Here is a 57,671-nt window from a genome sequence, read left to right on the forward strand (position 1 = left end):
ACTTCTTTTTATTACTCCCCTTCATTCATCTTAAATATGAAGCATTCCCCATATTGAAAGTATTTTTATAAAGTAATAACCAAAAAGCTTAATCAATATGTATTTCTTTGCCGCATGGAGAAAAACTTTGCTCTAAAAGTAATAAACTTTTGGAAAAAGAGAAAACATACTGCATAGCTCTTTAATAATAATCGATAAAATTGTAAGGCTTTTGTAATTGTTCTCTTGCAATTTAATAAAAAGAAATTAAAAACCGTGTCGCATTCCCACCATGATGATTCAGAGGTTCTACTATGAAACTTTTCTGCGGAAATTCTAATCCACGCCTAGCTGAAGATGTTGCAAATTATTTGAACATCCCCTTAGGCAAAGCAACTGTAAAGCGCTTTGCTGATCAAGAAATTTTCGTAGAACTGCATGAAAATGTACGTGGACAAGATGTTTTTGTTTTGCAATCTACATCCTATCCCGCAAATGATCATTTGATGGAATTACTCATCATGATTGATGCCCTTCGTCGTTCTTCTGCGCGTCGTATTACAGCTGTTATCCCCTATTTTGGCTATGCCCGCCAAGATAGAAAACCAGGACCACGAACTCCTATTTCTGCAAAACTTGTTGCCAACCTCATTACTGAAGCAGGGGCCCATCGTGTTTTAACATTGGACCTTCATGCAGGACAAATTCAAGGTTTTTTTGATATCCCTACGGATAATCTCTATGCTGTTCCTGTCATTTCTCGCGATGTCAAAGTGCATTATTCTCTTGAAAATGTTATCGTTGTTTCACCTGATGTGGGTGGTGTGGTGCGCGCGCGCGCGCTCGCCAAGCGCTTGAACAGTTTGCTCGCTATTGTGGATAAACGTCGCGAAAGCCCCGGTGAATCAGAAGTTATGAATATCATTGGAGATGTATCGGGAAAAGATTGCCTTTTGCTTGATGATATTGTTGATTCAGGTGGAACTTTATGCAATGCAGCAAGTGCTCTGCTTAAACATGGTGCCAATAGTGTCACAGCTTATATCACGCACGGTGTTCTTTCTGGTAATGCAATCGAGCGAATTGCTAATTCAGAGATGAAAGAATTGGTTATTACAGATTCAATTATGCCAACACAAGCTATTGAGAAAACCCATAATATTCGTGTTTTGCCCATTGCCGACCTTATGGGAGAAGCAATAGCAAGGACAGCAGCAGAACAATCGGTTTCCAGCTTATTTGGTTAAAGTGGTTCCTTGGGGTCTCCCGGTGCTGTTTCAACACCAAGATCAGGAAAGGCAACAATACGTTGACCACTAAAATGCGTGTGAATAACAATAAGTCCACGCTCTTCAAAGTAGGTTAAAAGTCGGCGTGCACGGCTTAAAGAATGAGTCCCATAAAGACGTGCTAAAAATGCATCAGATGGACATGGCTTTCCCCCTAATGCGGCCTGTGCCACGTTCAAGAAGACCCCTTGAACATCTTCTTCCAAACTTTCTGATATCTGCAAAATATGTTTCCAATGTTCACTGACAGCCGTTTGTTCATCAACAAAAGCCTGAGCAATAGCCAATTTACGCCGAAATTGTGAAAGATTAAAAGGAACCTTTGACATCCCATGGATACGGCAACGAACTGAAAAATCTTGATAAAGCACCGCTGTTGAACGATAAAAAGCTTCAGAATCCTCAAGAATTTCCCGAATAATATGTTCTGCTTGCCCGTCACGCTCAACATCAGAAAGTTCAGGAAATAAACTTGGGTTTTCTTCTAACAACTCTTGTTTTTTATGCACGACCTCCTCTAACATCTCGTGCATTGACTTTTCCCTCATCGGCTCTCGTGTTTGTTTAAATGGCGTTAAAATTTCCTCTGGTGAAGCAGTAAAAACGAGCTCTTGCACATCATCCCGCTCTGTTGGAAGTGGCATTAATTTAGGGCTAGAAGAGCGTGCCAAAGTTTCAACAGAACCGATAATGATTGGTAAGGGACGTCGTGATAAAGCAGGGCCTAAAGCTATAAAATTTCCCCGTTCAAGATCTCTAAACATTTCCGCTTGGCGACGCTCCATCCCCAAAAGATCAGCGGCGCGCACCATATCAATATCTAAAAAAGTCCGCCCTATTAAAAAGTTTGAAGCTTCAGCCGCAACATTTTTGGCAAGCTTAGCCAAACGTTGTGTCGCAATAACACCAGCAAGACCACGTTTACGTCCTCGACACATCAGATTGGTCATAGCGCTCAAAGAAATTTTACGCGCTTCATCAGAAACTTCTCCTGCTGCAGTTGGAGCAAACAATTGTGCTTCATCGACAACGACAAGCATAGGATACCAATAATCACGTTCCACATCAAACAGTGCCCCAAGGAAAGCCCCTACAGCACGCATCTGTTGTTCAGTATCCAAGCCTTCAAGATTAAATACCACCGAAACCCGATGTTGTCGAATGCGATGGGCAATACGAGTCAACTCTAATTCACTCCGTTGAGCCTCTACAATAACATGACCAAATTTATCTGCCAAAGTTACAAAATCGCCTTCTGGATCAATTACACAATGCTGCACCCACTTAGCACTTTGCTCCAGAAGACGGCGTAAAAGATGTGATTTCCCTGAACCAGAATTACCTTGTACAAGAAGACGTGTCGCCAATAATTCTTCCAAATCAAGAAGTGCTGGCATCGATTTATGCAAAGCACGACTTTCTGACATCTCACCCAAGGCAATCTCAACCTTCATAACATCTCCAGTGTTTGATTTTGAACATATCAGTGCCAGCACATATTGGTTGATTCTCCATCCACACCGTAATTTGTAACATTTCCTCCTTTTTAACGGTAGAAATCATCGATTTTTCCCACAACTCTTGCATCTATGAATAGTTTGAACTATAGAACAAACTTCTGCGTAGACACCCTTGGAGGCAACGTAGAATGGAGTGATCGCTGTTGGTTAGCGCATATCTTCATATCCATGCAAAAACTATTACTGTTTTTGAAGGATCTCCAATCATGTAAAAAGGACTTAAATTATGAGCAAAAGCTACACTCTTAAGGCCGAAAAACGCGAGCGGGTTGGTAAGGGGTCCTCCCGTGAACTTCGCCGCAACGGTCTTATTCCTGCTGTCATTTATGGTGAAAAACAACCACCTTTGGCAATAACAGTTCCCTATAAAGAAATTTTCTACAAAATTCATGCTGGTGGCTTTCGCACCACCATTGCAACGATTATTCTTGACAAGCAAAAAATTATGGTTTTGCCAAAAGATTATCAATTAGATCCCGTGCGTGACTTTCCCCTCCATGTAGACTTTTTGCGCATTTCAGCAAAATCCGTTGTAGAAGTGAATATTCCTGTCCACTTCCTCAATGAAGATACGGCACCTGGACTTAAAAAGGGTGGTGTCCTCAATATTGTTCGGCACGAAATTGAATGTACAGCTCCAGCAAGTGCTATTCCTGAAGCTATTGAAATTGATCTCTCCAGCTACTCTATTGGTGATTCTATTCACATTTCAGCAGTGCAACTGCCAAAAGATGTGACTCCCATCATCCAAGATCGAGACTTTACCATTGCAACCATTGCAGCTCCTGCTGGCATGGATGTCAGCGATGAAACTTCTGAACAAGAAAATGATGAAGAAGACACACAAACTTCATAAAACTCAAAAGGCGGGAATTTTTCCGCCTTAATTTATGAGACATTACCCTTACTCATACTTTGACTGAAGATACACATGTGGCTTATTGCTGGTCTTGGCAATCCTGGTTTACAATATCAAAATAACCGCCATAATATCGGTTTTATGGCTGTTGATGCCATTTATCAGTCCTTCTCTTTTTCTCCATGGTCAAAGAAGTTTCAAGCAGAAATCTCCAATGGTTTCATAAATAATGAGAAAATTTTTCTTATAAAACCACAAACTTTCATGAATCTTTCTGGTCAAGCTATCGGTGAAGCTTTGCGATTTTATAAATTAGATTTAAAGAATTTGATCATCATTTATGATGAACTAGACCTGTCACCGGGGAAAGTTCGTATAAAAATTGGTGGAGGACATAATGGGCATAATGGCATTAAGTCTATTGATGCCCATTGTGGTACTGACTATTGTCGTATACGCATAGGAATTGGTCATCCTGGAAGCAAAGAACTTGTTCATCAGCATGTCCTGGGAAATTTTACCAAATCTGATCAAGAATGGTTATCCCCTCTCTTAGAGACAATTGCAAAAAATATCGCTCTCCTTATAAAAGATGATAAATCCCTCTTTATGAATGAAGTTTCACAAACGATAAAACACAATCAGAACCATTGGCTTGCGTGTCCCAGTCGCGTGAAGAATATGAATAAAAACTCTTAAAAAAATCCTCTTATAAACTTTCTCAAAGGCAAAATCTGTTGGCAACGTGAGAAGCTAGAAAATAGAACAGAATACAAGCTTGTATACACCTTTGAAGAAGAAAGGCTTATATTCTCTTTTGAGAGAAAGAGAAGATTGAACAGCAAACACAGCTCTCTCCAATCTTCTCCCCTAAATTAAAAAAAATCATTTGGCTGAATGGTCGACTGTAGCGGATCGTAACCATTTGATTGTTGACTATAAACTGTAGGAATACTCCTATTGTTTTGCAATACCACAACACGCGAACCAATGGGAACACGATCATAAAGATCGATAATATCTTGATTAAGCAAACGGATACACCCACTTGAAATAGCACGCCCAATTGACCACGATTCGTGTGAGCCATGAATACGGAAAAGTGTATCTTTCCCATTTTTGAACAAATAAAGTGCCCGCGCACCTAATGGATTATCGGGCCCTGGTGGCATTCCTTTCCCAAGATGACCATAACGTTCTGGTTCTCGAGCCATCATAGCTGCAGTAGGAGCCCAATTTGGCCACCGACGCTTGCGCTGTATAACCCCCTCACCTTCAAATGCTAGGCCTTCTTTACCGACACCAATCCCATAACGCAAAGCTTTTCCATTTTCACCAATAAGGTAAAGAAAACACTCTTGCGTATCTATAACCAATGTTCCAGGCGCATAAGATGTATAATAAATCACCTCTTGTCGCCAATATTTTGGATCAATTGTCGCAAGATCAACAGCAGGTAACGAATAGGTCTCATTCGTTACAGGACCATACAAAGCCTGTATTTCTGGTGGAATGTATCGAACTTGTTGAAAAGGTACCGATGACATATCTGACTGACGTGTAGCACATCCAGCCAAAGCCAAAAGTGCTGCAATTAAAAAGGCACAACGAGATAACACTCTTCTATTTTCTCCGATTAATTATTTATGCAGATTTGCATACCATGAAAAACTTAGCACAATATTAACATTAATTCGAAGTTTTCTTATCCTTGTAACTAAGGAGAACAATAAGGTAAGAAGAACTAAGGTAAAAAGTAGATACCTATTACTTTAGACTTTTTTCTCACTTATCGCAAGACCAGGACTATAACTCTTCTGAAAATATGCTATAAAAAGGAAGCTTTATCTTGACCATAAAATTAATAGAAAAGAAAGACTCTCATGGGCTTTAAATGCGGTATTGTCGGATTACCTAATGTCGGGAAATCAACTCTTTTTAATGCATTAACAAAAACAGCCACTGCACAGGCTGCCAATTATCCTTTTTGTACCATTGAACCCAATACCGGAGAAGTTGCTGTTCCAGATTTACGAATGGAAAAAATTGCATCAATCGCTGGTTCAAAAGAAATGATTCCTACACGCATTAACTTCGTCGATATTGCGGGGCTTGTGCGAGGAGCTTCAAAAGGCGAAGGTTTAGGAAACAAGTTTTTAGCCAATATTCGCGAAGTCGATGCCATTGTCCACGTTTTACGCTGTTTTCAAAATGAAGATATTACCCATGTAGAGGGACGTATTGATCCTGTTTGTGATGCGACAACGGTTGAAACCGAACTCATGCTTGCGGATCTTGAAAGTCTTGAGAGACGAATCATACAAATCCGTAAACGAGCAACCGGAAAAGACAAAGAAGCTCTCACAATTTTACCTATTATGGAAAAAGCATTAAACATACTGCAACAGGGAAACCCTGTCCGGTTATTACTCAAAGATATTTCTTCCGATGAACACCACATTCTTAAGAGTTTGAATCTTTTAACCTCCAAGCCTGTACTTTATGTTTGTAATGTAAGCGAAAATGACGCCGCTCGTGGAAATAGCTTTACCCAAACAGTTGAAAAAATGGCAACAGAGCAAAATGCGCAAAGCATTATCATTTCTGCTTCTATCGAAGCGGAAATCACACAACTGAGTGATGCTGAAGCATCAGAATATCTCAATGCGCTAGGACTCTTTGAACCGAGTCTCAATCGCCTCATTCGCGCTGGTTACCATTTACTTGATCTCATTACTTACTTCACCTGTGGGCCTAAGGAAACACGAGCATGGACAATTACGCGTGGTACAAAAGCTCCCCAAGCAGCTGGTATTATTCATTCAGATTTTGAGCGCGGTTTCATTCGTGCCCAAACCATCAGCTATAATGACTATATTGCTCTGGGTGGAGAAAGCGGTGCAAAGGAAGCAGGAAAAGCCCGCGATGAAGGAAAGGAATACATTGTGCAAGATGGCGATATCATGTTATTTAAACATAATACTTAAATCTTCACTCTGTCTTAATAGTTTATCTTGAAAACTTTGGTAATAGCTCCTTGGAATCTTGTCGCAAAAATTCTCAAGAGTTTTTAGAACAAAAAAACTGTTGCTAGCATATGATTGTGATAGCAACAGCTTGGTCCATTAAAGAATAGAAATATAAAATTAGCGTGTCCAACGCCCTTCGTATTTAAATGTTGGAGCGTTCTTTAAAGAATCTTTTGTCGCATTTGTAATAAGTTTCCATTTACCATAATCATTTGTCATCTGGATTGTTTCTGGAGAAACGACCACATAACTCTCGCCTATGCCAAGAAAACCACCAACAGCAATAACAAATCCTGCAATATTATTTTCACGTAAAATAATATCTTTTACTTCACCAATATTTTCATCTTCTATATTATATACATTGGCGCCTATAAGACTGGAAGCAACAAAATCCGTTGCTAAAGGTGTCACATAACGCACAGACTTATCTATCCCCACCTGTACAATACCCGTCGAAGAGATCATTTCAGGTTTTGAAGGCACTTCAAAAGACTGAGCATAAGTACTAGAAACCATCAAAATTGACATAAGAGTAGTACATGCAATTTTTTTCATTTTAACATCTCCATTTTTACTTTGCTTTTACTTTATAAAACCTCAATGCATCATAAAAAGATTTGTTCCTTATGCTCTTTATACTCTATACTCTTTTGAGCCTTATCGCTTTACCCTTTTCTCTTTATTTCGTCTTTTATTTCTTTCTCTAATTCTTCTTCTAAACCACACCAAATACGATTTTTTAAAATATAAACAAACCCTGCAAAAATGATTAAAAATAAAATAACACGAAAACCGGTTTTTTTACGAATTTCCATATGAGGATCGGCAGCCCACATCAAAAAAGCAGAAACATCGCGCGCATAATGTTCAATGATTTCTGGGGTTCCATCTTCATAAGTAACCATACCATCACTCAAAGGAGGAGCCATAGTTAAAGAATTACCGGCAATAAAATAAGGATTATACCAATAACCATTCGCAATTTTTATCTCCTTCGGTGCCTTCTGATATCCTGTTAAAAGAGCTGTAATATAATCTGGACCAGCTGTATCATAATGAGTCAATGCATCAGTAATTAAAGCAGGAAACGGCAAAGATACCCCACGTGCACGTGCTATCAATGTCAAATCTGGAGGATAAGCACTATTCAAAATAAATCTTGCTTCTTCTTCATGTGAAAAGGGAGAAGGAAAATAATCCGTTGCAACCCCAGCACGTTTAAAAAATTTTCCTTCTCGATTAGGACCATCGCGCACTTCATATTGCCCCGCCAAAGCTTTGATCTGTTCTTGATCATACCCAAGATCTTTTAAATTGCGAAAAGCCACATATTTTAGCCCATGGCAGCTGGAACAAACTTGTCTATAAACCTTTAATCCGCGCCTCAATTGCGCCTTATCATAAAGCCCAAATGGACCTGAAAAACTCCATTCTTGTTTTTTAGGAACCTGTAAAGGAAAAGAAATAAATCCTTCTTCCTGATCAGAGGCATCACTCGCTAAACTCTGAGCAGAAAAACTCATAGCAACAATAACAACCAGCCCGACAAAAACATTTACCATAGTCTCTTTTTTTTCTGTTTTAAATCTTGCATAATTGAAGAAGGAAGAGAACAATTTTTTTCAAACGCTGGCAAAATCGGCAAAATAACCAAAAAAAATATAAAATAATAAACCGTAGCCAATTGTGTCCATAAAAGAATTTTGTCACTTATTTCTCTTGACCCCAACCAACCAAGAAAAACGACATCAATAACCAACGCCCAAAAGAAAATTTTATAAACAGGTCGATATCTTGCTGAACATATTTTAGAGCGGTCTAACCATGGCACAAAAATTAAAATGCAAATCGAACTGACGAATAAAACAAAGCCAACAAAGTTTGAAGAGAAAATACCGATATCAAAAGTTATAGCACGAAGCATCGCATAAAAAGGCAAAAAATACCATTCTGGAACCACACGAAGAGGTGCCTTTAAAGGATCTGCCACACTATAATTTTCAGCCTGCCCCATATAATCGGGCATATAAAACAAAAACCAGGCAAAGAAGATGAGAAAAACAGTAATAGCAAAAATATCTTTGATAAGCGCATAAGGCGAAAATGGAACTGTTTCCTTATCTGATTGTATAGCAAGACCCGTTGGATTGCCTTGCCCAACACAATGAATTGCCCAAATATGCAGCCCCACAAAAAGAAGCAAAATAAATGATAAAACATAATGGAAAACATAAAAACGATTCAACGTTGGTTGTCCTACGACATAACCACCCAGAAGTGTCTCATGCAACCATGTCCCCACCAAAGGTATCGTTTTTAAAAGCCCTGCAATCACTGAAGCCGCTGAAATAGACATCATCCCCCAAACAAGCACATAACCAAAAAATGCTATTGCCATCATGATGATATAAATAAAAATACCTGTAACCCATACCATTTCTCGCATATTTTTATAAGAACCATAATAAAGTCCACGTGCCAAATGGATATAAACAGCAATAAAAAAAAACGAAGAGCCTACACAATGCCATGGACGAAAAAGCCAACCAAACTGCCCTTCACGCCGAAATCGTTCACTGGTTTCAAAAGCCAAATGAATATCCGGAACATAATGCATAGCCAAGACAATACCAGTCAAAAGCTGTGACACAAGCATAATGGTCAAAATACCGCCAAATGTATAAAAGTAATTAAGATTACGCGGAACAGGAAAAATCACAAATGCATTATAAAAAAAACGAGGAAGAGGAAAACGCTTATCAAACCAACGGGCAAGTGCATTTTTAGGACAATAAGGAGAAAACCTTGTCATAACCTTATCCTATTTTGAGCAAAGTATCAGAAAGAAATTGGTAAGGAGGAATAGCCAAATTATAGTTAGCTGGACCCGACCGCACTCTTCCAGCTGTATCATAAACAGACCCATGACATGGACACAACCACCCTCCAAATTTCCCAGATTGCCCAAGTGTTATACAGCCTAAATGCGTACAAAGATTAATGACGATAAGCCAATTTTCACGTCCTTTACCTGCTGAACGTGCAAAATCCGTCGCTTCTTTTTCACCTTCAAGATTAGGATTGCGCGCTTGACGATCTTTTAGAAGTCTCAATTCAGTAGCGCGCGCATCAGCAATTTCTTTTGCCGTACGATTTCGAATAACAACAGGCTGTCCTCGCCACTTTACCGTTACTGACATCCCCTCTTCAATACCAGAAAGATCAACCTCAACAGAGGAAGATGCCAAAACAGCTTCATCTGGACGCAACTGACGGATAAAAGGCCACACAACCGCTCCCATTCCAACTGCTCCTGCAACAGCTGTTACCAAAAACAGAAAATCCCGCCTCGTTTGCTCACCCATGGCCTTAACTTAAAGAGACACTTTGCTAAAACATTCTTTTACCATACCCTCTCCCATTGTACAATGCTTGATCACTCCGTTACCTCAACCATAAAAACATCCCCGTAAAAAACTCCTGCCATTTGTATGGTTTATACAAAAAACTGTTTTATAATGATAATTCATCGTTTTACAGAGTGAATGAAATCCCTAAACACCGTAAGGTTTTTTCATTTCAAACCTATTCATATTAATCAATCAAAATTACTCCCCCGCCCGTGAAAATCAGAGATAGCATGTAAATAAACACTTCTAAAGAAAGAAACATAGTCTTGTTATGACCATATCTCAGTAAACAAGTTGAGCTTATCGGTTATTTCTTTAACACATTTACAGCATCTCTCCCTCCCTCAATTCCAACTGGTTGCATGAGTATTTTTTTCGCTTCTGTTTTTGCATAAAAAGCATATTTTGTTGATTTTAATTAAAATTGATGATCTAACCTCATTAAATATCCCACTTTTCAACATAATGAGCCAATTCATTTCATGGATTGCTCAATAAAATGAAGTCCCTAATAGGGAGCTTCTCTCTGATCCCAAACAGACCTGTATACATAACTTTTTCCCTGAAATTTAAAGGGAATAAAAATGAACCGTAAAAAACATGTATTTCTCAAAGCATATTTTTCGAATAAATTGTGGTGCTTCTTTACAAAGTCGAAAGAAAAATCATATTATAGAGAACATGACACTTCATATAGCTCTTTTCCAACCTGATATTGCTGGTAATACTGGAACGATTTTACGTCTTAGCGCTTGCTTTGGTTTACATGTGCACATTATTGAACCTGCAGGCTTTAATCTGTCGGATCGTAATCTCAAACGCGCAGGATTGGATTATCTCGAATATGCTTCCTTAGAACGACACATTGATTGGCAACATTTTATAAGCTCCATGAAACACTTTAACCGCCGCCTGTTGCTTTTAAGTACAAAAGCAAAAACATGCTATACGCAGATATGCTATCAAAGAAATGATGTTTTACTTTTTGGTCGTGAAACAGCTGGCGTTCCCGATTATGTTCATGAAGCGGCCGATTACACATTAAAAATTCCCATGCAACCACAGGCACGCTCTCTAAATCTCGCCATGAGCGTAGCCATAACAACAGGAGAAGCATTACGCCAAATTGGTTATCATGAAAGAAACTGTAATCTATAAAAACATAAATTATCACGAAAAACAATAATACAACATATAAAGAACAGTTAGAGCGTATAATGCCTATCATTTTCCAACAATTAAGTGCTGGTAAAATAAACATTTCTTAGTGCCCATCACATCCATTTCATATCACCTCATATCACCACCTATGAATGATTAAATACTCCTCATAGTAAAAATCCAGTGAACATCCCCCTCTTTATGGTCATACAAGGTGCAAACCGCTACCACTATTCTCTTTATTCGTTCTCATTTTCGAGAATCCTTATCTTTGAGATGATTCATAAGAGACATTTTTCCTCTCTGTAATCATTTTTCCTCACTTGTGACGTGTAAGGCAATAACTTTGATTGATGTAATATGAACAGGTTTGAAATAACCTTACAATATTGTGAACTCTTATTTCACATAAATAATGATTATTATAAATTAATATGTTGACTTAAAAAATATAAACAACAGTGAGTTTATAAACAGAAATATTATAAATCAATTTTTTCTAATAGTGCATGACGATCCATTAAAAATCCGCTTTCAATCCATATCATTTCTAGCTCTTTAAGCTTTTTTCCTAAAAGTACACCTTTTGTAAAACCTTTCTTTATTAAATCGTTACCATTAATAGGAAAAGTTGGAATTTGCCATTTTTGGGCAAATTGATAAAGCTTGACATAACCCTCTGCTTTTTGCAAAGCATCACTTTTTTCCAGATGATCAAGATGTGATGCAGCGACAGACAACGATAATTGATCTAAAACTGGCTGTCGTCCATGAAAATAAATCAGTTTTTGCACAAAATGATCAGAACAGTTTTGGTTTATTATTTCTAACTCTGCCCATTCTTTTAATCGCGTTGTTTCTTTAAGAGAAAAACGCAAGCGCTGTGCCATTTCATGAAGACGCATGGGATCAGGAGGAAGAAGGCTTTCTAGCCGTAACAATGGATCAACTTTCCAACCAAGATCCTGTTCTGTCTTCACCAATGCGTGAATTGCATCAATACCCCATCGTTCTGTTTCAGGAAAAATGAGTGCCAAAATTCTGCTTTGTCGCATCCATAAAAGAGCACGCGTTGGATCAAACGCCGCAAGAAGCTTTTTCATTTCTGCCCAAATACGTTCAGAAGAAAGTTTTTTTAAACCGTGTTTTAAACGAACACATGCCTTCAATCCTTGCACATCAGGTCGCCCTGCTCCATACCACGCAAAAAAGCGAAAAAACCGTAAAATACGCAAATAATCTTCGCCAATACGATCTTCTGCAACCCCAATAAAACGAACTGTTCGGCTAGCAATATCACTCAAACCTCCCACATCATCATAAAGGTTGCCAGCAGCATCACAATAAAGCGCATTTATCGTAAAATCTCGCCGTTCAGCATCTTTTTTCCAATCACGACCAAATGCCACTTTTGCATGACGACCATCTGTTTCAATATCGCAGCGAAGCGTTGTAACCTCATAAGAACATGAATGAGCAACTACTGTTATTGTACCAAAAGCAATCCCTGTAGGAATAGCTTTAAATCCTGCTTCTTCTACACGTGCAATAACCTGTTGCGGCAAACAGGTTGTTGCAATATCAATATCACTAATAGGCTGCCCTAGCAGTTGATTGCGCACTGCTCCCCCTACAATACGCGCCTCTTCCCCCTCCACAGACAAAACACGAAGAAGTGTTTGGATATCACTTTGTTGTAACCACGCAACCTGTTTGAAGTTCTGTCTTATATTCACCCTTTAACCTTTCAAAAAAGTTGTCTTCATTGCTTTAAAAAACTCTCTTCATAAAACAAATTTTTTAAGACATCCCTTATAAAGCACGTCTATTCTTCCAAAGAAACTTTTCTCTTCTATACGAATATGAAAAAAAACGGCATATGATACTTCATTTCTTCTCATTTTCTGTTACAAACAATAAGATATCCATTATCATGCAGAGAAAATTACCATTTTTGCGACAAACGCCTTAAGGAAGAAATATGAGTCAACATGATCCATCATCCAATTCTATAAAAAAGGTCAATATCAATCATGAAGCTCAAGTCATTATTGATGATATTGATACGGCACACAAAGAATTGGATATTTTACAAAAAGAAATTGACAAAGTTATTTTTGGGCAAAATCAGGTAATCGAATATGCTTTAATCGCTATTTTTGCTGGTGGTCACGCCCTTCTTGTCGGTGCTCCAGGACTTGCAAAAACACGTCTTGTTGAAACATTGGGAACAGTCTTAGGGCTTGATGAAAAACGCATCCAATTCACTCCTGACTTAATGCCATCGGATATTATTGGTTCTGAAATTATGGATTCCGATAAAGACGGTAAACGTTCTTTTCGATACATTCAAGGTCCTATTTTTACGCAACTTCTCATGGCCGATGAAATCAATCGTGCTTCCCCACGGACACAGTCAGCCCTTTTACAAGCTATGCAAGAATATCATGTTACTGTTGCAGGTAACCGTTATGATTTGCCACAACCTTTTCATGTTCTTGCAACGCAAAATCCTCTCGAACAAGAAGGGACCTATCCACTTCCTGAAGCACAACTGGATCGCTTTTTGATGCAAATCGATATTGACTATCCTGACCTCACAACAGAGCGACGGATTATTTTAGAAACAACAAAAGAAAAAAAATCAAATGCAAAACCAATTTTATCCGGCAAAAAATTGCAAAAAATTCAAAATATCGTTCGCAAAATGCCTCTTTCAGAAAGTGTGATCGAAGCTATTTTAAAAATTGTCCGCTCATCTCGCCCTCATAAAGACAATAGCCTTGCTAATACTTATGTTTCTTGGGGACCTGGTCCACGGGCATCACAAGCCCTTTCACTTTGTGTTCGCGCCCGTGCTCTTTATTATGGACGCTTAGCCCCTTCACTTGATGATGTTGAAGCATTGGCCTATCCTGTATTACAACACCGCATGGCTCTTAATTTTTCTGCCCGTGCTGAAGATATAACCGTAAAAGATATTATCAATAACCTTGTGAAAGATGCTCTTTGAATGGCACTTGGCAAAAAAGTTTTACAAAAGCCTCCATTGTCGCTGGCAAATGAACTGCATAAGGATACTGGCAAAATGCCATATTTCCTTTTACAAGCGCGTCATATCGCTAATACACTGATAACCGGATGGCACAGACAACGTAAAAGCGGTAATGGGGAAAACTTTTGGCAATTTCGTCCCTATATGGAAGGAGAATCCATTACCCGCATTGATTGGCGTCGCTCAGCGCGTGATGAAAATACGTATCTGCGCGAACACGAATGGCAAACGACACAAACCGTTTGGCTTTGTCCTGATCAGAGCGCATCAATGCATTACTGTTCGCGCTTTTCTAAAATCTCTAAAGGTAATCATGCCATTATTCTTACCCTTACCTTGGCATCCCTTCTTGCACGCAGTGGCGAACATATTGCTATTCCTAACTTAATGTCCCCCACAATGACATCCAATGTCGTAGAACGAATAGCCTTTGCTTTAGAAAATCATTCAGATGAAAATTTATTTCCGGATTTTTCAACGATTACACGCTTTTCACATGTCATTATAATGAGTGATTTTCTCGACTATCCTGAAAAAATCATCCAATATTTAACCGTTTTAACTACAAAACAAGTGACAGCGCATTTAATTGAAATTTCTGATCCCGCAGAAGAAAGCTTTCCCTACACAGGTCACACAGAATTTTTGGATCCCGAAACGAAAGAGAAACATGTTTCCACTAAAGCAGAAGATCTTCGTAAGAGCTATTGTAAACTATATCACGCAAGGCGACAAGAATTGGTAAATTTTTGCGCACGCCAAGGATGGTCTTATCACGTTAGTACAACAGATCAACCTTTAACAGAGACCATTTTTCATCTTGCAAATACAATGAGCGACTCTCCATTGCAAAAAAGGAGGGCACTTTGAGTTTTGCTGCTCCCTTTCTGTTACTAGGGCTTTTGTTCCTACCGGTCATTTGGTGGCTGTTGCGGATAACTCCTCCATCTCCGCGTAAAGAGCTTTTTCCCCCTTTTCGCTTCTTACCCAAACCAACTCATCAACAAGAAACAGCAAAACATACACCTTGGTGGTTGCTCTTGTTGCGTTTAACCATAGCGGCACTTGTTATCATAGCTCTAGCACGCCCCACTTGGAATCAAAAACCAATAAGCTTTTCCGGATCTCAACCCCTTGCACTCATTATTGATAATGGTTGGGTTTCTGTAAAAGAATGGAAACAGCGCATCTCTATCGCTGAAATGCTCCTTGCACAGGCAGAAAAACAGCAAAAAAATATTTATCTTGTTGCAACGGCTGAAAATAATATCTCCAATATAGAGCCCCAACCAGCCAAGATTATAAAACAGCATTTAATGCATTTGCAACCGCGTCCTTGGCCTGTCAACCGTGTGCATGCCTTCAAAAAACTCAGCGAAAGAACCAAAGGAAAACCTCTTGATATTGCTTATTTAAGTGATGGATTACAAACAAATGAAGATGAGCAAGCTTTTGCTCTTCTTGAAGAATTAAAACCTAGAAACTTCTTGTGGTATTTGACTGATATTTCCGATTTAACCGGCATAACATCCATAGAAAATAACAATGGAAACATGGGCGCGCGTATTATCCGCTCAACAACACACAGTAATACTCCCGCTATACTCAGCCTTTACGATTCAAATAATCAACTTCTCGGTCAATTTACGAACAAGTTCTCTGAAGGAGAAACAACAGCACTTGTTCCTTTTAATGTACCACTTGAACTACGCAATGATATCGCTTGGATAAAAATAAACAATCAAAACCATGCTGCTGCAACCTTCTTGGTAGATAGCCATAACAGGATAAGCCGTGTTGCTCTTCTCTCACCCGATACCAATGAAATGGCACAGCCTTTACTTGCTCCATTTTATTACATTATCAAAGCCTTACAAGGTCATACACAGCTTATAACAGCCGGTGGAAGAGAACTTTCAACGGATATTGATCATTTGCTTAAACAAAATCCATCTGTTTTGATTATGGGTGACATTGTTAACATACCCCCAAAAGCAGAAAAAAAACTTTCTGATTTTGTGAATAAAGGGGGAACACTCATCCGCTTTGCAGGAGAAAAACTCAGTAGCGCAGAACATTACGATAACCTTCTTCCGATACCACTGCGCCCAGGTCAACGTTCCCTTGGAAGTATTATGTCTTGGACAAAACCACAAAAGCTTGCCCCTTTTGCAAAAAATAGCTTTTTCTTTGGTCTTCCCTTTCCAGGAGATGTTACTGTCTCGCGCCAAATCCTCGCAGAACCAACCCCAGATCTTTTTGAAAAAACGTGGCTTAGCCTTTCGGATGGAACTCCTCTTGTTACCGCAGCAAAACGTGGTAAAGGAACCCTCATTCTCATTCATGTTGCTCCTGACCCAACATGGTCTAACCTTCCTCTTTCTGGCTTTTTTGCACAAATGCTGCAAAAATTAATCACATTAGGTTCTAACGAAAACACAAACCTAACACACAGAGAAAAAAGAACAGTGATACAAAACCCTTGGCGAACTATAGCCGTTGACGGACAATTACAAGTACCACCCTCTGATGTTGTTCCTTTGATCTTTGACTCTCAAAATCCACCCCATCCTTCCTACCATACTCCCCCAGGACTTTATGGTGCCAAAAACAATTTTTATGCACTCAATCTCTTAACTCATTCGTCGCACTTGATGAAACAATCATCATTGCCAACTTCTCTTAATAAAAGCCCTTTATCTTACGATACAAAAGAAAAAAATCTTATCGGTCCACTTTTAGGATTAGCCATCTTATTATTCGCCTTTGACAATTTTCTCATTTTATGGATGGGAGATATTTTTTCTTTCATGAAACGGCGTAATATGTTTCTCGTCCCCTTTATAAGTCTTATTGCCTTGTTTTCATATGATCCAACTCTTCATGCACAAACGAAAGAAAATCATCATGATAGTGTACAAGCTGCTGGCGCAACACATCTTGCCTATGTTATAACCAATAATCATGAAATTGATACAACGAGTAAAAGTGGTCTAGAAGCGTTAAGTCAATTTATCGCAGAGCGCACAATGCTTACCCTTGGCTCTGTTACAGCACTTGATCTCGATAAAGATGAACTCTCTTTTTATCCTCTTATTTACTGGCCAATTGATGTTAAGAGTCCTATACCAACCCCCAAAAGCCTTGAAAAAATAAATAACTTTATGAAACATGGGGGAACAATTTTATTTGACACGCGCGATCAGATAAAGAGCAATCTTAATCTTGAAGGAGACGCTACTCCAGAAACGCAAAGATTACGAGATATCTTAAAAGAGTTAAATATTCCATCCATTGAGCCAGCATCAACAGATCATGTTGTTGCACGTTCTTTTTATATTATGCCAGATTTTCCTGGTCTCTACCGTGGTTCACCTTTATGGGTTGAATCCTCATCAACAAACAAAAAAAATAAAAACTCTCTTGCCAACGGCGATAACGTAAGCTCCCTTCTCATCACCGCAAATAACTTTGCTGGGGCTTGGGCACTCGATGAAAAAGGGGCATGGAAATATCCCCTTGTTCCCAATGATCCAATGCAACGTCTATGGGCATTTCGTGCAGGTTTAAATATTGTCCTTTATGTGCTTACAGGAAACTATAAAGCGGATCAAGTGCATGTTCCAGCACTCTTGGAACGCTTTAAAAGAGAAAGAAGGCAATGATATCATTTTTCACTTTTCAGCCTTTTTTACCACTCTTTTGGATTCTGCTCTTAAGCGGAATATCGATTCTTTTTGTCGTTGTTGGTCTTGTTACGCAACGGCAAGGTTCTTTATTTCGTCTGATGGCATTAAGCGCCCTTATCCTTGCTTTGCTCAATCCAATGATCATAAAAGAACAGCGCGAACCACTGAAAAGCACAGTAGGCATTGTCATTGACCGCAGCAAAAGCCAATCATTTGGAACACGTACAAATGATAGTGATGAAGCGCGCAGGCAATTAGTCGAAACACTGGCGCATTATCCACAATTTGAACCACGCTTTATTGAAGCTGGGAAACTTGCTGATAATCAATATGCACCCTCAACGAATTTGTTTGAAGCTTTAACACAAGCATTATCTGATATACCGTTCTCTCGTTATGCAGGAACCATTTTTATCACCGATGGACAAGTGCATGACATCCCTGACCTATCAGATCTTCATCATGAAGCACCTCTCAATGCCCTGATTACAGGATACTCAGATGAATTTGATCGCCAAATCAAGTTTATTTCTCCTCCACGCTTTGCCCTTGTCAACAAACCACAAACGCTCTCCATTTTGGTAGAAGATAAAGGCCCCGCCAAAAAAACAATATCACAGAAAGTAAATATTACACTAAGCGTCAATGGACAAGACATTGGCCATTATTCTGTAACTCCTGGCGTGATTTTTCAAACTGAAATTACCCTTCCTCATGCTGAAAAAAATATTATCCAAGTTATAACTGATCCACACAAAGGTGAACTAAGCTTGGAAAACAACCGCGCCATAACAATTATTGAAGGAATCAGAGAAAATTTACGCGTTCTTCTTATTTCAGGTGCTCCTTATAATGGAGAACGGACATGGCGAGACCTTTTGAAGGGTGACTCCAATATTGATCTTGTTCACTTTACTATTTTGCGTCCCCCCACCAAAGCAGATAATACGCCCTCAAGCCAATTATCCTTAGTGGTCTTTCCCACAAGAAAACTCTTTGTTGAAGAAATTAATAACTTTGATCTCATCATCCTTGATGGCTACCAGCACTCTACTGTTCTCCCCTTAATCTATTATGATTATATCGCCCAATATGTACAAAAGGGGGGTGCATTGTTGATGGTAACAGGACCTGAATTTACCCAAAAAAACTCACTTGCGAAAACACCTTTAATAAGCATTCTACCGGCATTGCCCAATGGAACTATTATTGAAAAACCTTTTCGCCCCACATTAACCAAAGAAGGTGAGCGCCATCCTGTCACAAGGGGTCTTGCAACACTTAACCTTCCCGCTTCTCAATGGGGGCAATGGTTGCGACAAATTGCTATTCAAAACATAAATAACGGAATCGCCCTCATGAAAGGAGCGGATGAACAACCACTTTTACTTCTCTCGCATGTTGATAAAGGACGTGTAGGTATGTTGCTTTCTGATGAAAGTTGGCTTTGGGCACGAGGTTTCGAAGGCGGTGGTCCTTATGCTGCTCTTTATCGTCGTATTGCCCATTGGCTCATGAAAGAACCAGAACTTGAGGAAGAAAAATTAAGTGCGACCAGCAGCCATCATCATTTAACAATTCGCCGCCAAACTCTAAAAGACCATCCAGAACCCGCTGAAATAATCTTTCCCTCTGGAAAAAAAGAAAATATTACTCTGACCAAAGAGAAAGAAGGCCTTTTTACTGCAACTGTGACCACTGATGAGACAGGAATTTTTAACATTAAAAATGGCGGTTTAACAATACTTTCTTCTGTAGGGATGCTCGATAATCTTGAGTTGTTTGACTTGATTTCAACACAAGAAAAACTAGCCCCCATTATTAAGCACACTGGTGGCTACATCGGACGTTTACACCCTGAAGGAAAAGAAAACATTCATCTTCCTCCATTTAAGCTGATTCAATCAAAAACAAGTCCGTCCTCTTCCCCAGCACATTCAATTGTTCTGAAAGAAGCAACAGAAACCCGTTTAATCAATACCTTTTATTTTTCGATATTTTCTGGTTTTTTTGCACTGCTTGCTTGCCTTTTACTGTTGAGCAGCATGTGGTATTATGAAGGCCGTTAAAAAGTCTGAGATTTCGTATAATAGTTTTAAAATTCAGCTTATCTTTTTACGTATTTACTTGTCTTTTGTAATTAGATAACGTATTGATTTATAACTCAAAATACAGTGGAATTCTCCTTATTTCCAATATCCTCATATTAAAACAATAAAAAACATTCTCTTGCGTATTATTAGAAGGGATGCTGTATGGATAGAAACCATTGAAGAAAAGAGTGAAATACCTCTTATGAATCCTCTTAAAGCAAAGCAAGGATTTTCATAAAATTGGGGGAAAATAGTATGATGTTTTTTATTTGCACCTTGTATAAGTGTAGAGATGGTAGTGTACAGTAAGCCCTATATAGTTCACAGAAGCTTTCAATTATAATATCGAGTACCATCGTGAAATTAGCTCAAACGCATTGAGAAATGTTTTTTTTACAAATATGTGAATCTACAACACAATGATATTTTATTAGGGATATTCTATTTGGAACATTCCGCTTGAGACATTCTTTTTTGCAAGCTAATTTTCATTTTACAATCTTTCTTGCCTTTAAGCACTAACTTATCTTATGTTTATTCTTTAAATCGTTTTTAATACTTTACGAGCTTTTATGTTTTATCTTGCCCATATATCGGATGTACATCTTTCCCCTCTCCCGCAACCTTCCCTTTTTGAACTTTCTGGGAAACGTCTTACCGGTTATCTGAACTGGCAAAAAAAACGTAAGAGTCAGATGGCAACAGATGTCCTAGAAACTTTAATAGATGCCTTGAACAAAACAAAACCTGATCACCTTGTGATCTCTGGTGATCTTGTAAATCTTGCTCTCGATAAAGAATTTGTACAAGCTCATCGTTGGCTACTTAACCTAGGAAAACCTCAAGATATTTCTTTGACATTTGGAAATCACGATGCCTATGTCCGCGGCGCTTTACAAAAAGCATGCACTCTCTTTAAACCTTGGATTACAGGTGACATCCCTCAAAAAAGTGCCTTTCCTTATATGCGCATTCGCAAAGATGTTGCCATCATAGCAGCTTCTTCAGCCATTGCGACATTGCCTTTTCAAGCTTCTGGCTATTTTGGTAAAATGCAAGCGCAAACTTTACCGCTCTTTTTAAAGGAAGCAGCACAGCGCAACCTTTTTCGTGTCGTCATGATTCACCACCCCCCCTTTCCAAAGGCAACGTCTTGGCATAAAAAACTACGGGATATAAAACGTTTTCTAGACATTATCAAATACCACGGTTGTGAGCTTATTCTTCACGGACATACTCATTTACCCACATTGAATTACATTGAAGGACCAATTAAAAAAATTCCTATTGTTGGTGTTCCTTCCGCATCACAAGCTTTTGGTGATAAAAAACCGCCCGCAGGCTTTAATTTATTTTCCATTGAACGCTTACAAAATCAATGGCATTGCCAATTACAACGTTATAGCATTATCAACCCCAAAAACGAGATTGCATGTACTGAAAAAATTAATCTTTAAACACCTTCATAGTTGCCCAAACAACCAAAAATAAAAACATTTTTATTTCACATCCCTTTGGAAATCATAATTCTTATTTCCCTTTTTCTCCTTAAAAGATAAAGTTTCACCTTCTCTGTCAATAGATCAATTTTTCTCAGACAGTTCCATCTGCTGCCCCACTTATGTGACTAGCTTTTTACAAACTTATCGGTTTTCTTCCTTCCCGCTCTAAAGGACGAAAATTCTACCACATCTGATTTATAAATAATTCGGATTCTTGTCTCACGGGTTCCAGCTGCTAATTGCGCATGTGATTTACTTCACAAAGCTCTACACATAAACCCTGCTTTGAATTTCATCATCCACTCCTCCAAAAGCATCTAATGCGTAAAATCCTTATAATATTACAATGATGATATTTTATAGAATAATAGAGAAGCTCATTCAGCTTCTATACCTGAAAATCAATGGCTAAAAAAGCCAAATAATAACTAAAGTATATAATTTAAATAACCCAACCTACTTGTGATTCATAAACAAATGATGTTGATTGATTTATCGTAAATAGATTTGAAATGATCCATTACTATTTCACTCGAAATTTATTATCGTACATTAAAAAATTAGGAAAATAATAGATTATATTTCGATAACAGACATAGGTAATAATGTTTTTTATGTCTCAATAAATTCCTAATTTTCTCTCTATTTTTTCCTATAAATCACTTTATAATACTCTTTATAATTATTTTATTATTGAATTATATTGCGGATGTAATTTTACGTTCTTTAGAGTTTTTTTGCGAGCTTTTTGTTATTAAATAAAATATTTTACGATACCGCAAAACAGAAAAGTTGATTGTATGAAAAATCTTTCAAATAAAATAAAATGCCATTAGCTTGCCAATTCACATGTTGGTTTAAAAAAGCATCTTTTAAAGCACCCAAACCCATTTCCCGACGGTACCTATGAATGATGTAATGTTAAGTCCATTTAGCAACACCATCTTCACGTTTATGGAAAAGCAAGCTAGTATCAAAATCTCACACTTTGCCACCCCCTAATGTAGCGACAGCCTTTAGCACTTAAAATGGTTCATAAGAAGCATTTTTATTCTTTCTTTAATGTTTTTATCTCACGACGCCCCCTCTTTTTGACGTGCAAAAGACATGGTTTTGATCGGTTCAATTAAAATGAGAAAATCTTATGACACTTGGGTCTCTCACTCAACATGACAAAAAGTAATTTATGTTTACAAATCAAAGTATTGTTCGAATAAAATAGTAGCTCTTTTGAGTAAAGGATATTTACTAGAACATATCTGAAAAATAAAAGCCTCATTCGAAAATGAGACTTTTGAAGTGTTTAATTCTGCAAAAAATTAAAATTTATAAGCTACACCCACACGAAAATCATTTGTCTTGTAGCCCATTTCAAATTTATCCTGTATGAACTTCTTTTTGCCAAAATCTGAATAACGATATTCTGCACGTACAATAATATTATCAGTCATTGCAAAATCAATACCACCTCCAAGGGTATAACCAATCATGGTCTTTTTTTCATCATGCAACCAATCAGAAAAATCAACTTCTCCATTTTTGCTATCAGCTACTGCCGCAAAAATATTCTGAAGCTGCGTATAAGCAATCCCTCCAGAAATATAAGGCATCATACGCTCAATCGCAAAACCAACTCTCACCCGTGTAGCACCAGCCCATTTTTGTTTTAAAGTATGACGTACAGCTTTAATAGGTGTTGTCGAATCCTCCTCATGCAAATCTCTTGTTAGACTTGTTTTTTCTACAAGTTTTGGTGTTTCTTCAGTTGGACTTTTTTTCGGTAGATTGACATCTTTAGAATCCTTTTTACCAAACCACATAATATCTGTATCAATACCTATAATAAAACTATTATCGATATCAATATTGGAACCTGCATAAACTCCCCCGATAAAACCAGAAAGTTTAGGTAAATTCTCCTTTCCAATTGGATTCCATATCCCTGTCTCATGTTTTAAATAACTTGCAGTTGTTTTACCTGAAAAGTTACCAATCTGTCCTCCAAGATAAAATCCTGTCCAAGACAAAGCAGGTGCTGGAATAACAGGAACAGGTTGTTCAGGAATAACGATATCCGACGCCTGTACTACAGAAATTGAAATTAAAGAAAATATAGATGTTGAGGCTAAATACTTTGTAATCATAATTGCTCCCCTAAAAGCTAATGTGATACATAAATAATGATAAATCGTTTCACAATTTTTTGAAAAAATCTATAGCAAAAATGACACAGTTAAAAAATTAAAATTAGTTTTAAATAAAGCTTAAATATTATTTATAATTTCCAGAAGCTATTAATCTATAGTAGCTTTTATAGCTTCATATTGATCATTATTACTTGGAATTATATAAATAATTATAATGTCAATTTTTTGAAAAAATGAGATAACGCTCATAAAAAATATGATTCACTAAATTAATCACTCACCGCTTTTTGTATAAAGAATGATACCTAGAATGGAGAATTTTTTCATCACACTTGAAAAAACAGTAGAGAACTTCACTCTAACCCTCTCAAGCGTCTATGAAATGAAAGACAAAAATTAATATATAAAAATGGAATTAATAATTTTTATTTATTCTTATAGAATTATTTTAATATTTCATGATTTTTGTAAAAACTGAACAGACCAATTGCCCAGTTTCTGCAATTAATTTTTCAACACGAAGCAAATCAGGTTCCCCAACACTATTCAACAAAAGGTCACTTAATCCAGGTGGCATGTCATTGGGATCAAGAGAATCATTTAAGCAAAGCCGTATAATTTGACTCAAATTTGTATAAAGACGATAGGCATAATGTAAATCAGCAATACATGACTGATTAAGAAAACTGTTTGGTAAGTGATCTAAAATATCCGCTGTCGTCGCTCCAATTTGAAACTCAATGACATGCGTAATAAGAGAAAATTGAGCAATAAACTCCAAATCCATAATGCCACCAGACATCGTTTTTAAATCCCATTGATTTTTTGGCGGCTTTTCTTTTGCAATCAAGGCACGCATTTCACATACTTCTTTTGCAACTTCCTTCTTATCACGAGAAATAGCAATAATTGCACACACTTCATTTTCTAGCTTTTGTAAAAAATCAGGGTCTCCTGCAATGCCTCGAGCCCTTGTTAAAGCAAGATATTCCCATATCCATGCTTCTTGGCGATAATACTTTTTAAAAAATGGAAAAGAAACAGCAATAGGTCCTTTATTGCCTAATGGCCGTAACCTTAAATCAACGACATAAAGAATACCTTGGCTTGTAAGAGTGGATAAAGCAGAAACGAGGCGCTGTGCTAAACGCGTATAATATTGAGAGATATAAAGAGGCTTTTCTCCATCAGATATTTCTGCATCATCATCGTGTTCATAAAGCAAAACGAGGTCAACATCGGAATCTGCTGTTAATTCGCGACTTCCAAGCTTCCCCATACCCAATATGCCAACACGCCCTCCTTTAATACGACCATGAAGACGAGAAAATTCCTCTTGAACGGTAGCAAATGTTTTTGTAATCATAAGATCAGCAAGCGCAGTAAAAGCAAAACCCGCTCTTTCTCCTGTAATTGTACCGTTTAAAATTCGAATACCAATCAAAAAACGTTGTTCATCTGCAAAAATCCTTAAATGATCAAGAATTTCCTCATAAGAAAGAACATTTTCAAGAAAATATTCAAGCCGTTTTTCTAAGTACGTTTTGGTCGGTAATTCTGAAAGAATATTCGGATCTAACATTCCATCAAAAACATGGGACCTGCGTGCAATAATTTCTGCAAGACGTGGAGCAGCCCCCATAATAAGGACAAGCATATCCAAAAGAGAAGGATTAGACTGCAAAAGACTAAAAAGCTGAATTCCTGAAGGTAAGCCCTGTAAAAAACCATCAAAACGCAACATCGCCTCATCAGCTCGTTTTGTCCCACCAAAAGCTTTCAAAAGAGCTGGTGTTAATTCCGTTAATCTCTCGCGTGCTTCGGCTGATTGCGTTGCTTTATAACGACCAAAATGGAGCGTGCGCATAATACGACAAATATCACTTGCTCTTTCGAAGCCTAAACGGCTTAACGTTATTAATGTCTCCGGATCATCTTCTTCACCGGTAAAAACTAAATTACCAATTTCTAAACCAAGTTCTTGCTCATTCTCAAACAGTGCAGCATAATGTTTTTCAACAATCTGAAGTGTTTTTAATAAATCACGGATAAAACTGCTACTGTCTTGATAACCCATTAAATAGGCAACACTCGTGAATTGAGCAGTATCATTTGGAAGAAGATGTGTTTGTTCATCGAAAAGCATTTGAATACGATGTTCCACATTTCGAAGAAAAGCATAACTTTTTATAAGGCTATTTCTCGTTTTCTCACTGATCCAACCAAGCGTGTGAAGTTCTGCTAACATTGCAACTGTCTGACGTCCACGTAATTGAGGAAAACGTCCACCAGCAATGAGCTGCTGTGTCTGAACAAAAAACTCAATCTCACGAATACCACCACGACCTAACTTTATATTATGCCCATAAGCTGCAATTTGACCGTAATTTTTATGCGCATGAATTTGACGTTTGATCGAATGAATATCAGCAATAGCAGCATAATCTAAATATTTCCGCCACACATAGGGAAAAAGCTCTTTGAGAAAGTTAAAACCTGCCCTCTTATCACCAGCAACTGGACGTGCTTTAATCATGGCTGCTCGTTCCCAATTTTGCCCACGCCCTTCGTAATAACGCAATGCAGTCCTTACTGGTAAGGCCAAAGGGGTTGAACCTGGATCTGGACGAAGACGAAAATCAAGACGAAAAACATATCCTTCCGCAGTGCGTTCTTGAATGATACGGATTAATCGGCGTACCATTTTAGAAAATACGTCAACACTTTCAGAAAGATTACCAATATGAGGTGATGTTTCATCAATGAAAACAATAAGATCAATATCAGAAGAATAATTAAGTTCCCCTGCTCCTAACTTTCCCATCCCTAAAATAATTAAACCACAGTCTTTTTCTGGATTCTCACGGCTTAATAAATTGATCTTACCATGATCATGCGCTTCTCTTAATAGAAAACGTAGTGCTACACTTAATGCTGCTTCGCCCAAACGTGTCAACCAAGCACATGAAACTTCGTAAGTAAAAACACCACCCAAATCAGCTAAAGCAATAAGAACATGCGCTTCTCGTTTTTTGCGCCTTAAAGCAGCCATCAATGAAGTTTCATTTATAGCTTCATCTTTATCAATAGCTGTAATATCATCTATAATTTCGCTCAGCCTTGTTTCTATATCAACATTTAATAAAGCACTAAGATATGATGGGTTGGCAATTAAAACCTCACGCAAAAAAGGAGATAAGGTCATAACCGAACTGATAAAATCAATCTGCGTTCCACTCTCTGAAATGATGGAAACAAGCGATTCTAAACCTTCTTTCCTTGCTTGTTCTTCCATGTCTTTTAACCATTGGGAACCACTTTTATCGAGAGGACATAAAGGGAAAAGCTGTGTTTTTAAAAAAGCTTGTTTCGTCTCTGCTCCCTTGAAAAGCATTTTGCTTTCCTTTCTATTGCTTTATACTTTTAAAATAGTTGTTACGTATGAAAGTGAAGAAAAATATCTTTAAGGAAATAACAAAACAGCCCTAAGCCCTGGATTTGCATTTTCAAGTAACAATTCACCCCCGTGAAGCTTCATAACCGCTTTTGCTATACTTAAACCAATCCCAAACCCAGGTTGTGTGCGGCTTTCTTCAAGACGAACAAATCGTTCTGTCACTTTTTCACGTTTATCCTCTGCTATTCCTGGTCCATTATCGCTCACAACAACTAATAAATGTTCATCACGATATTCCATTGATAAGCAAACCTTCGCTTGCCTTCCACCTTTAGGCGCATATTTAATTGCATTATCTATAAGATTAAAAATTGATTGCGCAACAAGCTCACGATTCAATTTTAGCTCTTTATCAAATATATCTCCCAACTGAAGTAAAACACCTGACTCTTCAGCAAAAGGTTCGTAAAGCTCAACAGCATCCTCAAGGATCAGTTTCATATTCATCATTTCAAGATGTTCAATTGCACTGCTGGCCTCAATACGTGAAATCATTAAAATCGCATTGAACGTACAAATAAGTTGATCTGATTCTGCAATAACCCTATCAAGGACCTGACGATATTCAAGCTTTGTCTTATTTCCTGAAAGCGCTTCTTCAGCGCGATTTCTAAGACGCGTTAACGGCGTTTTCAGATCATGAGCAATATTATCTGATACTTGACGTAAACCAATATTTAACTCTTCAATGCGGTCTAACATAACATTAAGATTGGTTGACAATCGATCAAACTCATCCCCTACTCCAGAAACAGGTAAACGCCCACTGAAATCACCATCCATCAAGCGCTGTGATGCAGCCGTTACATGATCAATCCTTTGTAAAGCTCTCCTGCCAACAAAAAACCATATGAGTAAAGCGCCTCCAACCATTGCAGCAAGTGCAATGATCACAGCTTTGCGAATAACAACAGCAAAACGTTCTGGCTCATCCAAATCACGTCCTATAAGAATCTTCATAGCATTAGGTAAATCAACAATGACCGCCAAAGCGCGATGTTCACTTGTTTTGCCATGTTCTCCAAAACGGGAATACAAAAAAGAGGTAGAAATAAAACCACTCTGATTCAAAAGACCTAATTCAATACGTGCTACATTTCCTGCTAAAATACGCCCCATAGAATCTGTAACAAGATAAAGAAATGCTCCTGGTTGTCTTGAACGATAATCAATAGTGCGCATTAATAAGGATAATCCCCCATAATTATAAGCATTTTCAATATACTTTAATTCTTCATGTAAAGCCTGTTCAGTTTGCTCTGTTAACAATGAAGCAGAAAATGCCGTCATATAAATAGAAAGTCCTGTTGCCACCAATCCAAACAATAAAATGTAAAGTGCTGAAAGCCTTAGCGCCGTCGTGCGCATTATATTAATCAAACGATTCATGCTTTGTTATCTGGTACTTTCAGCATATATCCAGCTCCACGCACTGTGTGGAGAAGGGGAACATCAAAATCTTTTTCAATTTTGGCTCTCAAACGAGAGATATGGACATCAATGACATTCGTTTGTGGATCAAAATGGTAATTCCAAACGTTTTCCAAAAGCATAGTGCGTGTAACAACCTGCCCCGCATAACGCATCAAATATTCAAGTAAACGAAACTCTCGTGGTTGCAATAGAATGTTTCTATCACCTCGTTTTACCGTATGTGCTAACCGATCAAGCTCAAGATTACCTACACAGTAAACAGTTTCTGCTTCTTTAGGATTTTTCCGCCGTTGTAAAACTTCAACACGCGCAAGAAGTTCAGAAAAAGCATAAGGCTTTGTCAAATAATCATCTCCCCCTGCACGCAGCCCCGTTACACGATCATTAACTTGCCCTAAAGCAGACAGAATAAGAACCGGTGTTTCATTGCCTTTAGCGCGCAATTCAGCAATAATAGAAAGACCATCACGATGCAAAAGCATTCGGTCAACAACCATAACGTCATAATTTTCCGTGGTTGCTAAAGCGTATCCCGTATCTCCATCATAAGCAACATCAACAGAATGCCCTACTTCCAAAAATGCTTTTTCGAGATAATGCCCCGTCTCATGATCATCTTCAATAACGAGTATCTTCATAAAACGTATCTCCATTATTTTATTATGTTGTAGGACAAATGTTTAATAAATATTTGTCCTACAACTAAAGCTTTATTTTTTGAAAATTGGAAGAGCAACAAAACGATTTTGATCATTTGTTCGCACTTGTAAGAGTATAGCCTTTCGTCCTAACTGCTGAGCATTTTTGATTGTGTTAATAATATCAGAGACTCGTTTAACTGGTTTATTATTTACTGTCACAATGATATCACCAGGGCGTATCCCTTTATCTGCAGCATCTGAATCGGTATCGACATCCGTTACGACAACCCCTACACCATCATCAGAAGGCATAACAATCAAACCATAATCTTCCAATGTTTCATCTAAATCACTCTGTCCATTTGAATATTTTGAAGTCTCTTTCTTACTTTCATCTTCAGACATTGAAGCGAGTTTAACCTTTATACTCTCCTCCTTACCTGATCTCCAAATCCCTATGGTTACCATTTCTCCTGGTTTAATATTTGCAATACGTTTCGCCAGCTCACGCGCATCAGCAACTTTTTCATTATTCACTGAAATAATTACATCACCCGCTTTAATACCAGCCTTTTCTGCCGGTCCTTTTAACGGATCAGTAACCAAAGCACCTTTGGCTTCTTTCAATCCTATTGAATCGGAAATCTCCTTTGTTACCGGCTGAATCTGAACACCTAACCAACCACGTTGAACTGAACCTTTTTCAATAAGTTGTTGTACAACCTGTTTTACAGTCGCTGCTGGAATAGCAAAAGCAATCCCAACATTTCCTCCAGAAGGAGAAAAAATTGCTGTATTAACCCCAACAACCTTTCCATTAAGATCAAACGTTGGACCACCAGAGTTTCCTCTATTAACAGCAGCATCAATCTGAATAAAATCATCGTACACACCAGTGCCAATATCACGTCCACGTGCAGAAACAATACCTGCTGTCACAGTTCCACCAAGACCAAATGGATTCCCAATGGCAACAACCCAATCCCCAACACGAAGCTTTGAATCATCACCAAAATCAACATAAGAAAATTTTCTTTTATCATTCACTTTTAATACGGCAAGGTCGGTTTTGGGGTCTTTCCCAATGAGCTTTGCGTTCAATTCTGTACCATCATCAAGAACAACAGTATAACTTGTTCCGTCAGAAATCACATGATCATTGGTCACAATGTAACCATCAGACGAAATAAAAAAACCCGATCCAAAAGCAACAGGACGGAGTCTCTGCGATTGGTGCGGAAATTTATTTTTAGGTTTATCAAAATCATAAAACTCTTTAAAAAATCTTTTTAAAGGATGCTGATCTGGTAATTGATCAAGTCCTGGACCACTAAAAAAGTTGCTAAAGAACCTATCTTCTTTCTTTTTATTGCTCTTTACTTGTACTGCTACAACGGCTGGTTTCACTTGAGCAACAATATCGGCAAATCCCTGTTGTTGCATTAACGAAGTAAATACAGAACTTGCATGAGCCTTTGTCATCCACAAGCTTGATGTACATCCACTAAAAAACAGTGCACTTTCCAATATCGCAGAAAAACTCACTGCGACAAATGTTTTAAAGAAAGCCTTTTTAACCATTTATTCTATGCTCCTATTCAATCATACCTTTATTTCAATTCCGATCACTTATAAAATACCAGACCTTACCGTTTTCTGTCTAAATTATTAAAGTTTTGTAAGGTTTCAGTATTCCCTAATATAATTACAATAAGATTGTCTGCTCATTGCAGATGATCTGATTTTTTTCTTTTATGTAACATTTTTTTTAATGCAATGACATTTTTGACTGTTCTTTTTCATTCACATAACTCATGATTATTTCGTTTGAAGTGGAAAAATATAATACTTACGCCAATGATAATAATGATCAAAGGCGAGAACCATAAAAACCAAGTTATCTTATTCAATGGTGGTTTCAAGAGAATAAATTCACCATATCGCTCAACAAGAAAGTCAGTGACTTGCTGATTACTATAGCCCATTTTTAGCCTTTCCCGAATTAAAAGCCGTAAATCACGTGCTAAAGCAGAATCTGAATCATCAATTGATTGATTTTGACAAACAGGACAACGTAAATGCGATGAAATATGGCGTGCTCGCGCTTCAAGAATCTTATTCTTTAAAATCTCATCCGGCTCTACTGCTATTGCTAATCGAAAAGGAAACGTTGCAATTAAAAAAAATACAATCCAAAGAATTTTTTTCATCTCAATGTCTTTTCCAAAAATTTAAAGCAAGCACTACCCTATTGTACATGCCAATGCGAAACCAATACCCCAAAAGAGAAAGACATCCCCCCATAGCCATCATGAATGCCCCTAACCAAATACATATTACATAAGGCTTCCACCATACGTGCACAACGAGACCCCGATTATCAATATGTCCCGGTACAATATATAGCTGTGATAAGCCATGATTTTTAAGACCAACTTCTGTTATTGATGTATTTTGGCTTGAATAAAATCGCTTTGAGGCTGTTACATGACCTACAATGTTTTTATTTTCATATATTTTAAAATAAAACTCCATTGTCGAATAATTCGAACCAACACCATCATACACTGCATCAAAATGAAGCGTTTTATCCGCTATCGTCACCCTATCCCCTTCGTTCATGATTAAAATACGTTCTTGCCCAAAACTTGCTACGCAAACAATACCAAATAATGTAACGCCTAATCCCATATGTGCTATTGCTGCACCAAAAGTAGACCATGGCAATCCAAGAAATCTCTTAACGCGTACTGAAAAAGCTCTCTTGCCATATCCACTCTTTCCCCATAGATCCGCTAAACTGCCTAAAAAAACAAACGCTGAAAGCCCAATCCCTAAAACTGCAAAAATATCACGCACAGATGTCGCATAGAATATTATAAAACAGACGATACCAACCAATACAAAAACAAACCACAAGCGTTCAAAAACTGCAAGAAAATCACCGCGTTTCCATGCCATCATTGTCCCAAATGGAACAAACAACAACAGCAAAACCATTAGCGGTCCACAGGTAAGATTAAAAAAAGCAGCCCCTACAGAAATTTTTTGCCCTGTTAATATCTCAATAAAATAAGGATAAAGCGTACCAATCAATACTGTTGCTGTTATTGTTGTCAGTAACAAGTTATTTAAAACAATAAACCCTTCACGTGAAATTGGTTGAAAAAATCTTTCTGTTTTTAAAATAGGGGTACGCAAAGCAAAAAGAAGAAAAGCAGCTCCCGTAAAAAAAAATAAAAGAGCAAGAATTGCTTGCCCGCGTGCTGGATCAACAGCAAAACTATGAACAGAAACTAAAAGCCCAGAACGCACAAGAAAAGTTCCCATCAGAGAAAGGGAAAAAGTAAGCAGCGCTAAAAACAGAGTCCAACTTTTCAATATTTCTCGTTTTTCGAGAACAAGAGCAGAATGTAAAAGAGCCGTTCCTGAAAGCCACGGCATAAACGAAACATTTTCAACAGGATCCCAAAACCAATACCCCCCCCATCCTAGCTCATAATAAGCCCAATAAGAGCCAACCATAATACCCAATGTCAAAAAACACCAAGCAAGTAAAAGCCACGGACGAATCCCACGCGCCCAAATTCTATCAACCTGTCCCATAATCAATGCCGCAACGGCAAAAGAAAAACAAAGTGAAAAACCGACATAACCTAAATAAAGTAGCGGTGGATGAATTGCTAATGCGATATCTTGTAAAAGAGGATTGAGACCATTTCCCTGCAATGCTGGTGGATTCACGCGTAAAAATGGATTGGATACAAAAAGAATAAATAAAAGAAAAGCAGTTGTAATCCAACTTTGGCAAATTAAAACAAGCGTCTTAAAATCTTCTGGCAAATGTTGGCTAAAAAAAGCCATCAATGCGCTAAAAAAAGCAAGACTTAAAACCCATAACAACATAGAGCCTTCGTGGTTGCCCCAAACACCTGTAATTTTATAGAGCATCGGTTTTTCTGAATGAGAATTCTCAACAACGTTCAAAACAGAAAAATCAGATACGACATAAGCATAAATTATCACTAAAAAAGATAAAAGCAGTAATGTAAAAGTGATATATGTTAGAGGAACAACTGTTTGCATTAACAAACGCTCTCTCCACCAAAAACCTAAAGCAGGTAAAAATGCCCCTAATAAGCTTACTGAAAATGCTGCAGCTAAAAAAATATGACCCAGTTCGACAAGCACAATCGAATTATTTCTCCATAATGTAATGTTTTTTCAAACGATCAGCTGTTTCTTTAGGCATATAAGTTTCATCATGTTTTGCTAAAATACGCATCCCTATAAAAAAGCCCTGTTTATCGAAATGCCCTTCTACGATCACCCCCTGACCTTCACGAAAAAGATCCGGTAAGGCACCATTGAAAACTACTTTTTCATGTTTTTTGTTATCCGTTACAAAAAAAACAACGCCTCTCTCTCCAACATATTGAACAGTTCCCTTTTCAACAAAGCCACCCAAACGCAAAGGGCGCTCCGTTAAAATATCTTCTCTTGTAATTTCAGAGGGCATTCTAAAAAAACTGACCGCATGACGCATTGCATACACTATGAGACTTGCTGCAATTGTCATAACCAAACAACATAATAATATGATCAGTAAGCGCTTTTTTTTTCGCTGCTCTAAAATAACCTTCCATGAGGCAGAATTCTTTAAAGATTGACTGTTCATAGACACTCTGCGAAAAAATTTTAAATACGTTATAATTAAGTATCAATATTTTATTTTTTAAGAGCTTTGCACATCTTCTACATAGGTGCAAGATTTCTTTTCTTTGTATGCTTACTCGATAAATCACGTAACTGAATCATCATTTTTTTAACACGTGATTGTCCTGAAAAATTTTCAGGCATTGTATCAAGAAAGCTTTGTAAAAATTGCACTGCCTGTGCAGTTTTTCCTGCTTGATGCAATGCATCGGCTAACAATAAACGTGGATAAAAATCTGTTGGCGCTAAATCTGCTGCTTTTTGAAAAGCATTTTGCGCTTCTTGCGTTATCACTCCCCCTTCATAACCAACCAATGCTAAACCGTATCCTACAAGCCTTGGAGCTGTTTCTCCATTCAAACGAAGTGCATCTAAATAAGTATTCACTGCTTCTTGAAAAAGGCTTTCTTCGAGATACCCTACCGCTAACGCATCTGCTAGCTTGCCATCATGAGGTGCACGGAAAAAAAGCACTTGTAAACGAATAAGCTTTTCTTGCTTACTAAGAGTTTGAGGATCCTTATCCATTAATTCGCTAAAAAAATAACTTTTCACTTCTGGATTGCCTGTCAGCCCATAAATATTCCATGTCATAAGGAGAACAAACAAGATACTTAAAGCCTTAAGAATATTTCTTTTTTTATAATGCATATAAAGCTTGTTAAACTCAATCATACGCTTATGGCTTCTATAACCACCCACGGTTTGAACTTTCCATTCTTTTTTTATCTCATCGTCAAAACGTAGTGAAAGAAAAAGAACACTTGCCAGAAAAATCAGAAAAAATGCTGCAAAAATCAATAAGAGCATATCGTTTTTTTCCAATACGAACAGAGAATAACTCGCTTACATTTTATCCTCTTCATGAGAAAAGTGATGTGAATTAATAAAAATTCATTTTTTCATGGAGAATATTATAAAATCTATTATATATATCAATTAAACAAAGAAACTAAAAACAATGTTTCCCTACTCTTTGATGTATTATCTGAAAATACTGCTTTACAAACTTTATAGACATTTCTTGCTTAAGGAGAAAATATGTTATTCTCCCATCTTAGGTAATAAAACTTTTGCATACAACCCACCCAAATCAGAACGTGATAAAAAGAGATTGCCACCATATTCACTGACCATATCTGAAACAATTGCTAACCCTAAGCCTGACCCTAGTTTACTTTCATTAAACCGCCGCCCTCTTTTTAATGCTTCATCAATTTTGTCTTCTGTTAAACCAGGACCATCATCTTCTACAAAGATACTAAAATATTCTGTTTCTTCAGCATTTTCTTCTAAACAACAAGAGATCAAAACCTTTGCGCGAGACCACTGAGTAGCATTTTCAATCAAATTCCCTATAATTTCTTCTAAATCTTCCTTCTCTCCAGAAAAAACAATATCATCAACATCCATAATAAATTGAATTTGTTTTTCAGGATTAAGCTTTTTCATAACCCGCACCAAGCGTTCAAGCACACTGCGAACAGACGTATGATAGACAACACTATCGCATTGTGCTGCAATCCGCGCACGCTGAAGATAATGATTGATTTGAGCTTGCATTATTTGCGTTTGCTCTCTCAACAAACTAGCCTTTTCTCCGCGCATCTTATCTGTCTCATTCATAATCACGGATAGAGGCGTCTTCAATGAATGCGCGAGATTACCAACCTGTGTGCGAAATCGCTCGATAATACGCTGATTATTATTAATGAGAGCATTCATCTCTTGTACAAGCGGCATCACTTCGCTTACTAAATCCGTATTCACATAATGAACTCTTCCTTCGCGAATATCATTCAATGCACATCGAATAAGCTTCAACGGTTGAAAACTAAAGAAAATAATAGCAATATTAATAAGAACACTCCCGATACCGAAACTCCAAAGAAAAATTTGCAAAGTTCGCTTAAATTCCTTTACCTGGGCATGAGCTTCATCGATATTCCCAACAAGCCGAAAACGTGCAATATGATTTTTATTATCAAGAACAACATCACTCTCAATCACTTGTAGCTTTTGACCATTGTTCCCCGTTATCCGATAAGAGCGAAAGAATTTATTGTCAAAAGGTATATCAACATCACTTGGTGTAAATATCTCGCCTGTTCCCAATGAGGGAGATGTCAATCTTCCTTTTAAATTATGGGATATCGCAACAACTTCCCAATACCATCCTGTTGTTGGATCAGAATAACGAATATCATCAATCCCAGCCCCTCCTATCAAAGTACCTTCCGATGACACCGTCACTGTTGCAATAAGACTGTAGAGTTGAGCAGAAAGGATACGCTCTAGGCTTTGTTCAGTCGAACGCTTATAAAATAAAATACTTACTGCAGAAATCGATAAAAGAGAAATAACAACCCATAATGTTGATAAGATCATAACACGTAAACTGAGAGATCGAGTAATTACAAAAAAGAACCTCCTATACCAATTATTCTCTTCAAAAACATTCATTAATCACCTCGCGTTCTCACGCGATATCCCATTCCTCGAATAGTTTCAATCAAATTCACTCCAAGCTTTTTCCGTAACCGACCTACAAAGACTTCCACCGTATTCGAATCCTTATCAAAATCCTGATCATAAAGATGTTCAGTAAGCTCTGTTCTTGAAATGACCCTGTCACAATGATGCATGAGATACGAAAGCAGTCTGAATTCATAAGATGTTAGTTTAATCAATTGACCATCCACAAAAACACGAGACGTCTTTGTATCCAACAAAACATTTCCGCAACATAATGCACTTGTCGCATGTCCCGTAGTGCGACGAATTAATGCTCGCAAGCGCGCCATCACTTCCTCCAAATGAAATGGCTTCACAACATAATCGTCAGCTCCAGCATCAATACCGTGCACCTTATCAGACCAACGGTCTCGCGCCGTTAGCATTAAAACAGGCATGGAGAGCCCTTCTTGACGCCACTTTTCAACAACACTAATACCATCAATCTGCGGTAAACCTATATCAAGTATCACCGCGTCGTAAGACTCTGTGCTCCCTAAAAAATAAGCCTCTTCACCATCGAAAGCACTATCGGAAACATATCCTGCACGTCTTACAGCTTCTGCTAATTGATGGTGAAGATTCCGATCATCTTCAACGATTAAGATACGCATCACAACACCATCTGCTAAAGACTAATCAGCAGGAACAAAAAACTCAACACGACGTAACTTTTCACCATTACGGGCTGGTACAACAACCACAATTGCACACATGTCCTTTCCATCCTGAACAACCGGTTTTGAACGGACGAGAACCCCGCTCTCTTGTGCGGCAGCCTTCTTACCTACTTCAGCACACCCAGAAGCTAGAACAGAATCTGCTCCTAAAAAAGCTGCTATTATTACGAACAAGAATTTTTTTTTCATCATAAATATTTCAATAACCCATCTCTTCTCTTCCTTGATAAAGGATAAAAGAAATAATGGTTTTTTTTAGTCGATTAAAAAATCACAAATGAAAACAATTTATCCTCTATCTTACAGAAGAACATATTAACATTACTCCAAATTTTTAAAAAATCAAAAAAATATTTTTAATAATGAGAATAAAATTTATTCAATAAAATAATAAAATATTAATATACTATCTTACAAAAAATGCATAATTCTAAAACAAATTCTTTCTCTGTTAGAACTATAGAAAAAAAATACTTCTACTCCATATAATTATTGTAGATTTGTTTGGTTGTATTGCTTTGCCATAGGCTCTCTTTAAATGTTTGATTTTTTTAAAAAAAAGAAAGGGCAACACCGTAAGCCATTTCATAGTCCTGCTCTCATTGAATTAGACGCACGATTAGACACAGCGCTTTATCACATTCGTTCTGCTAACAGTTTTTTCTGGAAAAAGGCAAAAATCGTCTCACAAAATTTTCATCTTCAAGGATGGAAACGTTTTATCGTTGAAGTTCTCGATGAAATACTGACATTAGGGTTGTTGGGATTTACTCTTTTCACTATTTTGGGCATTTCTGTTTTTGAACTGACCAAAACAGATTGGTCTTCTCCTAAAAACTTTTCCATTCTTTTTCTAGATCGCTATGGAAATTCCATTGGGCACCGTGGTGCACTGCCGGCAATCTCTGTCCCCGTTGAAGAAATGCCTGACACTGTTATTAAAGCGGTTCTCGCTACAGAAGACCGTCGTTTTTTTGATCATTGGGGCATTGATTTTCAAGGACTTACACGGGCAATTTCACAAAATATGCAAGCTAAAGGTGTGGTGCAAGGTGGTTCAACTCTCACACAACAATTGGCTAAAAATTTATTTTTAACAAACGAAAGAACCATAACACGTAAAATCAAAGAAGCTTATCTTGCTCTTTGGCTAGAAGCAAATTTTAGCAAAAAGCAGATTTTACAACTTTACCTTGACCGAGCCTATATGGGAGGAAACAATTTTGGTATTGCCGCAGCGGCAAAATTTTATTTTGGAAAAAACATACGTCATGTCTCTTTAAGTGAATCTGCTATGTTAGCAGGACTCTTTAAAGCTCCAACAAAATATGCTCCTCATAGTCATCTCTTTGCAGCTCAAACACGTGCCAATATCGTCCTTTCTAATCTTGTTAATAGTGGCTTTATGACGAAGAGCCAAATTATCAATGCGCATCGCCACCCTGCTAAGGCACTTCCCCAAAGAGAAAATAATCAGCCAGATTATTTTCTTGATTGGGCATTCGAGGAAGTCAAAAAAATGCGTAATCAACTTCCAAGCCATAGTTTCATTATTCAAACGACCCTTGATCCGAATATTCAAAAAGCAGCAGAAGAATCAATCGCATATCATTTACATCAATATGGTCAACAATATCGCGTAACCCAAGCTGCCACCGTTATACTCGATAATAACGGTGCCGTATGCGCAATTGTTGGAGGACAAGATTATAAAAAGAGCCAATTTAACAGAGCAACACAAGGCGGACGGCAAACTGGTTCTTCATTCAAACCTTATGTTTACGCAACCGCACTGGAACACGGACTGTCTCCCTCGACAATCGTTTTAGATGCTCCTATCAATTGGGGAGGTTGGACACCAAAAAATAATTCTGGTCGTTATTTGGGAAAAATTGATTTAGCAACAGCTTTAGCTTTTTCTATTAATACAGTCCCTGTGTATCTCACCTATCAATATCTTAACCGTGATACCCAACCCATCATAGATCTCATAAAGAATATGGGGATTAACGCGCATATTTTATCACACAAAACAATGGTTCTTGGTACTTCCAACATGACCCCCATGGATCAAGCAACTGGCTTTAATGTCTTTGCGAATGGCGGGATAGCTGGTAATCGTCATGGGTTCACGCAAATCAGAACAATCGATGGGCATGTGGTATGGGATTTCGAACATAACGGAAAAAAACTACACCGAGTTCTGAGTCAACAATCAACAGCTTATATGAACCAAATGATGGTGGGTGTCACGACACGAGGATCTGGTAAGCGTGCTGCTCTACCCATGACTCTCGTCGCTGGGAAAACTGGAACATCACAATCTTATCGTGATGCTTGGTTTGTTGGCTTTACAGGCAATTATACAGGAGCGGTATGGATGGGAAATGATAACTTTTCACCGATGAATCGTGCTTTTGGGGGTGGCGTTCCTGCCATGATATGGCATCGCATCATGCTTGCTGCACATCAAAATATCATGCTCAAACAGCTCTATGGTGTTAAAGATTCTCTCCTTCCTTATCAGCCCCCAGTACTTTCTTCCCATGCAGATTCTGAAGTTCCTCCTCCAATACCCTCTACGCTTTCTCCTGAAACATTGAATATTGTGCGATTGATTAACAAAGATCTGAAAAAAACATCTGTAATTTCTTTGAAAATGAAAACAACTGGAGATTCAACATTTTGAATTCAAGATATTCACTGATGTTTTTTAATATCACCATTTTCTTTTTTATCTTCGCTTTTTCCATTTTATGTGGAACACTGAGTGTCGATTATGTGCTCAATTCCTTTCCTCATTTTGGACTCTTTAGAATTGGAAAATGGAGTGCTTATCCACAAATGGGAACAGCCAATATGGATCCTTATACCCGCGCCCGCACCGCTAAACAAGGCATTGTTTCACTCGGACGAACTGAAGGTATTCAATTCCAGATTTGGCAAGATAACCAAGAGCGTCCACTTCATCATCACTGTCATTATTTACTCAAAGGCACCATCCCTGAAACCCGTCTTTTTACCCTTTATACAGCTGACAAATCCCTAAAACCTTATACTTCATCCAAAGAAATACCTTTTGAACTCCACACTGACAATATTATCTATGAGCATGATGGCTCATTGCGCATCAATATTTCACCCACACCGCAAGCCGGCAATTGGCTTGCAACAGTTAGTCAAAAAGAATTCGGGCTTATTCTTACCTTATACGATACCTCAATCATCTCTGCAACGGCATTACAAAAGCTTACAATGCCATCAATAGAACAAATCCCATCAGGACAAATAAATTGTGACTAGATTTATTTATACCGCACTTCTTGCAATCATTGGCGCTATTATCGTTCATATTTGCGTTCTCTTTCTGATCCCCTATTGGGCACAGGATAATATATGGACAGCACTTAAAAAATCCAGAGTCCCTTATCAATTTGTTGCTTTTACTCCCGATAATCCTATTCAACAATCTGCTGATCCCCTCTTTCTTCTTAAAGTCTGTAGATTTAATCTTGAAAATGGACCTGTTCATTTAAAAGCTTTGAAAACACGACAATTTTGGTCATTAGCAGCCTACACACACAACGGAATTATTTTCTATAGCCTTAATGACCGAACAGCCCCTAATAATACACTCGATCTTATCATTGGAAAACCAATACAAATCATAGAACTCAAAAAATCAAAACCTAAAAAAAATGCCAATTCAGTTTTGGTTGCTAAAAATTTGAATGAAGGTTTTATCATTTTACGTATTTTTGCCCCTTCTTCACTTGCAAAAAAAGAAAGTGAAGCTTTTCTTTCATCTGCGACCTGCCGCATATTTTATGAATAAAAACGGACTAAACTCTCATTTGTACAACACCTTCCTTTCTATACAAAATACAGGAAGCCTATCAAAATGGTTATCTTTTTTCTCTATTAATTGAATATTCGAATTCAGATTTGTCTGATTGTAGATCCCTCAATTTTTTATTGAGGTAGAATGAAATCTCTATTGCACATCATCATATCCTATTTGATTACGCATTATCACTCCCCGCAATCAGAAGAGAAAAATCAAGAGTAAAGTTCTAAAAAAATATGCTGCTAACAACCGTAAAACTTGTTATTTGAGTTTACTTCTTTTTATTTACAAACATTCCCATAAAGTTCGCATCAATAACATGATAAACTATAGAAGAAATACTGATTACCTTCAATGAAGTGCTAAAATAACCACTGGAAACTTATAAGACATTACGTATCCTTGACCTCAAAAATAAGTGCTTTATTTTTGGTTTATGAGCAGAAGCTTTTTGTAAGGTAGCACTCTGAAAAAACTTAGCTTATAGTTTACAATTGAGGGGAAAAACTTCATGAAGAAGAGATATGTTCGGTTCGTTTCAAGAGCAGCAGTATGGTCCCCTCGATTTGGTGGATTGTCGTTCTTTATTTTATTATTTTCAGTCATTTTACAACGTTTTTCCGTCATTAACGTAACTGACTTCATAATTTTGATCGGAATCTCTACTGGCTGTGTAATTATTTCTCTTTTTCTGGCTATTAAAGCACTTCATAGTTTGTGGGTCTATGGTGCTCTAGGGGGAATGAAAGCTTTAAAAGGGATCATTTATTCGTTGATAACAGCCACACCATTGATGCTCTTTTTTGGACTTTGGTTTACCTTACCGGCTCTTTACGACGTTTCTACCGATACACAAAGACCACCGGCTTTTTTTCGCACAATACGTCCCAGCGATGCTTTACCACTCAAAAGTGTTTTGACTGAACAAGCAGCAATACAGATGTCACAATGGCCAGAAATATCGGGGCGCCGTTATGATGGCTCACCTGACCGTATTCGCGAATCCGTTCTTAATGTTTTAGCTGCGTATGATTGGCCTGTTGTAGCGCAACGAGAATTCAAAGGCGAAGAAAATGAAATTTATATCGAAACGAGAGCAAAAACTTTTTACCTTGGCTTTATTTTAGATATTGTTATTCGTTTAACTGATGAAGGGGATACAACTTTTGTTGATATGCGTTCTACTTCTCGTTATTTGCCAAGAGATTTGGGGACAAATGCTGCTTTTATTATCGATTTTATGGATGCACTTGATACAGAAATCGCCTCACTTCCTCTTGCTGAAGATAATGAGTAGAGGTTAGAAGTATAGTAAGTTACATTTACTAAATTAGCTTATTTCAAAAATAAATTTTGAGACGTGCAGAAACGCACAAAACATTTATCGTCTCTCGACGGCCATAAGCATTACTGACAAGTTCTTTAAACACCCAAAAGCAACTTATAGACTCTTTTTAGCGCGTGACATATAGATAAAATATTTGAATTCAAATTCTAAACTTAAATACTATAATTGATTTTACATATATTTTTTATGCTCAGAAATCTCATCATAAAAGTAGGAAAGAAGACTTCTCTAATAAGGAAATTAAGCATTTCTTACAGGCGCATTTTTCCAATGAAAATAGAAAAATACACCCTCATCAAGAAAGATGAAATACATTTATCATAAAATATGATGCATATGTAATATAGTTACAGAAAAAATTAACAATAAAATACACATAAATTCATCTGTATTTTACAATAAATGATTATTTCAATTTTATAAAGAAATTTCATAATAAAAAAAAAATATATATATTATTACAAATAATAGAAACTTATTTAAATGAAAATAATTTTTCATCAAACATAATTTAAATATAAATACTAATATCTAATATATTTAAACGCAACATAAATAAAACAAAACGCCAAAAATAACCCACTAAATGTCTTAATTGCTTCCTTTATACTATTTTTCCAACTTTCACCACTTTATCTATAACTTAATAAAAATATAAAAACAAATATTGAAAATAAAATATCAAAAACATTATTATATAAAGATAATAAATAATCATTTTTCATATAAATAACGTATACAAATAAAAACTGTTATAGAAAGTAATATAACAAATATAATGAACAAAAATGTGCTTAAAAACATTTTTTTCACAATTTCTTTGTTACTATAACCTTTAAATTTATACTGTAAAAACATTGCATAGAAAAATATAAAGAAAGCACATGTAGAAGATAATAATTCTGCAATAATACGAATAATATCACTCATAAAAAATCCAAATTAAATATATATAAAAACAATAAACATTAATATATATTATATCATACAAAAGTTAATAAAGTAAAATAATATAAAAATAAAATTTCCAAATTAATCTATAATTATAAATTAATAATGAATAATCATTGTTCATAGAAATAACGTATATAAATAAAAAATATTATAGAAAATAATATAACGAACAAAAATATTCTTAACAAAATTTTTTTCCAAATTTCCTTTTTACTATAACCTTTAGATTTATAATATGAAAACAATGTATAGAAAAATATAAATAAAGCACCTATAGAAAATAATAATTCTACAATAATACTAATAATCTCATTCATAAAAAAAATCCAAATTAAATATATAATTTTGTAAAATTATGCACCTAAACCTTCCTGTCAAGTTTGTAGACACATAATTATGCCTACAAGCTTGTGCATTGCTTTACCGCTCAAAAGTGTTTTGACTGAACAAACAACATTACAGATGTCACAATGGCCAGAAATATCGGGGCGCCGTTATGATGGATCACCTGACCGTATTCGCGAATCCGTTCTCAATGTTTTAGCTGCGTATGATTGGCCAGTTGTGGCTCAAAAAAAGTTTAAAGGTGAAGAAGATGCGCTTTATATTGAAACAATGGCAAAAACTTTTTACCTTGGCTTTATTTCAGATATTGTTATTCGTTTAACTGGTGAAGGGGATACAACTTTTGTTGATATGCGTTCTGCTTCTCGTTATTTGCCAAGAGATTTGGGGACTAATGCTGTTTTTATTATCGATTTTATGGATGCGCTTGATACAGAAATCTCGTCACTTCCTCTTTCTCAAGATGATGAGTAGAAACTTGTACTTACTTCCAACAGAAAAATCCCTACCAACCTGTCATTTGTTTGCACTATTATTACTTATTACTGAAAGTGCTTTTACTCTTTCAGGACAAAGCTTTTAAACGAAAATATCTCAATCCTAACTTATTTCATAACAAAAATATTGTTTTGTCTCTCATTTGATGTTTTTATTTAAAATATTTTAAGTATTAATATATATTAACTATTAATATACTATGTATTAAACAATAAAAATGATTTATTTTATTAAAAAGTAAATTTATAATATTTGACAAATAATAACAAATTAACTAATAGGTAAGTATTGTAATTAAAATTTAAATTGTTTATTTTCCTTACTTCTAAGCGGGGAGAACATGCGGAGCTTATAAGGGAGGAACAGCTATGTCTAAAAAATCTTTACTCTCCTGTACAGCTATCGCAGCAATTATGCTTTTTGGCAAAAATCTCAACGTACATGCTGAATCTCTTGAAGTTGATAAAGGAGAAGTAAAAAACGTATCAAACAAGACTTATGAATATATTCAAACAACAAATGGTGGAAAAGTCATCGGTAAAAACTTAACACTGACCGGAGGTCATCCAATAAACAACGATTTGGATGCTGTAGTCCTTAGAACCCAATCTTCAATTGAGTTATGGGATACAACCATTAAAAGTGCAAACGATACTCAGCTGCATAGTGGTGTTGGAATATGGCATGGTAGTACATTTAAGATGATAGGAGGTGTTATTGCAGCCGATTATGGCGTTATATCAGACACTGATGACAGTGGCACAACGATATTGGAAAACGTGAAATTATCAAGCGGTAAAGACAACACTTCGATGAGCAAAGGAATCTCCGCTAGAAAAGGCATAATTACTTTAAAAAATGTAACCGTTAATGAAGCAGATTTATCCGTAGCAGCATCTTCTGATGCACATGTGATAATATCTGTCAGTTCCTTTGGCGGTGAGGTACAAGCTAAACAATGCAGTACCATTACTTTAAACGATAATGTCACAGTAACATCTAAAAATGATGGACTCCATGCAGATGGTGAACAATCTAAAATCACAATGACTGGAGGAACTGTAAAGGGGAAAAAAAGTGCTCTGTTGACAGAAAATGGCGGATATATTGATGTCGCCGATATCACTCTCACCGCATATAACAAAGGAACAGGCGCAAAATCCACTGGTCCTAACAGCATGATTGATTTGCATAATAATGCAACCATTAAAGAGACTGTTATTGGACTTGAAGCAAAAGACAATGGTGTCATTCAAATGACAGGAGGATCTATTGAAATCACAGAAGGCGAAGCAGTAGGTGCATTATTCCTTGACACCGCAAGCAAAAAAAAACACGCTGAAAGATGTGAAAATATCAAGTGGAAAAGATGGCTTTCTTATGGAGAAAGGAATCTCCGCTATAAAAGGCATAATTACTTTAAATAATGTAACCGTCACAAAAGCAAAACGCAGCATCTATGCAGATAACAAATCTCAAGTAATGGTTTCTAGTGGATCTTTTGAGGCAAAAGAAGATGCAATCAATGCTCAAAGTGGTAGTACCATTACTTTGGACAATGAGGCTAAAATCACATCATCTGAGGGTGATGGCCTCCATGCAATTGGTGAGCAATCAAAAATTTTTATGACAGGGGGAACTGTTACCGGTAGCAATAGTGTATTATATACAAAAGCTGGTGGATATATTAATGTTAAAGACGTTGCTCTCACAGCAAATGGAAAAGGAACAAAATTCGGCGCATTTGCAAGAGGTTCCAGTACCATTGAATTGAATGGAAACACAACAATTAAAAATGCTACGATCGGTGTTAAAGCCCAAAGTGATAATGCGACAATCAAGATGACAGGAGGATCTATTGAAATCACAGAAGGCGAAGCAGTAGGTGCATTATTCCTTGACACCACAAGCAAAGAAAACACGCTGAAAGATGTGAAAATATCAAGCGGTAAAGATGGCTTTCTTATGGAGAAAGGAATAAGTGCTGACAAAGGAAGCATGGTTTCTTTAAATAATGTAACCGTTAAGAATGCAGAAAAAGCTCTCTTGGCTAATGATAATTCCCAAATAACAGTAATGGGCGGAGGTTCCTTTGGTGGAGAAGTACAAACTCTGCAAGGTAGCACAATTACTTTAAATGATAATGTCACAGTAACATCTAAAAATTACGGACTCCATGTAGATGGTGAAGAAGCCAAAATCACAATGACGGGAGGGAGTGTAAGTGCAAAAGGAGCAGCATTTGTCGTAAAAGATGGCGGACATATTGATGTCACAGATATTTCTGCAAAAGCACAGCGCAATGGGATACGCTTTGATAACTCAAAAAACGATCAAACTTTAGAAATAAACCTGACCAATACAAACCTTCTCATCGAAGATGGAACGGGTATTGTTGCCAACAATTCATCAAATGGTAAACTCAACCTCAAAGATTCAGAAATCAGAGCCGATAGGTTATTCGTAGGGATAATCCATGATACACCAAAACCTAATCAAATCTTTTCACTCTCCGCAGACCGTTCTGTCTTACAAGGTGGTGTAAGAAATGACGAAAATGGACAAACAAGCTTTGATCTCAAAAACAATACAACATGGTTTGTGAACACCAGCACAAAAGAAAAAGATGATGCGGGCAAGTTACTTGATATCACTCAAAGATCACGTTCTGATGTTTCTGCACTCAACCTCAATGACAGCAAAATTGTTTTTGAAAAGCCAGTAGAAAACCATTATCACACATTACATATCGGTTCTGGTAAAAAAGATACTCCAGAGATCTATAACGCTTCTGGAAACGCAGAAATCCACTTTAACATGGCATGGAACGATGGGGTTGCTGTAGATGATCAAAAAACCGATCGCGTTCTCATTCATGGCGATGCATCAGGTACAACAACAGTTTATATCAAGAGTGATGTAGGGGATAAAAACAGTGTAGAAAATGCTGCGGCCCCCTCGAATACAGGCGGTATTTCCCTTATCCAAGTCTCTGGAAAAGCGATGGAAGACTCCTTCAAATTAGCCAATGGTTATATCACAAGAGATGGTTTGCCTTATAAATACACACTAACTGCTTATGGACCAGAATCACGCCATGGCACAGCCAATATTGAGCAAAACCTCTTTGATGAAAAAAATGAAAACTTCTGGGATTTTCGCTTGCATAAAGCATTTCTTGACTCCGGTGGCGGTAGCGGTTCCGGTGGCTCTGTCCCTGGTCCACATGTGGAAGCTGTCGTACCGCAAGTGGCAAGCTATATCGTGATGCCTAACGCTCTCTTCTACGCTGGTTTTACCGACATTACTAAGCAAAGCAAATTGTTAGCTGATATCCGTACAACACAAAATTATTCTTTCTTCTTTTCACCCTATGGTAGCAATGCTACCTTAACCTCTGAGCGTGGTCCCTTCAAATATGGCTATGGCGCTGATATTCGCTATGCTGCCGTACAAGCAGGTGGTGCATTAGCTGCAATGGAAAGCCAAAATATCACCATGCATTTTGGACTTATGGGAACCTATGGGAAACTCTCTTTCACACCTAAGGATATGGAGGGTGCAGACAAAAGCACACTCAATAAATGGGCGGTTACAGCTTATGGCAGTATACAACACAACAATGGCTTATATGTCGATGTCCTAACTTCCTATGGCATGATCGATGGAAATATCACTACGGCTGATATCAAGAATGCCGCAAACTTGAAGGGTGCCAAAACCTTGAGCGCTTTGGTTACCATTGGAAAAGAATTTGCTACAGGAATGGCAGGGATAGAGTTTGAGCCACAAGCACAAATTGTTTATCAACAATTGTCGTTTGACACCATGAAAGATGCTGATAATCTAGAAATTGATATGAAAAATCCTTCCCAATGGTTGGTTCGGATTGGCGGACGTTTAACTAAAACTGTTTCTGCCGAAAGTGATTATCCCTTTTCTTTTTATGGAAAAGTGAACTTTCTTAAAACCTTTAGTGATGATGGGAAAATACAGATTGGTAAGGAATTTGACCTTGATCCTGCCGGAACTGCCATTGAAGGCGGTTTGGGCATCAATGCACAACTCTCCCACAATATCGTACTTCATGGTGATGTTAGTTACCAACAAAAGCTACAAAAAACGGGTATAACAGGAGCGAGCTTTTCTGGTGGAATACGTTATCAGTTCTAAGAAAATGCTGTAAAGTGAGCGTTATTTTCCCATTTGCTTGCATAAAAAGGCTGGACAACTCCATACTGTGTGGCCTTTTTGATTTGCACAAACCTACCGTGGAATACCGGTTATTCTTTTCTTTATAACATACCTACAACACTTCTTGCTGAAAGCAATCCTTTGGATAAAGATTTTGTAACCAAAGGGCTTGCCTATCTGCCAGCTCCTCCTTCTGGCAACACGACTGCAAGAATAGAAGGGGAAAAACTCATTAGCGCTACCCTTCAATCTCTCCAAGATAAATTAAGAGCGCTAAAAGCACAGGCGGACCGCGTCGAGCGCAGCGGTGCAACACAACATGCGCAATTAGATAGGTTGGAAGATGATCGTCAATTAAGCCAAGGAAAATTAAAGGCTGCAAAAAGCCTGATGGAAACAAAAGTCATTAGCCAAGCCGTTGATTTAGAGCGTTTACATGATTTTAAAAATGTCGAGCATGAAATTTTAACCAATCAAAGACGTTTGGAAGAAAATGCCGCCGAAATAAAAACCCTCCGCCAACAACGGAAAAGTCTCATTTCCGATGAAATCGCCCGCTATCGGCAACTTTCGCGTGAAACAGAACTGAATCTTCAAGGATTAAAAGCAAAGCTTGATAGCACTCAATACCATCTTGACCACTTATCACTCTATGCACCTGTTGATGGACGTATCGATGATTTAAGTATCCATACTTTGGGCGGCTTTGTAGAGGCTGGTAAAACTCTCATGCGCATTGTCCCTGGTGCGGGTGGTCTCATTATTGAAGCATTTTTTGATAATCGAGATATTGGTTTTTTAGAAAAGGGCCAACGTGCTTACATCAAGTTTTCTGCCTTTCCTCCTGAACGTTTCGGTGTTATCCACGGTACAGTCGTTAATGTAGGCGCTACAGCGCGCTATAATAAAGAAATTAATGGTGTCTACGCTGTTTTAATCAAAATTGACCAAGATCATATCACTTTGAATAACAAACAACTTAAATTTATCCCTGGCATGACTGTGACAACGGATGTCATTACCTCAAAACGGCGTCTCATTTCTTATTTCTTTGAGCCTATCACCAAAATTTTAGAACAATCTCTAAAGGAAAGATAAAGATTAATGTGTGTGCATAAAAATCCTTCATCATCATTCATAGACCCTCTTACAGCGTTAGGAGCTATGGTTGTTTTAATGCTTACATCTTCCTTATACCGCCGCTGGCGAATCTGGGATATCGAACGAAATTTAGGACCAGCTTTACAGACTAGGCAATACAAGCTCTATAAAAATGAACGTGGAGAATTTTGTGCCTTTATCACTTGGGCTTTTTTAGATGAGAAAAATCATCAATCTATGCTTGAAAAGGGAGAGCTTTTGTCCGATGCGGATTGGCAAGGCGGAGAATATATGTGGTTTATTGATTGTGTGGCACCCTATGGACATGCTGCTGGTATGGTACGTGACATGCAGCGGCATGTGTTTCCTAATCAGCATTATTGCTACGCTGTTCGGCGTAATGAAGATGGTGGAATACGGAAAATCACCCGCGGGTGTTGCTATAGAGCAAAAAATCCAGCTAAATAGTTTTTCTAAAGCAAGTGCGCATAAATCATTTACCTCTCGTCTTATAGAAAAGAATCTTTTAAAAGAGCTCTTTAAGCGATAGCTATAGCAAGAAAACCTTACCATATTTAGAGCTAACCCACTATAAATAAGTGTCTCTCAACTTACCAGACTTGCTATGAATAGCAACAGAGGTTAAGAAGGCTAATCCACTCTCAAGCTGAACTTTGATTAACTAATTTCACTAGAATTGGCTGGGGTACCTGGATTCGAACCAGGGAATGCCGGTACCAAAAACCGGTGCCTTACCGCTTGGCTATACCCCAAAAAAACACGCTTTATAGCAACTCTTGCACCTTATAGCGATTCCTGTGATTGAACGCAATATTTGAAAATCAAAGACCTTACTTTTTTATCATAAAATTTCTGAGTCTTGTATGGCATTGCCATCAATACAAATTCGTAGCAGAAACTGATATACAGTTGTGATTTTAACATAAGCAGGAACCATTTATCCATCAATTATTTTGCTCTTTGTATTGATTTTCTAGGAACATAAAATGAAAATCTTGCAGTTTACTCATGTATCTAATAAATTTGCATATGATTTACTTTTCTTGATATATTAAAATCCCATCTTTCTCAATTTAAGAAAAAAGCTGTCACCACATTGGCAACCGGTAAGTGTATGATAGTGCTGCTGTGCTCTTGCATTAAGCATAAAGATGGTAATGTCCACTAATTTTTACATTATATTATTCATGGGTAGCTCCATAAAATGAAATCAAGCACATTGAAAAATATTTCCTAAAAATAACACTTAATATTCTGTTGAAAACATTATGATACACCAATAAACTGGAAAAGTTTTGCAAAAATTAAAAACATTTTATATGGTATTTGAAAAAATAGAGATACCAAAACAAGGAATAATCGCTATTTCCATTTACTTTTTATTCAAAAGATAATGATATTTATTACCCGCTCATAGATGTAAAAAATCTTCAGAAGCAATCTTTATGTAGACCAATACCCTTTTTGATTGATGAATATACATTTCCTAAAAGCTTCTTTTACAAAAAGAGAGACATTAAAACTAATTTCATACAAACTAGGTATTCAACATTTGCTTTTAAATTCGGTAAATGGCAAATTAGGCTTATGAAATAAGCTTAACAATTAGAATCGAGGAGATTTTTAAATGGCTTTTGAATTGCCCCCGTTGCCTTATGATTACGATGCCCTTTCGCCTTATATGTCACGCGAAACGCTTGAATATCATCATGATAAGCATCACCTTGCTTATCTTACCAACACCAATAATTTTGTGAAAGAGTTAGGCTTAGAAAATGAAAGCCTTGAAGATATTGTTAAAAAAAGTTTTGGAAAAAATATTGGTTTGTTTAATAATGCAGCGCAGTATTACAATCATAACCACTTTTGGCTTTGGATGAAAAAAAATGGTGGTGGCCAAAAACTTCCTGAAAAGTTAGCAAAAGCTATTGACGCTGATCTAGGTGGTTACGACAAATTCCGCGCTGATTTTATTGCTGCTGCTAGTGCCCAATTTGGTTCTGGATGGGCGTGGGTTGCTGTTAAAGATGGCAAGCTTGAAATTATGAAAACGCCTAATGGTGAAAATCCCTTAGTGCACAATGCTCGTCCTATTTTAGGTGTCGATGTGTGGGAACATTCCTATTACATTGATTATCGCAATGCTCGACCGAAGTACCTCGAATCCTTTGTAGACCATTTAATTAATTGGGACTATGTTTTGGAACTTTATGAAGAATGTGAATTTTAAACTGTCTCAATAATTTTTTAGTGTATGAAAGTCTCTATAATTCAATAAATTATCGGAGACTTTCATACAGAAGTATTATGGATTAGCAAAAATCTTTTCCTGCTATCTTTAGAATATATGCATAGATATAGGCAACTTCTTCTAGCTTTGAAAAACGTCCAGCTGCACCAGCGTGCCCTGAATCCATATTAATACGTAATAAAACTGCATTATCGTCTGTTTTTAGGTCTCGTAATTTTGCCACCCATTTTGCAGGCTCCCAGTAAGTTACACGAGGATCTGTTAATCCTGCCATCACAAGTATAGGGGGATAGTTTTGAGCTTTAACATTATCGTAAGGGGAATAGGAAGCAATAAGCTTATAATCTTCTTCTGATTCAAGAGGATTCCCCCATTCGGCCCATTCTGGAGGTGTGAGTGGCAATGAAGCATCTAACATTGTCGCTAAGACATCAACAAAAGGCACATTTGCTACGATCCCAGCAAAATCCTGTGGAGCTATATTGGCAATGGCTCCCATCAACATCCCCCCTGCTGAACCACCATGAGCAATCAGCCGGTCGTGAGAAGTGAATTTATTGTTTACAAGGTAACGCCCACAAGCAATAAAATCTGTAAATGTATTGTGCTTAAAGAGATGTTTTCCTTTCTCATACCACTCTACTCCCTTTTCTTTTCCTCCGCGAATATGAGCAATAGCATAAATAAAACCTCTGTTTACTAGAGAAAGTACATTACTATTGAAACTGGCAGGAATAGAAATCCCATAAGCACCATAACCGTAAAGCAGACAAGGCGCACCACCATCAAGGGGAGTGTTTTTGTGGTAAAAAAGTGAAATAGGAATCTTCTCACCATCGTCTGCTATTGCTGTAATACGTCGTGTTACATATGCATCTTTATTATGCCCAGAGGGAATTATTTGCGTTTTTAAAAGCATTCGTTTACAATTTTTCATCTCATAATCAAACACTTGATCAGGTGTTGTCATAGACGAATAGGAAAAACGAATAGTTGGACTGTTATATTCTGCAACTCCTTGCAGACCTAAAGAATAAGCCTCTTCAGTAAAAGCGATGGAATTAACTTGTTTAGTGGTACGTTCCATTACTTTTATACGTGGAAGCCCCTCAAAACGTTCGATCCAGACAAGAAAATCTTGATAAGCATCATGGGATAATATTAGGCACCCAAGCTGATGTGGGATAAACTCAGACCAATTTTCTGATTGTGGAGATGTATATGGCGCTACCATAATTTTGAAATCTTTTGCATTATCTAAATTGGTTAGAATATAAAAGACATCACCACCCTCTGTAAGTAAATATTCAATACCTTTTTGTCGTTTCCGTACACATTGGGGAACAGTAAAAGGCGCCTCAGCAGGAATTAACCAGATCTCGGATGTTTCATGATCATAAATATTAATATAAATAACATCATTAAGCTTAGAACCGCTTACATCTAAGAAAAAACCTGGATTGTCTTCACGAAAAATAAGCTTATCTTGTGATTGATCTGTGTTTAATTGGTGATAATAGAGCTCTGAAGGTCGGTGGTTTTTATCCATCTTAGTATAGAAAAAACCTTCAGACCTAGCATCCCATACAATTTGACCAGATGTATCAGTAATTATGTCCGTACAGTCAGATAATGTCTCAAAATTACGAATTTTAGCTGTATAGAACTCTGATCCTTTGTCATCATAGGTCCATACCACATGTGTATGGTCAGGAGATTCTTGAACTGAACCAAATTTAAAATATTCTTTGCCTTCTGCCAAGACATCACCATTAAGGTACACGTTTTTTTCTCCGCCATTCCTTGGTGTCCGAAAATAATGTGGTTGTTGGCCTCCGGTAACATAAGAGAATCCGTAAGCAAAAGGGCCATGTTTTATAGGAACAGAACTATCATTCTCTTGGATCCTGTTTTTCATTTCGGTAAAAAGCAAATCTCGTAATGGTTTTGTATCAGCCATTTGAGCTGATTGATAAGCATTTTCTTTTTCAAGATAATGTCGAATATTGGGATCAAGACAGTTAGGATCTTTAAAAACATCTTGCCAGTTAGACGCACGTAGCCAATGATAGGGATCATCACGAAAAATACCATGATATATTTCCTTATGAGTGATTCTAGATGCTTTGGGAGGAATTGCAAAAGTGCGAGTCATACACAATCCTATATTAAAATATGTTAATAGCTTCGTTTATATGTTAGAATCACAATGATTGATGCAAGTGTAAAAACCTATAAGTTCTATTCACTTGCAAAAATAGCACCATGATAATTTTTAAAACTAATACCTTTCTGTTCATTACATATCACAGCTATTGTTTTCTAGGGATATAACACCACTTTTATAATGAAAGTGACTGGTAAAACAATTAAACTATTAGAAAAAGAATTGATTTTTTTTGAAACAGTATAATCGCATAATTTTACAGAAAGGAATAAATATATCTAAAATATTATTATTACTGTATAAAAAATAAAAATGTCCTATCTCCTTTTAATGAATAGTTTTATATTATAAATAATACTATTATGTCATAATTATAATATATCATGTTTTTTATTATTAAATTTTATAAATATAAATAATAAAAACAAATTTAAAACTTATTAAACATAAACTTACTAAACTATAAGTATTCAAAACAAAATATAATAATTTATATATTATATTTTTATAATTAGTAATTTTATTTTTACGTTCTCAAAAAAAATAAATAAATTTTATCATATATTTTTTTATATTTGTGATGTATTATATATTATGTATGATATGTTATAGGGTAAAAATATATTTTAGCATGTAATAATTTCGTTTTTCTTATTGTATATTATGACAAAAAATAGGTATTTATTTGATTTTTTTGTGTTTTGGCAATTTTATAGAATAATTGAATTGACAAAAAAGATTTTTGTACAATATGAAACTCATGTGCATGAGATCTTTATATCATGAGTATATGCACTATATCTCGATTTTGAATTACTCAATTTTAAATTAAAGGAAACAAGAATGGAACATCGTGCAGTCTTAGAGACTGAAAGCAATTTAGTTATTACATTGGTTGCTGATATTGTTGCTGCCTACGTGAGTAATAATTCTATTCGACCGACTGAAGTGCCAAGTTTAATTGCTGATGTCCATGCTGCTTTTCGTAAAGCAGGGAATCTAGAGTTAACAGAAGTCGAAGTTGAAAAACAAAGGCCTGCCGTTAATCCGAAGCGTTCAGTATTTCCTGATTATCTCATTTGCCTTGAAGATGGAAAGAAGTTTAAATCTCTAAAGCGTCATCTCATGACACATTATGGAATGTTGCCAGAGGAATATCGTGAAAAATGGCAGTTAGATAGTTCTTACCCTATGGTGGCGCCTAATTATGCAAAAACACGATCGGCTTTGGCCAAAGAAATGGGGCTTGGACGCAAAAGCAAACGGAAAAAAACTAAATAATCTTATTTTGCGAAAAAATGGTTTCGTGCATAAAGTTGATTTTAGTATACATGTTTTGTGTGAAGCTTTTGTATATATAGCAATTTCTACCAAGGGGATTACATATAGCTTTCGTTACGAATCCGTTTAATCATTGATTTCAAACCATTTGATCGTTGTGGTGTAAGATTTTCATTTAAACCAAGTTTTTCAAAGAGCTCTTGAGCATCAGAATTGCGAATTTCAGAAGCTTTTTTGCCTGAATAAAAAGCAAGAAGTATGTAAATGAGTCCACGCACAATATGAGCATCGGAATCACCTTGAAACGTCAATATTGGATCTTTTGAGTTATTACGTGAAGATAGAAGCCACACTTGGCTAACACAACCAGGAACTTTGTGAGCATCGTTTCGAGCGCTTTCTGGAAAAGGTGGCAATTCATAGCCAAGCTCGATGACATAACGATAACGATCTTCCCAATTATCCAAAAGCGAAAAGTTCTCTATAATATTACCGATTGTTTCCGCCATTATTTTAGTCCTGTTTCGTTTGAATAATCATTCTTGAATACACTTATAAAAAATAAATATTTATTCTTCCTAACATAAATAACACGAAGAACGTTAAAAATCCTTATTTCAAGATAACATTGCATGGTTTTGTAAGAACTCTTGTATTTCGATTTTGTAAGAAACATTAGGGGAAGTCTCTGATATCATTTTTGTTTCCTAATATGTTCCCTAAATATTCATAAGCAGCTCTTGCACCGTAATATGCGCGCTCACCAAGTGAACTTAAAAAGGATTTTCCTACTTTGCAGGTTTTTATATTACGGTCACAAAATGCGCCTAAGTCATTTAAGGCTTCCTTAAAAGCAACAATCACATCGCTCGTTGTTGTCTCATTATTTTGGGGGCTAGAAGAATGGTTACTGCTTGGATCTGCTACAAAAAATGAAATAATGACAAAAATAAAAAATAAAAAAAATGATAATTTGATTAAAAAACGTATCATGGACAATCAATGTACCGCAGTGGTAAATACAATAAAAGAAGCATTTTATACACTGTTGCTTTATAAACAATTTATAAAATGTGCTTTTTATAAAATTGAGTATTCATGTATTGGATCTATATCATTGGCTTTTTTATAAATATGGCACAATTCCGCTGTATAAAATGGGATACATTGTCTATTCAGTAAAAAATTAACATCAAAATTATACACTTACAAGCTGGTCATGTTAATGAACATACTATGATAAAAAATGAGAGAGATAATCGTGTTGTGTACATAATTATTTTAAATAATAGTCCACCATCTTAGCTTAGTTGAAAAAGCTAAAAAGAGTAAACTCTGTTATTCTGACTCTAGTGTCGATAAAATATTTATATTATCTATAAAATTTTTACTGGAATGTTATGAAAATAGTCAACCTGTCAATAAAAACATCAAAAAATAACTGCATCTCTTATGATTACATCTCAAGCCAGTTTTTTCTATAACATTGTAAACATCAATTTAATTAATACTTATGAAAATTATTTAATAGAAGGAATTTATACCAAAATATAATAATATTAAGAGATAATTATTATTACCAAACCGTTTATGGATAAGTAACCATCTATATGTAAATTATAAAGAATAGATAATGATTGTCATCTTTTTAGCGTTATAGGCAAATATTTTCAATTTTATTTTAAATAATAGGCAAACATATGCCCCAAAATGAAGAATAACGTGGCATTATTGTTTAGATAATTATATGTGATAATGCAGTTTGCAAACACCAAAATGATCTTGAATGCTAATCATTTGGTGCTCTCTTTATACACATTAAAGATTTGTATAAAATAAAATGAATAAACGTTGATAAGAACTCTTGTTGATTTATCAACTTATAAATTGATATAATGAAGCCGCTCATTTTAGGAGTTTGAAAGGAAAAATCAATAATGTCAATGCACTTCTCTCTGGCTGGAAGTAAAAACTGATTCATATTCGTTTCCTAATTTATATTTGTTTCTTTGTAAAAAATAAACGCAACTGAAAATAAAAGTAATGGCAACAAAACGAAAGACCTACCGAAAAAAAACTGTAAAACACCGTAAATACTATAGTAGTATTGTTATAACACTTCTTCTTATAATTTTTCATTTTATTTTTTGGAGTGCAAAAACTCTTTATTTCTATACACGAAAAAATACTTTATTTTTTGTTGGATCTTTTCTTTTTAGCATTAGTTTTTTATTTATTTCATTTAATGCTTTATTTTCGCAAATGACAACGCATCAAAATATTTTAACTCAAATGAAATTTTCCTCTGTTCAAAGTATAGGTAAGAGCTCTACTTTATCGGAAAAAGAAGAAAAATCACAAGAACTCTCCCGTGTAACTTCTGTACATTCTCAAAGTCATAAGCACACAAATTCACCTTTACCCTCTCAATCAGCAAGCATGCTGGAAAAGCAAAAAGAACTAGCAAAATTAGGACTTTATGATGG

General features: G+C 36.7%; 42 protein-coding genes, 1 tRNA gene and 2 pseudogenes (1 of these 45 cut by a window edge). 22 read left to right on the plus strand and 23 right to left on the minus strand.

What is annotated here, in order from left to right; genetic code table 11:
• The first annotated feature begins 293 nt into the window (after positions 1–293).
• On the plus strand, positions 294–1,226 hold the full coding sequence (locus ACFIMP_RS00720; protein ID WP_375606345.1) for a ribose-phosphate pyrophosphokinase: 933 nt from the start codon (positions 294–296) through the stop codon (positions 1,224–1,226).
• On the opposite strand, the gene ACFIMP_RS00725 is transcribed toward ACFIMP_RS00720, so the two are convergent.
• Complete coding sequence (locus tag ACFIMP_RS00725) at positions 1,223–2,722, minus strand: helicase HerA domain-containing protein (RefSeq protein ID WP_375611181.1); 1,500 nt, start codon at positions 2,720–2,722, stop codon at positions 1,223–1,225. The two genes, ACFIMP_RS00720 and ACFIMP_RS00725, sit on opposite strands and share 4 nt — an antisense overlap.
• Before the next feature lie 292 nt (positions 2,723–3,014).
• On the opposite strand from ACFIMP_RS00725, the gene ACFIMP_RS00730 reads away from it, so the two are divergent.
• Together ACFIMP_RS00730 and pth are read left to right on the plus strand one after the other, a co-directional pair.
• Positions 3,015–3,644: a 50S ribosomal protein L25/general stress protein Ctc gene (locus ACFIMP_RS00730; protein ID WP_375611180.1), complete on the plus strand. Its 630-nt coding sequence runs from the start codon at positions 3,015–3,017 to the stop codon at positions 3,642–3,644.
• Positions 3,645–3,719: 75 nt separating this feature from the next.
• Positions 3,720–4,346, plus strand: a complete 627-nt coding sequence (gene pth, locus ACFIMP_RS00735) for an aminoacyl-tRNA hydrolase (RefSeq protein ID WP_375612982.1) — start codon at positions 3,720–3,722, stop codon at positions 4,344–4,346.
• A 176-nt stretch (positions 4,347–4,522) separates the two neighbouring features.
• Here pth and ACFIMP_RS00740 read toward each other — a convergent pair whose 3' ends face one another.
• Complete coding sequence (locus ACFIMP_RS00740) at positions 4,523–5,266, minus strand: L,D-transpeptidase (protein ID WP_375611178.1); 744 nt, start codon at positions 5,264–5,266, stop codon at positions 4,523–4,525.
• 264 nt (positions 5,267–5,530) lie between these two features.
• Here ACFIMP_RS00740 and ychF point away from each other — a divergent pair, with 264 nt between their 5' ends.
• Positions 5,531–6,634: a redox-regulated ATPase YchF gene (gene ychF / locus ACFIMP_RS00745; RefSeq protein ID WP_375612983.1), complete on the plus strand. Its 1,104-nt coding sequence runs from the start codon at positions 5,531–5,533 to the stop codon at positions 6,632–6,634.
• A gap of 159 nt (positions 6,635–6,793) precedes the next feature.
• On the opposite strand, the gene ACFIMP_RS00750 is transcribed toward ychF, so the two are convergent.
• From ACFIMP_RS00750 to petA, 4 genes are all read right to left on the minus strand, one after another.
• Complete coding sequence (locus ACFIMP_RS00750) at positions 6,794–7,234, minus strand: PRC-barrel domain-containing protein (protein WP_375611176.1); 441 nt, start codon at positions 7,232–7,234, stop codon at positions 6,794–6,796.
• Between the two features lie 110 nt (positions 7,235–7,344).
• On the minus strand, positions 7,345–8,241 hold the full coding sequence (locus ACFIMP_RS00755; RefSeq protein ID WP_375612984.1) for a cytochrome c1: 897 nt from the start codon (positions 8,239–8,241) through the stop codon (positions 7,345–7,347).
• A complete protein-coding gene (locus ACFIMP_RS00760) occupies positions 8,235–9,491 on the minus strand; it encodes a cytochrome b (protein ID WP_375612985.1) in 1,257 nt (418 codons plus the stop codon). Before ACFIMP_RS00760 ends, ACFIMP_RS00755 begins: the two co-directional genes overlap by 7 nt.
• Before the next feature lie 4 nt (positions 9,492–9,495).
• Positions 9,496–10,044, minus strand: a complete 549-nt coding sequence (gene petA / locus ACFIMP_RS00765) for a ubiquinol-cytochrome c reductase iron-sulfur subunit (RefSeq protein ID WP_375611173.1) — start codon at positions 10,042–10,044, stop codon at positions 9,496–9,498.
• Positions 10,045–10,770: 726 nt separating this feature from the next.
• Here petA and ACFIMP_RS00770 point away from each other — a divergent pair.
• The gene (locus tag ACFIMP_RS00770) at positions 10,771–11,247 is read left to right on the plus strand and encodes a tRNA (cytidine(34)-2'-O)-methyltransferase (RefSeq protein WP_375612986.1); all 477 of its coding nucleotides are present in this window, start codon (positions 10,771–10,773) and stop codon (positions 11,245–11,247) included.
• 485 nt (positions 11,248–11,732) lie between these two features.
• Here the strand turns inward: ACFIMP_RS00770 and ACFIMP_RS00775 are convergent, their stop codons facing one another.
• Positions 11,733–12,986, minus strand: coding sequence for a CCA tRNA nucleotidyltransferase (locus ACFIMP_RS00775; RefSeq protein WP_375612987.1), 1,254 nt, complete (start codon positions 12,984–12,986; stop codon positions 11,733–11,735).
• 245 nt (positions 12,987–13,231) lie between these two features.
• On the opposite strand from ACFIMP_RS00775, the gene ACFIMP_RS00780 reads away from it, so the two are divergent.
• From ACFIMP_RS00780 to ACFIMP_RS00800, 5 genes are all read left to right on the plus strand, one after another.
• On the plus strand, positions 13,232–14,263 hold the full coding sequence (locus tag ACFIMP_RS00780; RefSeq protein WP_375612988.1) for an AAA family ATPase: 1,032 nt from the start codon (positions 13,232–13,234) through the stop codon (positions 14,261–14,263).
• Positions 14,264–15,175, plus strand: a complete 912-nt coding sequence (locus ACFIMP_RS00785; protein ID WP_375612989.1) for a DUF58 domain-containing protein — start codon at positions 14,264–14,266, stop codon at positions 15,173–15,175.
• The gene (locus tag ACFIMP_RS00790) at positions 15,172–17,970 is read left to right on the plus strand and encodes a DUF4159 domain-containing protein (protein WP_375685894.1); all 2,799 of its coding nucleotides are present in this window, start codon (positions 15,172–15,174) and stop codon (positions 17,968–17,970) included. The genes ACFIMP_RS00785 and ACFIMP_RS00790 overlap by 4 nt, the downstream gene beginning before the upstream one ends.
• The gene (locus ACFIMP_RS00795; RefSeq protein WP_375652304.1) at positions 17,967–20,063 is read left to right on the plus strand and encodes a glutamine amidotransferase; all 2,097 of its coding nucleotides are present in this window, start codon (positions 17,967–17,969) and stop codon (positions 20,061–20,063) included. Before ACFIMP_RS00790 ends, ACFIMP_RS00795 begins: the two co-directional genes overlap by 4 nt.
• A 596-nt stretch (positions 20,064–20,659) precedes the next feature.
• Positions 20,660–21,544 (plus strand): metallophosphoesterase family protein, encoded by an 885-nt coding sequence (locus ACFIMP_RS00800; protein WP_375612992.1) that lies wholly within the window; start codon positions 20,660–20,662, stop codon positions 21,542–21,544.
• A gap of 1,364 nt (positions 21,545–22,908) precedes the next feature.
• Here the strand turns inward: ACFIMP_RS00800 and ACFIMP_RS00805 are convergent.
• The 12 genes from ACFIMP_RS00805 to ACFIMP_RS00860 all read right to left on the minus strand — a co-directional run bounded on the left by ACFIMP_RS00805 (position 22,909) and on the right by ACFIMP_RS00860 (position 37,370).
• Positions 22,909–23,733 (minus strand): outer membrane protein, encoded by an 825-nt coding sequence (locus tag ACFIMP_RS00805; protein ID WP_375612993.1) that lies wholly within the window; start codon positions 23,731–23,733, stop codon positions 22,909–22,911.
• 451 nt (positions 23,734–24,184) lie between these two features.
• Positions 24,185–27,130: a bifunctional [glutamine synthetase] adenylyltransferase/[glutamine synthetase]-adenylyl-L-tyrosine phosphorylase gene (locus tag ACFIMP_RS00810; protein ID WP_375685895.1), complete on the minus strand. Its 2,946-nt coding sequence runs from the start codon at positions 27,128–27,130 to the stop codon at positions 24,185–24,187.
• 69 nt (positions 27,131–27,199) lie between these two features.
• Entirely contained in the window at positions 27,200–28,582 is a 1,383-nt protein-coding gene (locus tag ACFIMP_RS00815; RefSeq protein ID WP_375652306.1) for a sensor histidine kinase, read from the minus strand.
• Positions 28,579–29,265, minus strand: coding sequence for a response regulator transcription factor (locus ACFIMP_RS00820; RefSeq protein ID WP_273791552.1), 687 nt, complete (start codon positions 29,263–29,265; stop codon positions 28,579–28,581). The genes ACFIMP_RS00815 and ACFIMP_RS00820 overlap by 4 nt, the downstream gene beginning before the upstream one ends.
• Positions 29,266–29,337: 72 nt before the next feature.
• On the minus strand, positions 29,338–30,849 hold the full coding sequence (locus ACFIMP_RS00825) for a Do family serine endopeptidase (RefSeq protein WP_375611163.1): 1,512 nt from the start codon (positions 30,847–30,849) through the stop codon (positions 29,338–29,340).
• A 218-nt stretch (positions 30,850–31,067) separates the two neighbouring features.
• Positions 31,068–31,478 (minus strand): cytochrome c-type biogenesis protein, encoded by a 411-nt coding sequence (locus ACFIMP_RS00830; RefSeq protein ID WP_375628209.1) that lies wholly within the window; start codon positions 31,476–31,478, stop codon positions 31,068–31,070.
• A gap of 1 nt (position 31,479) precedes the next feature.
• A complete protein-coding gene (locus tag ACFIMP_RS00835) occupies positions 31,480–33,459 on the minus strand; it encodes a heme lyase CcmF/NrfE family subunit (protein ID WP_375638065.1) in 1,980 nt (659 codons plus the stop codon).
• 7 nt (positions 33,460–33,466) lie between these two features.
• Positions 33,467–33,946: a cytochrome c maturation protein CcmE gene (gene ccmE, locus ACFIMP_RS00840; protein WP_375611160.1), complete on the minus strand. Its 480-nt coding sequence runs from the start codon at positions 33,944–33,946 to the stop codon at positions 33,467–33,469.
• A gap of 77 nt (positions 33,947–34,023) precedes the next feature.
• The gene (locus tag ACFIMP_RS00845; protein ID WP_375640259.1) at positions 34,024–34,794 is read right to left on the minus strand and encodes a tetratricopeptide repeat protein; all 771 of its coding nucleotides are present in this window, start codon (positions 34,792–34,794) and stop codon (positions 34,024–34,026) included.
• Positions 34,795–35,028: 234 nt separating this feature from the next.
• Positions 35,029–36,447, minus strand: coding sequence for an ATP-binding protein (locus ACFIMP_RS00850; RefSeq protein WP_375685896.1), 1,419 nt, complete (start codon positions 36,445–36,447; stop codon positions 35,029–35,031).
• Entirely contained in the window at positions 36,447–37,112 is a 666-nt protein-coding gene (locus ACFIMP_RS00855) for a response regulator transcription factor (protein WP_375611293.1), read from the minus strand. The genes ACFIMP_RS00850 and ACFIMP_RS00855 overlap by 1 nt, the downstream gene beginning before the upstream one ends.
• A gap of 21 nt (positions 37,113–37,133) precedes the next feature.
• Positions 37,134–37,370, minus strand: a complete 237-nt coding sequence (locus ACFIMP_RS00860; protein WP_273723886.1) for a hypothetical protein — start codon at positions 37,368–37,370, stop codon at positions 37,134–37,136.
• 346 nt (positions 37,371–37,716) lie between these two features.
• On the opposite strand from ACFIMP_RS00860, the gene ACFIMP_RS00865 reads away from it, so the two are divergent.
• The 9 genes and pseudogenes from ACFIMP_RS00865 to ACFIMP_RS00905 all read left to right on the plus strand — a co-directional run bounded on the left by ACFIMP_RS00865 (position 37,717) and on the right by ACFIMP_RS00905 (position 49,933).
• A complete protein-coding gene (locus ACFIMP_RS00865; protein ID WP_375685897.1) occupies positions 37,717–39,867 on the plus strand; it encodes a transglycosylase domain-containing protein in 2,151 nt (716 codons plus the stop codon).
• Positions 39,868–39,884: 17 nt separating this feature from the next.
• Positions 39,885–40,481: a DUF1214 domain-containing protein gene (locus ACFIMP_RS00870; RefSeq protein ID WP_375681164.1), complete on the plus strand. Its 597-nt coding sequence runs from the start codon at positions 39,885–39,887 to the stop codon at positions 40,479–40,481.
• Positions 40,474–41,013: a DUF1254 domain-containing protein gene (locus ACFIMP_RS00875; protein ID WP_375685898.1), complete on the plus strand. Its 540-nt coding sequence runs from the start codon at positions 40,474–40,476 to the stop codon at positions 41,011–41,013. Before ACFIMP_RS00870 ends, ACFIMP_RS00875 begins: the two co-directional genes overlap by 8 nt.
• A gap of 523 nt (positions 41,014–41,536) precedes the next feature.
• On the plus strand, positions 41,537–42,322 hold the full coding sequence (locus ACFIMP_RS00880; protein WP_375628221.1) for a DUF1499 domain-containing protein: 786 nt from the start codon (positions 41,537–41,539) through the stop codon (positions 42,320–42,322).
• Between the two features lie 1,422 nt (positions 42,323–43,744).
• Positions 43,745–44,146, plus strand: a pseudogene (locus tag ACFIMP_RS00885) (DUF1499 domain-containing protein); the annotation flags it as partial.
• A gap of 392 nt (positions 44,147–44,538) precedes the next feature.
• A complete protein-coding gene (locus ACFIMP_RS00890; protein ID WP_375638060.1) occupies positions 44,539–45,597 on the plus strand; it encodes a hypothetical protein in 1,059 nt (352 codons plus the stop codon).
• Positions 45,482–48,343: an autotransporter outer membrane beta-barrel domain-containing protein gene (locus tag ACFIMP_RS00895; RefSeq protein ID WP_375685899.1), complete on the plus strand. Its 2,862-nt coding sequence runs from the start codon at positions 45,482–45,484 to the stop codon at positions 48,341–48,343. Before ACFIMP_RS00890 ends, ACFIMP_RS00895 begins: the two co-directional genes overlap by 116 nt.
• A gap of 78 nt (positions 48,344–48,421) precedes the next feature.
• Positions 48,422–49,462 (plus strand): HlyD family type I secretion periplasmic adaptor subunit, encoded by a 1,041-nt coding sequence (locus tag ACFIMP_RS00900; protein WP_375685900.1) that lies wholly within the window; start codon positions 48,422–48,424, stop codon positions 49,460–49,462.
• A gap of 6 nt (positions 49,463–49,468) precedes the next feature.
• Complete coding sequence (locus ACFIMP_RS00905) at positions 49,469–49,933, plus strand: toxin-activating lysine-acyltransferase (RefSeq protein WP_375613007.1); 465 nt, start codon at positions 49,469–49,471, stop codon at positions 49,931–49,933.
• A 230-nt stretch (positions 49,934–50,163) separates the two neighbouring features.
• Here the strand turns inward: ACFIMP_RS00905 and ACFIMP_RS00910 are convergent.
• A tRNA-Gln gene (locus ACFIMP_RS00910) sits at positions 50,164–50,238 on the minus strand.
• 875 nt (positions 50,239–51,113) lie between these two features.
• Between ACFIMP_RS00910 and ACFIMP_RS00915 the strand changes: the two genes are divergently transcribed.
• Complete coding sequence (locus ACFIMP_RS00915; RefSeq protein WP_375613008.1) at positions 51,114–51,716, plus strand: superoxide dismutase; 603 nt, start codon at positions 51,114–51,116, stop codon at positions 51,714–51,716.
• An 82-nt stretch (positions 51,717–51,798) separates the two neighbouring features.
• Here the strand turns inward: ACFIMP_RS00915 and ACFIMP_RS00920 are convergent, their stop codons facing one another.
• Entirely contained in the window at positions 51,799–53,892 is a 2,094-nt protein-coding gene (locus tag ACFIMP_RS00920) for a S9 family peptidase (RefSeq protein ID WP_375613009.1), read from the minus strand.
• Positions 53,893–54,747: 855 nt separating this feature from the next.
• Here ACFIMP_RS00920 and ACFIMP_RS00925 point away from each other — a divergent pair.
• On the plus strand, positions 54,748–55,185 hold the full coding sequence (locus ACFIMP_RS00925) for a Ros/MucR family transcriptional regulator (protein WP_012754848.1): 438 nt from the start codon (positions 54,748–54,750) through the stop codon (positions 55,183–55,185).
• A 98-nt stretch (positions 55,186–55,283) separates the two neighbouring features.
• Here the strand turns inward: ACFIMP_RS00925 and ACFIMP_RS00930 are convergent, their stop codons facing one another.
• Positions 55,284–55,694 (minus strand): SufE family protein, encoded by a 411-nt coding sequence (locus ACFIMP_RS00930; RefSeq protein ID WP_375611146.1) that lies wholly within the window; start codon positions 55,692–55,694, stop codon positions 55,284–55,286.
• A gap of 108 nt (positions 55,695–55,802) precedes the next feature.
• Positions 55,803–56,178 (minus strand): annotated as a pseudogene (locus ACFIMP_RS00935) (DUF5330 domain-containing protein).
• 1,050 nt (positions 56,179–57,228) lie between these two features.
• On the opposite strand from ACFIMP_RS00935, the gene ACFIMP_RS00940 reads away from it, so the two are divergent.
• Positions 57,229–57,671, plus strand: partial view of a peptidoglycan-binding domain-containing protein gene (locus tag ACFIMP_RS00940; protein WP_375613011.1) — the 5' portion only. It continues 391 nt past the right edge of the window; only the first 443 of its 834 coding nucleotides appear in the window; the start codon lies at positions 57,229–57,231; the stop codon falls past the right edge of the window.

This window comes from Bartonella sp. AP65SXKL, assembly GCF_042195725.1.
GTDB lineage: Bacteria > Pseudomonadota > Alphaproteobacteria > Rhizobiales > Rhizobiaceae > Bartonella.

Excerpts from the sequence above, each read along its gene's own strand:
- ACFIMP_RS00925 (WP_012754848.1), top strand. The coding sequence starts at position 54,748 with ATGGAACATCGTGCAGTCTTAGAGACTGAAAGCAATTTAGTTATTACA.
- ACFIMP_RS00870 (WP_375681164.1), top strand. The coding sequence starts at position 39,885 with ATGTTTTTTAATATCACCATTTTCTTTTTTATCTTCGCTTTTTCCATT.
- petA (WP_375611173.1), bottom strand. The coding sequence starts at position 10,044 with ATGGGTGAGCAAACGAGGCGGGATTTTCTGTTTTTGGTAACAGCTGTT.
- ccmE (WP_375611160.1), bottom strand. The coding sequence starts at position 33,946 with ATGAACAGTCAATCTTTAAAGAATTCTGCCTCATGGAAGGTTATTTTA.
- ACFIMP_RS00850 (WP_375685896.1), bottom strand. The coding sequence starts at position 36,447 with ATGAATGTTTTTGAAGAGAATAATTGGTATAGGAGGTTCTTTTTTGTA.
- ychF (WP_375612983.1), top strand. The coding sequence starts at position 5,531 with ATGGGCTTTAAATGCGGTATTGTCGGATTACCTAATGTCGGGAAATCA.
- ACFIMP_RS00890 (WP_375638060.1), top strand. The coding sequence starts at position 44,539 with ATGTCTAAAAAATCTTTACTCTCCTGTACAGCTATCGCAGCAATTATG.
- ACFIMP_RS00860 (WP_273723886.1), bottom strand. The coding sequence starts at position 37,370 with ATGATGAAAAAAAAATTCTTGTTCGTAATAATAGCAGCTTTTTTAGGA.
- ACFIMP_RS00825 (WP_375611163.1), bottom strand. The coding sequence starts at position 30,849 with ATGGTTAAAAAGGCTTTCTTTAAAACATTTGTCGCAGTGAGTTTTTCT.
- ACFIMP_RS00805 (WP_375612993.1), bottom strand. The coding sequence starts at position 23,733 with ATGATTACAAAGTATTTAGCCTCAACATCTATATTTTCTTTAATTTCA.
- ACFIMP_RS00780 (WP_375612988.1), top strand. The coding sequence starts at position 13,232 with ATGAGTCAACATGATCCATCATCCAATTCTATAAAAAAGGTCAATATC.
- ACFIMP_RS00915 (WP_375613008.1), top strand. The coding sequence starts at position 51,114 with ATGGCTTTTGAATTGCCCCCGTTGCCTTATGATTACGATGCCCTTTCG.
- ACFIMP_RS00880 (WP_375628221.1), top strand. The coding sequence starts at position 41,537 with ATGAAGAAGAGATATGTTCGGTTCGTTTCAAGAGCAGCAGTATGGTCC.
- ACFIMP_RS00730 (WP_375611180.1), top strand. The coding sequence starts at position 3,015 with ATGAGCAAAAGCTACACTCTTAAGGCCGAAAAACGCGAGCGGGTTGGT.
- ACFIMP_RS00760 (WP_375612985.1), bottom strand. The coding sequence starts at position 9,491 with ATGACAAGGTTTTCTCCTTATTGTCCTAAAAATGCACTTGCCCGTTGG.
- ACFIMP_RS00800 (WP_375612992.1), top strand. The coding sequence starts at position 20,660 with ATGTTTTATCTTGCCCATATATCGGATGTACATCTTTCCCCTCTCCCG.
- pth (WP_375612982.1), top strand. The coding sequence starts at position 3,720 with ATGTGGCTTATTGCTGGTCTTGGCAATCCTGGTTTACAATATCAAAAT.
- ACFIMP_RS00855 (WP_375611293.1), bottom strand. The coding sequence starts at position 37,112 with ATGCGTATCTTAATCGTTGAAGATGATCGGAATCTTCACCATCAATTA.
- ACFIMP_RS00755 (WP_375612984.1), bottom strand. The coding sequence starts at position 8,241 with ATGGTAAATGTTTTTGTCGGGCTGGTTGTTATTGTTGCTATGAGTTTT.
- ACFIMP_RS00750 (WP_375611176.1), bottom strand. The coding sequence starts at position 7,234 with ATGAAAAAAATTGCATGTACTACTCTTATGTCAATTTTGATGGTTTCT.
- ACFIMP_RS00770 (WP_375612986.1), top strand. The coding sequence starts at position 10,771 with ATGACACTTCATATAGCTCTTTTCCAACCTGATATTGCTGGTAATACT.
- ACFIMP_RS00725 (WP_375611181.1), bottom strand. The coding sequence starts at position 2,722 with ATGAAGGTTGAGATTGCCTTGGGTGAGATGTCAGAAAGTCGTGCTTTG.
- ACFIMP_RS00920 (WP_375613009.1), bottom strand. The coding sequence starts at position 53,892 with ATGACTCGCACTTTTGCAATTCCTCCCAAAGCATCTAGAATCACTCAT.
- ACFIMP_RS00720 (WP_375606345.1), top strand. The coding sequence starts at position 294 with ATGAAACTTTTCTGCGGAAATTCTAATCCACGCCTAGCTGAAGATGTT.
- ACFIMP_RS00905 (WP_375613007.1), top strand. The coding sequence starts at position 49,469 with ATGTGTGTGCATAAAAATCCTTCATCATCATTCATAGACCCTCTTACA.
- ACFIMP_RS00815 (WP_375652306.1), bottom strand. The coding sequence starts at position 28,582 with ATGAATCGTTTGATTAATATAATGCGCACGACGGCGCTAAGGCTTTCA.
- ACFIMP_RS00830 (WP_375628209.1), bottom strand. The coding sequence starts at position 31,478 with ATGAAAAAAATTCTTTGGATTGTATTTTTTTTAATTGCAACGTTTCCT.
- ACFIMP_RS00785 (WP_375612989.1), top strand. The coding sequence starts at position 14,264 with ATGGCACTTGGCAAAAAAGTTTTACAAAAGCCTCCATTGTCGCTGGCA.
- ACFIMP_RS00820 (WP_273791552.1), bottom strand. The coding sequence starts at position 29,265 with ATGAAGATACTCGTTATTGAAGATGATCATGAGACGGGGCATTATCTC.
- ACFIMP_RS00865 (WP_375685897.1), top strand. The coding sequence starts at position 37,717 with ATGTTTGATTTTTTTAAAAAAAAGAAAGGGCAACACCGTAAGCCATTT.
- ACFIMP_RS00810 (WP_375685895.1), bottom strand. The coding sequence starts at position 27,130 with ATGCTTTTCAAGGGAGCAGAGACGAAACAAGCTTTTTTAAAAACACAG.
- ACFIMP_RS00930 (WP_375611146.1), bottom strand. The coding sequence starts at position 55,694 with ATGGCGGAAACAATCGGTAATATTATAGAGAACTTTTCGCTTTTGGAT.
- ACFIMP_RS00845 (WP_375640259.1), bottom strand. The coding sequence starts at position 34,794 with ATGCTCTTATTGATTTTTGCAGCATTTTTTCTGATTTTTCTGGCAAGT.
- ACFIMP_RS00795 (WP_375652304.1), top strand. The coding sequence starts at position 17,967 with ATGATATCATTTTTCACTTTTCAGCCTTTTTTACCACTCTTTTGGATT.